Origin of the sequence: Phaeodactylibacter sp., from assembly GCF_040219495.1 — a bacterium.
Lineage (GTDB): Bacteria > Bacteroidota > Bacteroidia > Chitinophagales > Saprospiraceae > Phaeodactylibacter.
Map to the genome: position 1 here is coordinate 1 of NZ_JAVJSK010000126.1, position 57,671 is coordinate 57,671.

General features: G+C 53.8%; 33 protein-coding genes (1 of these 33 running past the window's edge). 18 read left to right on the plus strand and 15 right to left on the minus strand.

The features are described from left to right. Window positions 1-186 precede the first annotated feature (186 nt). The 4 genes from RIC19_RS20060 (at window position 187) to RIC19_RS20075 (ending at window position 11,158) form a co-directional block, all read left to right on the plus strand. Window positions 187-711, plus strand: coding sequence for a DUF4252 domain-containing protein (locus tag RIC19_RS20060; protein ID WP_350180149.1), 525 nt, complete (start codon window positions 187-189; stop codon window positions 709-711). A 109-nt stretch (window positions 712-820) separates the two neighbouring features. Next, a complete protein-coding gene (locus tag RIC19_RS20065; protein ID WP_350180150.1) occupies window positions 821-3,694 on the plus strand; it encodes a WD40/YVTN/BNR-like repeat-containing protein in 2,874 nt (957 codons plus the stop codon). A gap of 110 nt (window positions 3,695-3,804) precedes the next feature. Continuing rightward, on the plus strand, window positions 3,805-4,887 hold the full coding sequence (locus tag RIC19_RS20070; RefSeq protein WP_350180151.1) for a septal ring lytic transglycosylase RlpA family protein: 1,083 nt from the start codon (window positions 3,805-3,807) through the stop codon (window positions 4,885-4,887). A 229-nt stretch (window positions 4,888-5,116) separates the two neighbouring features. Further along, window positions 5,117-11,158, plus strand: a complete 6,042-nt coding sequence (locus RIC19_RS20075; protein ID WP_350180152.1) for an alpha-2-macroglobulin family protein — start codon at window positions 5,117-5,119, stop codon at window positions 11,156-11,158. A gap of 20 nt (window positions 11,159-11,178) precedes the next feature. Here RIC19_RS20075 and RIC19_RS20080 read toward each other — a convergent pair whose 3' ends face one another. Genes RIC19_RS20080 through RIC19_RS20120 form a run of 9 tightly spaced genes read right to left on the minus strand, consistent with a single transcriptional unit; the run spans window position 11,179 to window position 28,215 of the window. Continuing rightward, the gene (locus tag RIC19_RS20080; protein WP_350180153.1) at window positions 11,179-13,299 is read right to left on the minus strand and encodes a c-type cytochrome domain-containing protein; all 2,121 of its coding nucleotides are present in this window, start codon (window positions 13,297-13,299) and stop codon (window positions 11,179-11,181) included. Next, on the minus strand, window positions 13,299-14,087 hold the full coding sequence (locus tag RIC19_RS20085; protein WP_350180154.1) for a chitobiase/beta-hexosaminidase C-terminal domain-containing protein: 789 nt from the start codon (window positions 14,085-14,087) through the stop codon (window positions 13,299-13,301). Before RIC19_RS20085 ends, RIC19_RS20080 begins: the two co-directional genes overlap by 1 nt. Then, a complete protein-coding gene (locus tag RIC19_RS20090; RefSeq protein WP_350180155.1) occupies window positions 14,084-15,103 on the minus strand; it encodes an NHL repeat-containing protein in 1,020 nt (339 codons plus the stop codon). Before RIC19_RS20090 ends, RIC19_RS20085 begins: the two co-directional genes overlap by 4 nt. Then, window positions 15,100-16,578 carry a DUF1501 domain-containing protein gene (locus tag RIC19_RS20095; RefSeq protein WP_350180156.1) on the minus strand — a complete coding sequence of 493 codons (1,479 nt, stop codon included), beginning with the start codon at window positions 16,576-16,578 and terminating at the stop codon, window positions 15,100-15,102. The genes RIC19_RS20090 and RIC19_RS20095 overlap by 4 nt, the downstream gene beginning before the upstream one ends. 11 nt (window positions 16,579-16,589) lie before the next feature. Then, a complete protein-coding gene (locus tag RIC19_RS20100) occupies window positions 16,590-18,917 on the minus strand; it encodes a PSD1 and planctomycete cytochrome C domain-containing protein (protein ID WP_350180157.1) in 2,328 nt (775 codons plus the stop codon). A gap of 35 nt (window positions 18,918-18,952) precedes the next feature. Continuing rightward, window positions 18,953-20,290, minus strand: a complete 1,338-nt coding sequence (locus RIC19_RS20105) for a sulfatase family protein (RefSeq protein ID WP_350180158.1) — start codon at window positions 20,288-20,290, stop codon at window positions 18,953-18,955. Further along, the gene (locus RIC19_RS20110; protein ID WP_350180159.1) at window positions 20,287-22,629 is read right to left on the minus strand and encodes a GH92 family glycosyl hydrolase; all 2,343 of its coding nucleotides are present in this window, start codon (window positions 22,627-22,629) and stop codon (window positions 20,287-20,289) included. The genes RIC19_RS20105 and RIC19_RS20110 overlap by 4 nt, the downstream gene beginning before the upstream one ends. A gap of 4 nt (window positions 22,630-22,633) precedes the next feature. After that, window positions 22,634-25,666, minus strand: a complete 3,033-nt coding sequence (locus tag RIC19_RS20115) for a GH92 family glycosyl hydrolase (RefSeq protein ID WP_350180160.1) — start codon at window positions 25,664-25,666, stop codon at window positions 22,634-22,636. Between the two features lie 14 nt (window positions 25,667-25,680). Next, window positions 25,681-28,215 carry a beta-mannosidase gene (locus RIC19_RS20120; RefSeq protein ID WP_350180161.1) on the minus strand — a complete coding sequence of 845 codons (2,535 nt, stop codon included), beginning with the start codon at window positions 28,213-28,215 and terminating at the stop codon, window positions 25,681-25,683. Between the two features lie 261 nt (window positions 28,216-28,476). Between RIC19_RS20120 and RIC19_RS20125 the strand changes: the two genes are divergently transcribed. The 5 genes from RIC19_RS20125 to RIC19_RS20145 are packed head-to-tail and all read left to right on the plus strand — an operon-like array spanning window position 28,477 to window position 34,394. Beyond that, the gene (locus RIC19_RS20125; RefSeq protein ID WP_350180162.1) at window positions 28,477-29,226 is read left to right on the plus strand and encodes a DeoR/GlpR family DNA-binding transcription regulator; all 750 of its coding nucleotides are present in this window, start codon (window positions 28,477-28,479) and stop codon (window positions 29,224-29,226) included. Window positions 29,227-29,244: 18 nt separating this feature from the next. Then, window positions 29,245-31,548: a GH92 family glycosyl hydrolase gene (locus tag RIC19_RS20130; RefSeq protein WP_350180163.1), complete on the plus strand. Its 2,304-nt coding sequence runs from the start codon at window positions 29,245-29,247 to the stop codon at window positions 31,546-31,548. Next, window positions 31,545-32,627: a carbohydrate-binding family 9-like protein gene (locus RIC19_RS20135; protein ID WP_350180164.1), complete on the plus strand. Its 1,083-nt coding sequence runs from the start codon at window positions 31,545-31,547 to the stop codon at window positions 32,625-32,627. The genes RIC19_RS20130 and RIC19_RS20135 overlap by 4 nt, the downstream gene beginning before the upstream one ends. Further along, window positions 32,593-32,724 (plus strand): hypothetical protein, encoded by a 132-nt coding sequence (locus RIC19_RS20140; RefSeq protein ID WP_350180165.1) that lies wholly within the window; start codon window positions 32,593-32,595, stop codon window positions 32,722-32,724. The genes RIC19_RS20135 and RIC19_RS20140 overlap by 35 nt, the downstream gene beginning before the upstream one ends. Window positions 32,725-32,744: 20 nt before the next feature. Further along, complete coding sequence (locus RIC19_RS20145; RefSeq protein ID WP_350180166.1) at window positions 32,745-34,394, plus strand: DUF8485 domain-containing protein; 1,650 nt, start codon at window positions 32,745-32,747, stop codon at window positions 34,392-34,394. 187 nt (window positions 34,395-34,581) lie between these two features. On the opposite strand, the gene RIC19_RS20150 is transcribed toward RIC19_RS20145, so the two are convergent. Next, window positions 34,582-35,667 (minus strand): substrate-binding domain-containing protein, encoded by a 1,086-nt coding sequence (locus RIC19_RS20150; RefSeq protein ID WP_350180167.1) that lies wholly within the window; start codon window positions 35,665-35,667, stop codon window positions 34,582-34,584. Window positions 35,668-35,969: 302 nt separating this feature from the next. Here RIC19_RS20150 and RIC19_RS20155 point away from each other — a divergent pair, with 302 nt between their 5' ends. The 5 genes from RIC19_RS20155 (at window position 35,970) to glgB (ending at window position 45,624) form a co-directional block, all read left to right on the plus strand. Continuing rightward, window positions 35,970-36,923, plus strand: coding sequence for an ROK family protein (locus tag RIC19_RS20155; RefSeq protein ID WP_350180168.1), 954 nt, complete (start codon window positions 35,970-35,972; stop codon window positions 36,921-36,923). Between the two features lie 44 nt (window positions 36,924-36,967). Further along, entirely contained in the window at window positions 36,968-38,971 is a 2,004-nt protein-coding gene (gene nagB, locus RIC19_RS20160) for a glucosamine-6-phosphate deaminase (protein ID WP_350180169.1), read from the plus strand. Between the two features lie 113 nt (window positions 38,972-39,084). Beyond that, window positions 39,085-41,481 (plus strand): beta-N-acetylhexosaminidase, encoded by a 2,397-nt coding sequence (locus RIC19_RS20165; RefSeq protein ID WP_350180170.1) that lies wholly within the window; start codon window positions 39,085-39,087, stop codon window positions 41,479-41,481. Between the two features lie 68 nt (window positions 41,482-41,549). Next, on the plus strand, window positions 41,550-43,346 hold the full coding sequence (locus RIC19_RS20170) for a sodium:solute symporter family protein (RefSeq protein WP_350180171.1): 1,797 nt from the start codon (window positions 41,550-41,552) through the stop codon (window positions 43,344-43,346). A gap of 256 nt (window positions 43,347-43,602) precedes the next feature. Continuing rightward, on the plus strand, window positions 43,603-45,624 hold the full coding sequence (gene glgB / locus RIC19_RS20175; RefSeq protein ID WP_350180172.1) for a 1,4-alpha-glucan branching protein GlgB: 2,022 nt from the start codon (window positions 43,603-43,605) through the stop codon (window positions 45,622-45,624). A gap of 27 nt (window positions 45,625-45,651) precedes the next feature. On the opposite strand, the gene RIC19_RS20180 is transcribed toward glgB, so the two are convergent. Genes RIC19_RS20180 through RIC19_RS20200 form a run of 5 tightly spaced genes read right to left on the minus strand, consistent with a single transcriptional unit; the run spans window position 45,652 to window position 51,503 of the window. Beyond that, on the minus strand, window positions 45,652-46,434 hold the full coding sequence (locus RIC19_RS20180; RefSeq protein WP_350180173.1) for a hypothetical protein: 783 nt from the start codon (window positions 46,432-46,434) through the stop codon (window positions 45,652-45,654). Window positions 46,435-46,455: 21 nt separating this feature from the next. Then, complete coding sequence (locus tag RIC19_RS20185; protein WP_350180174.1) at window positions 46,456-49,500, minus strand: T9SS type B sorting domain-containing protein; 3,045 nt, start codon at window positions 49,498-49,500, stop codon at window positions 46,456-46,458. Window positions 49,501-49,539: 39 nt separating this feature from the next. After that, a complete protein-coding gene (locus tag RIC19_RS20190; protein ID WP_350180175.1) occupies window positions 49,540-50,037 on the minus strand; it encodes a hypothetical protein in 498 nt (165 codons plus the stop codon). Between the two features lie 18 nt (window positions 50,038-50,055). Then, the gene (locus RIC19_RS20195) at window positions 50,056-51,006 is read right to left on the minus strand and encodes a GNAT family N-acetyltransferase (protein ID WP_350180176.1); all 951 of its coding nucleotides are present in this window, start codon (window positions 51,004-51,006) and stop codon (window positions 50,056-50,058) included. A 47-nt stretch (window positions 51,007-51,053) separates the two neighbouring features. Next, window positions 51,054-51,503: an FKBP-type peptidyl-prolyl cis-trans isomerase gene (locus RIC19_RS20200; protein WP_350180177.1), complete on the minus strand. Its 450-nt coding sequence runs from the start codon at window positions 51,501-51,503 to the stop codon at window positions 51,054-51,056. A gap of 67 nt (window positions 51,504-51,570) precedes the next feature. Here RIC19_RS20200 and RIC19_RS20205 point away from each other — a divergent pair, with 67 nt between their 5' ends. The 4 genes from RIC19_RS20205 to RIC19_RS20220 form a co-directional block, all read left to right on the plus strand. Further along, complete coding sequence (locus RIC19_RS20205; protein WP_350180178.1) at window positions 51,571-51,717, plus strand: hypothetical protein; 147 nt, start codon at window positions 51,571-51,573, stop codon at window positions 51,715-51,717. A gap of 21 nt (window positions 51,718-51,738) precedes the next feature. After that, entirely contained in the window at window positions 51,739-52,017 is a 279-nt protein-coding gene (locus RIC19_RS20210) for a T9SS type A sorting domain-containing protein (RefSeq protein WP_350180179.1), read from the plus strand. Between the two features lie 132 nt (window positions 52,018-52,149). Beyond that, the gene (locus tag RIC19_RS20215; protein ID WP_350180180.1) at window positions 52,150-53,640 is read left to right on the plus strand and encodes a redoxin domain-containing protein; all 1,491 of its coding nucleotides are present in this window, start codon (window positions 52,150-52,152) and stop codon (window positions 53,638-53,640) included. A 1,014-nt stretch (window positions 53,641-54,654) separates the two neighbouring features. Next, a protein-coding gene (locus tag RIC19_RS20220; protein ID WP_350180181.1) for an outer membrane protein assembly factor BamB family protein crosses the window boundary here: on the plus strand, window positions 54,655-57,671 show its 5' portion. It continues 3,898 nt past the right edge of the window; only the first 3,017 of its 6,915 coding nucleotides appear in the window; its start codon is at window positions 54,655-54,657; the stop codon falls past the right edge of the window.

Genomic DNA, 57,671 nt, shown 5'->3' on the forward strand with positions numbered 1-57,671 from the left:
AGGATTTATGGTTCTGGCGAAGTCACTAAATTTGAGTTTAGCGGGCTAAATGAAAATTTAGTGAGGAAGCCAGAGCTTGCCCCGCATTTCTGCGGGGTTCATAAAGCGTTGATTTGCAATAGGAACGAGCTCCAAACATGCTCTTAACCCAAAACGAACCATTCAATCACCCGAAATCTAATCTATATGCGAATCTTAATCATGCTTTGCCTGTTGGCCCTGCTTCCGCTTTGGGGCAATAGCCAAACCCGCTTTATATCTGAATTTTACGATCAGTACAAAGACCAGGAACAGGTCAGCCATATTGATATACAAGGCTGGCTCCTCAAGCTGAAAATCAATGCAGAGGAAGCAGAAGGCGCAAAAAAAATCATTGATAAAATCACCCAGTTGCGCATCCTGACGATGAACGATGGCAACCTCGTCACCCCGAAGGAGTACCAAAAGCTGCTGAAGAACATGCGCAAAAACGGCTTCGAGGAGCTCTTCCGGGTGCGCGAAGGCCATGAAGATGTGGGGCTTTATATCCGGGAAGAAAACAAAAAGGTCACCAACGTCCTGTTGACCGTTCACGGCCAGGACAACTTTATCCTGCTCAGTCTGGAAGGCCTGCTGAAGTTCAGTGATCTCAATGACCTGCATCTGGACATTGAAGGCATGGAGCACTTTGAAAACCTGCCGGATAAAAAGGAGGATATTCCACGTGTGTAATCCGTTCTTGTAGATCATTCACCCGACACTTACCCCGGGCAACCTTAATTGTCCGGGGTATTTTGATTTGCCCTGAATGCAGAGATTTTATTTATCTTTCGCCTAAAACATGCGGTTTACCCTTTTCACCCTCTGCCTTTTTGCCCTCAATGTGGTGTTTGCCCAAAACCCGGTTCCTGCCACTCCCGCCCAATCCCGTATCCAAAGTTATGCCCAACGGCAGGCACTCCGTGACGCTTCCATCGCCAATGCTATTGAATTTCGCAATGTGGGCCCAACCGTGATGAGCGGGCGGGTAGCCGACATCGATGTTTGGGAAGAAGACCCGACACATTTCTACGTTGCTTACGCCTCGGGGGGGCTTTGGAAGACCGAAAACAACGGGCTGTCTTTCACCCCACTCTTTGATAAGGAAGTCGTCATGACGATTGGCGATATCGCTGTCGATTGGGCCACCGGCACCATTTGGGTGGGCACGGGAGAAGTCAATGCCAGCCGCTCTTCCTATGCAGGCACCGGTATTTACAAAAGTACCGATGAGGGCAAAACCTGGACACACCTCGGCCTGCCGGAGACCCACCATATCGGGCGTATTTTATTGCATCCGGAAGACTCTAACACCGCCTGGGTGGCCGCCCTCGGTCATCTCTACTCCTCCAATCCCGAGCGCGGGCTCTATAAAACCACCGATGGTGGCCAAACATGGAAGCGCACCCTCTACGCGGGCCCGGAAACCGGCGTGGCCGACCTCATTATGGAGGCAGGCAACCCCGAGGTGCTTTACGCCGCCACCTGGCAGCGCGAGCGCCGTGCCTGGAACTTTATCGAGTCCGGAGCAGAATCCGCCATTTACAAAAGTACCGACGGGGGCGAAACCTGGGCACGCCTGACCAACCCCAAAAGCGGGTTCCCCACCGGAGAGGGCGCGGGGCGCATTGGGCTCGATCTCGTGCAGACCAATGGCAAGACTATTCTGTACGCTGCAATAGACAACTACGGCAGGCGGCCAAAGGAAGAAAAAGAAGACCAACTGACGAAAACAGAACTCAGGGCGATGAGTAAGGATACCTTCCTGTCCCTCCCACCCTATCAAATCAAGGATTACCTGCGCAGTAACGGCTTCCCCAAAAAGTATGATCTGGAGACCGTCAACGCCATGATCGAAAAGGAAGAAATCACCCCGCAGGCCCTGGTCGAGTACGTGGAAGATGCCAACTCCCTACTCTTTGATACCCCCGTTATCGGGCTGGAAGTCTACCGCTCCGATAATGGCGGCCGCACCTGGGAGAAAACCCACAAAGAATACATCGATCAGGTTTACAACTCTTATGGCTACTACTTCGGGCAAATCCGGGTCGCCCCGCAGGACCCAAAGCAAATATTTGTCATGGGCGTACCCGTACTACGCTCCGATGATGGCGGGCAAACCTGGACCAATATCATGCAGGACAACGTACATGCAGACCACCACGCCCTCTGGATCAACCCAAACCGCCCGGAACACCTCATCCTCGGCAACGATGGCGGCATCAACATCTCCTATGACAACGGTGTACATTGGACTAAGTGCAACAGCCCTGCGGTGGGCCAATTCTACACCGTAGCCGTTGATGATGCCAAGCCCTACCACATTTACGGTGGGCTGCAGGACAACGGCGTCTGGGTAGGCCCCAGTACCTACGAAGCCAGCGACCGCTGGCACGCCACCGGCCAATACCCATACCGGGAAATCATGGGCGGTGATGGCATGCAGGTCGCTATTGACCCAAGGGACAACCAAACGGTCTATACCGGCTATCAGTTTGGCAATTACTTCCGTATCAACACCGCTACTGAAAAAACCACCTATATCACACCGAAGCCCAATCTCGGTGAACGCCCCTACCGCTGGAACTGGCAGGCACCGATCCATCTGTCCACTCATAATTCCGATATCCTGTACATGGGTGCCAATAAGGTGCTCCGCTCTATGGATCAGGGCGACCACTTCGAAGCCATTTCAGACGACCTCACCCAGGGCGGAGTCAAAGGGGATGTACCCTTCGGCACCCTCAGCAGCATACACGAGTCCTCTCTGCAATTCGGGCTCCTTTACGCGGGTTCAGACGACGGGTTGGTGCACGTAAGCCAGGACGGTGGGTACAGCTGGACCAATATAACGGATGCCCTGCCCAAAGACCTCTGGATCAGCCGGGTACAAGCCTCTACTCATAAGAAAAGCCGGGTCTATGTTGCGCTGAACGGCTACCGCTGGGACGATTTCACGCCCTTTCTCTACGTTTCAGAAGACTACGGCCGTACCTGGCAGCGTCTGGGCGAAGACCTCCCATTGGAGCCGGTAAATGTCATTAAAGAAGACCCGGAGCATCCAGGCCTGCTTTATGTAGGCACAGATCATGGTCTTTACATTTCTCTGGACCGGGGGCAATCCTTTATGCTACTCGATCATAAGCTCCCTGCGGTTGCCGTCCATGACCTGGCTATTCAAAACACCGCTAAGGAATTGGTGGTGGGCACCCATGGCCGGTCCATTTACGTCGGGCGCATCCGGGAGCTTCAGCAACTGGACAGCAGCCTGATGGCTAAAGCACTGCATGCCTTCCCTCCTGATCCCATCCGGTACCGCTCCAACTGGGGCAAAAAGTCGGTCTGGGAACAGACTGTACCTAAGGCGCAAATTCCGGTTTATGCCAATATGCCCGGCAAGGCTTCCGTAACAGTCTCCACCCCGGACAGTCTGGAGCTGCAAAATTTTGAGGTTCAACTTTCAAAGGGGCTAAACTACATTTCTTACGATTTTACAATTAGCGAGGAAATTCTGGATGAGTATAATAAAATACTAAACAAAGACAGAAAGGCAGACGAGAAGCCCGTCCGTATTAAAGTCATGGACAACGGCAACGCCTATTTATACAAGGGAAAATACAGCGTGGATATCCAATTTGGAGAAAAGACGGTTCAGGAAACACTGAAATTGGAATAAAACGTATAAAAAAACTTGACCCTCAACAATTTATTGCCGATTTTGAATGTTAATATGATCTTAACCAACTTCTTGTTTGTTAAAAACAAAGTCCGCTAAACAAAACGCATATGCGCTTCTACATGATTTTTGGCCTGTTCCTGATGACAACAGGCCTTTCGGCTCAGCAATACGGCAGCCGTTATACTTCTTCTTCCAACGGTAGTGAGACCGGTACTGCTGTGTACTATGCAGATTATCTCCACGGCCGAATTACGGCTATGGGTGAAGTTTACCGGCGTGAAGCCTATACTGCTGCTCACAAAACCTATCCTAAAGGCACCCTGCTCAAGGTTATCCGTCTGGACAATGGCTTGTCTACCATCGTCCGTGTTAATGACCGCGGCCCTTTTGTTGAGGACGTACTCATTGACCTTTCCAAGGCCGCAGCCATGGACATCGGGCTGCTCAAAGACGGGCGTGCACAGGTCAGGATAGAACCTGTAGGCCATTCTGATCAAAATCCGAGAGGTGGGCAGATTGCCCAGCAAACGACAAGCCGTTCCGCTGCTCCATCCGCTTACAGCAATTACAGCAGCACTCAGCGCCCGGTGGCCTACAGCTCTTCTTCCTACGAACCCCAGTATCCGGCTGCCGCCACACGGAACAGCTACTCCAGGTCAGGAGCTGCTACAGAGCCGTACACTGCCAAAGGAGGGACAACCCGTTACTCCGCTTATAATTCTGCCCCACCTGCCGGACAAGCGTACAGCAACAACGCCTACAATCAGCCACCTCAGGCAGGTAGCACTTATACCGAGCCTTATGCCAGCAATCAGTTTACCGCTAAAGGCGGTTCCCCTGTGAGCCAGCCAGCGTCCTATGGCCAGGTGAGTGGTGGCCTTGCCAGCCGGGCACCCGGAGCGGCAGCGGCTTCAGTAAGCAGGCCACCTGCCAATACAACTGCAAACGCACTGCCGAGAGGTACACAGGGCTACGCTGTTCAGGTAGGCTCTTACCGCAATAATGAAAATGCTGCCCGCCAAGTACAGGAATTGCAGTCTAAGGGCTTAACCAATGTCTTTATCATGAACGCCAACGGGCTGCAGAAAGTCATCATCGCGCCCTTTCCCCAAAAGGCAGAAGCGCAAAATTACCTCGATGGCCTGCGCCGGTCTTTCCTCATGGATGGCCTGGTGACCATGATCCGCTAAACCCTTCTTTCAGGGGAGCTGACCTTAATGGCAGCTCCCCTGAACATGGCTTACCCTCTCTACCAAAAGCCCCTTTCTTCCCTCATTTCTCACATTTTCTATATATTTATGTAATTCGACCCCGCCTTATTGCGTATAAGAATATGTTTGGAGGTGACTTGCAATGTAACGATTGCTCCAAAAAACTCGAAACTTTAATTAACCCCTGCCAACCCAAAAAGCAAACCATATGTTGAACCGCATAATTCTGGGGATAGCTGCAACCTTGCTGTTTTCCCTTCCCTTGTTTTCTCAATCCCCAAAAGACAAAATGGAATATTCCAGCCCCTATGCCGATGCCTGGGCAACGATAGATTCCCTCGAACAGGAAGGGTTGCCCAAATCTGCCCTTGAAGCGACCCAAGCCCTGTACCTCCGCGCCAAAGAAGACGGCCAGGCCGCCGAAAGGGTCCGTGCCCTGATTTACCGCAACAAATACCAAAGCCAACTGGAGGAAGAAGGGCTGGTAAAGGCTATCGCCAATATGCAATTGGAAGCTGATGCAGCTTCTTTTCCGGTCAAGTCTGTGCTCCACTCCCTCTTGGGCGAGCTCTACAAACGCTACCTTGAACAAAACCGGTGGCGCATCGGTGCCCGGACAACCACTACAGAAGAGCGCCCTGAGGACCTTCAGCTATGGACCATCCAACAATTACTCGATGAAACCGGCCGGCAGTACCTCTTGTCGGTTGCTGATCAACGCCTTTTTGACATCTCTATCGAAGAATGGGCAGCCATTACCACCCCCGGCACCCCGGAAACGGAGGGGCTCCGCCCTACCCTCTATGACTTTCTGTCTCATCGGGCTATCGACTACTTTTCCAACGACCAGACCTACCTCAACGAGCCGGCTTATAAGTACATTCTCCGGGATACCCTGGCACTCGCCGGAACCGAAGCCTTCGTGAATGCCAACTTCAGCGGGCGTGATTCCTCCGCTTACACCCTGAACGTACTGCACCTTATGCAAGGCCTCCTGCGCCTTCATGCCAACAACCCTGCTGCACGGATCGATCTCGACCTCAAACGATTAGAGTTTGCTTACCAAAAGCTGATAAACGCCAACAAGGAAACACGCTATGAGCAGGCACTGGAGCGAACCATCGGGCAATACAAGGGAACACCTGAGGTCATGCAAGCCTGGTATGCACTTGCCCGCCACTATCAGCAACTGGGGCAGCAATACCAGCCCTTTGGCGATACGACCCATCGCTGGAAACCAAAAGCCGCCATGGAACTGGCTGAGAAAGCACTCAAAGCCTATCCTGATAATTATTGGACTAAGCCCATTAGAGCCCTGCAGGCGCAGCTAAAGGCCCAAAGACTAAGCTTACAGGCCGAGCAGATCTACCTGCCTGAACAGTCCATGCTCTTTTCCTTGTCTTACCAAAATACAGACAAGTTACACTACCGGCTGATTCCGTTATCGCCCGAAGAGGCTTACCAACTGGAGCAAAACCGCAAAACCGAAAACCTGGAGTTGCTAAAGCAAAAAAACACCCGCCTGTCAGGCGCTATAGACCTGCCGGATGAGGGGGACCTGCAAGAGCACCGCACGGAATTTGCCCTCGATGGCCAGGGTTTTGGCAGTTATGCTCTGCTCTACGCCACCAATAATAATTTTAACGAAGCAGGAAAAGTCAGCGTCGCCTTTTTTACCATTTCAGAGCTTGGCGTCCTTTACCGCAGAAATACCAACCAATTGCTCGTTGCCCACCGGGAGAACGGGCAACCCCTGGCAGGAGTGAACCTGCAGTTCTTCACCACCCGCTACAACCGGGATCAAAACCAGCAGGAGTTCCTTCCCCATAGCACTGCTCAAACAGATGCTGCGGGCATGGTTGCATTGCCTAAAGCCGAGCGTCAATACTACGTAGTGCAACTCAGTCGGGGGGCAGATGTACAAATCCTTAGCGGCGGGTATTCCCAGTACCAGCCTTATGAAGCAGACCCCCGGTCAGAAGTCACACACTTCTTTCTGGACCGCTCTATATACCGACCCGGACAGACCATATACTTCAAAGCCCTCGCCCTGACAAAAGATGCAGCGCATATTCCGTCCGTTCTTCCCAACCGGTCTATCACCCTTACGTTTCAGGATGCTAACCGGCAGGAAGTGGAAGTACTCAAACTACAAACCAATGAGTTTGGCACGGTACAAGGAAGTTTTACCGCACCGCAGGGCGGACTGCTCGGCCAAATGTCAATCCACTCCAGCCTGGGTCAAAATACGCAGTTCTTCTCCGTTGAAGAATACAAGCGCCCAAAGTTTGAAGTGGAACTAAAACCACTCGAGGGGCAGTCTGAGCTGGGCGATACCGTCACCCTGTCGGGCCTGGCTAAAGCCTATGCGGGCAACGTCATTGACGGAGCGCAAGTAGCGTACCGGGTTCAGCGCAGCACCCGCTTTCCGTGGTCTTTCTGGTGGTACCGGATGCCAGATACCCGCAGTATGGAAATTGCTAATGGCACCACCACAACCGGGCCCGACGGCAGCTTTTCCATTGCCTTTCCGGCAATACCCGATGAAACGGTCAATCCAGAAGACCGCCCGGAGTTCACCTACACCGTAACCGTAGATGTTACGGATGCCAACGGAGAAACCCGCTCAGATACCCGCATAATCCGTCTGGGCTATCTCAAGCTTAAAGCCGAGATGGAGATGCCTGCACAGGCCGATCTCGCCGATCCGATGATGACTCTGCAGCTATTTGCGCAAAACCTGGATGGCAACCCCACTGAGGCTCAGGGGCAGCTGACCATAGAAGCCCTCGCCCCACCTCCCCGCGCCCTCGTTGAGCGCTACTGGGAGCGCCCCGACTACTATCTGATGGAGAAGGCAGAGTTCGTACAACGCTTCCCCCACCTGCCTTACGCTGATGAGCACAAAAAGCACAATTGGGCAGCTACTGGCACCGCGTTTGAACAAGCCATACAAACGGACGGGCAGGACACTCTGTTCCTGAATTATTCCGGCTGGAAGGTAGGGCACTACCGGGCCACCCTGCGCCTGAAAGACGAAAGCGGGGAAACCGTGGAGTCTATCAAACACTTTGCCCTCTTTGACAGCAAAAAGCAACAGCTGCCGGCAGGTACCGTCGTATGGGGAACGCCTGTTAAAGAAGGGGCCTTACAGCCAGGTGATACGTATCAGCATTTGCTGGGCAGTGCCACCGCAAAGATCCCCTTCCTGATCGAAGTGGAACAGCGCAACGGCGTTAAGCGGCAGGAGTGGCTCAAGCCCTCCAGCTGGCAACGCATCAGTCAGTCTGTTACAGAAAACGACCGGGGCAATTTGTTCTTCCACGTACAGGCCTTGCAGTACAACCGCTTTTTCCAGTTCCAGCAGTCCGTTCAGGTGCCCTGGAGCAACAAGGAACTCAATATTTCCTACCGCACCTTCCGCGATAAGCTGCTGCCCGGCTCAGAGGAAACCTGGGAGCTCAAAATCAGCGGACCGGAAAAAGAGGCCGTTGCTGCCGAGCTGGTAGCCGGTATGTACGATGCCTCCCTCGATGCCTACCGCATGCACAACTGGTACTTCAACCCCTACCCCATGGCTTCCCCCCGGGCTCAATGGTCGGCACAGATCTTCTCCGCCGCCTATGGCAATTCGTACTTCTACAGCGGCCGGGCTTCGATCACCCAATGGAGCCGCCAATACCCGCAACTCAACTGGTATAACTGGTACAGCTATGGACGCGGATATCCATACCTCGCCACTGAATCCCGGTCTTTTGATGATGCAGCCGGACAATCCGATGGGATCGTTGCCTATTCTGCAAAAATAGCGAACGCAGAGGCTGGTGCACGACCGATGGCAGCTACTCCGCCACCCAGCCCCAAAGCAGATAGTGCGGAAGGTGGAGCGCCTCAGCCAACCCCAAAGCCTCATATCCGCCGCAACCTGAAAGAGACGGTCTTTTTCTTCCCGCAGCTGCGGACGGATGAAGAGGGCAACGTCATTGTGCGTTTTACTATGAACGAAGCGCTCACCCGCTGGAAATTCCTGGCTTTTGCACATACCACTTCTCTGCAATATGCTCTTTCCGAACAGGAGGTTGTCACCCAAAAGCAGCTTATGGTACAGCCCAACGCTCCACGTTTTGTGCGGCAGGGCGACCGTATTGCTTTTACCGCCAAGGTGAGTAACTTATCGGAAAGCGAACTGCAGGGTGCCGCCCAACTGCAACTATTTGATGCAGTGAGCATGCAGCCTATAGATGCCGTGTTCGGCAATACGAAGCAGGAACAGCCTTTCTCCATTGAAGCAGGGCAATCGCAGGGCGTTTCCTGGATGCTCGAGGTACCTGAAGATTTCACCGGCGCGATCGTCCACCGGGTCACAGCTGAGGCCGGCAGCTATGCTGATGGAGAAGAAAGTGCCCTACCGGTCCTTACCAACCGGACCCTCGTCACGGAAACGATGCCCCTGCCGATCGGTGGGGCAGCAAGCAAGACCTTCGACTTCAGCGCCATGAAAAAAGCGCAACAGTCCAAAACACTGCAGCAGCATCAGTTCACCCTGGAGTTCACCTCCAATCCGGCATGGTACGCAGTGAAGGCACTCCCCTATCTCATGGAGTACCCCCACGAATGCACCGAGCAGATCTTCAGCCGCTACTACGCCAATAGCCTGGCTTCCTCGGTAGCCAATCAGTATCCGGAAGTACAGCGCGTGTTCGAGCAGTGGCGCTCAACCGATGCCCTGCTAAGTGAGCTGGAGCAAAACCAGGACCTTAAAAATATCATTCTGGAGCAGACGCCCTGGGTGCGCAATGCCCAAAGTGAAACCGCACAGCGTAAACGTATCGGGTTGCTCTTCGACCTCAACCGCATGGGGTATGAAAAGACTGAAGCACTGGGCAAACTCAAAGAGCGGCAAAGTTCCAACGGCGGCTTTGCCTGGTTCCCCGGCGGGCGCGAAAGCTGGTACATCACGCAGTACCTGATGGAAGGGCTGGCACGGCTTCAACTGCTGGGCGTGGAAGACATTGCAAAGGACCAGAACGCCCGGAACATCCTGGAGCGCGGCCTCGCCTTTGTAGATGAAGAAGTGGCAGATTACTACACCAAGGCTATGTCCAGAAAGGATAGCCTGCTGCCAAATATTGCCATCCACTACCTCTACACCCGATCTCTTACCGCTGATCAGGAGCTTTCCGGGACTGCAAATGAGGCGTTCGGCTTTTACCTGAAACTGGCTCAGGAAAAGTGGTTAGAGCGCAATCTTTACGAGCAAGCTATGCTGGCGGTAGTTTTCCAAAAGCAGGATATGCCGGAACAAGCCACCAAAATCATGAAGTCCCTGCGCGAGCGCGCCCTTTACAACCAGGAAATGGGCATGTACTGGAAGTACGATTATGGCTTCTATTGGTACCAACTGCCGATTGAAACCCATGCCATGCTCATCGAGGCCTTCGCTACCGTTGCTAAGGACGAAGAAGCGGTGGAGCAACTCAAAGTGTGGCTGCTGAAAAACAAACAGACCAACCACTGGGAGACCACCAAGGCCACGGCAAGTGCGGTCTACGCTATGCTCCGTTTCGGCGAAAACTGGCTGGCTTACGACGAGCCCGTGCAGGTCTCCTTCCCGAAGCTGGACAACGATGTCTATCAGGCACAAATCAACGAAGCGCAAAAGAACGCTGAAGCAGGCACCGGGTATTTCAAAACCCAATGGGACGGCAAGGCCATTCAGCCGGGCTTCCGCCAAATCAAGGTCGACAACCCCAACCCGGGCATCGCCTGGGGTGCAGCCTACTGGCAATACTTTGAAGACCTCGATAAAGTGGAGTCCTTCAAAGCCACCCCTTTAGTTATGAACCGGACCCTCTACCGGGAAGAGCTGGGCGACACCGGCCCCATCTTGGTTATCGTTACCCCCGAACTAAAACTGAAACCCGGCGACAAACTCATAGTCCGCATTGACATCAAAGTGGACCGGGCCATGGAGTACGTGCACCTGCAGGACATGCGGGCAAGCGGCCTGGAGCCGGTCAACGTACTGAGCCGGTATCAATGGCAGGGCGGCTTAGGCTACTACCAAAGCACCCGGGATGCCTCTACCGACTTCTTTATTTCGTACCTGCCTAAAGGAACCTATACGCTGGAGTACCCCCTTCGGGTCAGCCACCGCGGGGACTTCACCAATGGCATGGCGCGCCTGCAGTGCATGTACGCACCGGAGTACAGCAGCCACTCAGCAGGGGTACGGTTGAAGGTGGAGTAGACTTGCGTATTTATCAGAGTTTATTTGATATTGCTGCTTTCGACCCTGGAGCTTTGTAAACCTCCAGGGTTGAAAGCACTTTCCGGCCCGGACAACAGAATTTCATCCAGGAATATCCAGCTCTTGCCTCCAGGGTTGGGGTGCCAGTCCGGGTTGCGCAAGGGACTGCGGACTTCCACCTTTACATAGCGGGCGTCCACCGGCTCAAACTCGATCGGAAAATACTTCAGTTCTGCTTCCGCGACATCCTTGTCGATAGCGGGCCAGTCCGCCCTCGCCACCTCCCGGAATCGCCGCCCATCGGAGGAAACAAAAACAATAGCGCCTTTGGGGAAGAAAATCCAACTGGCCGGCCTCGATAAGGCACTGATAGTCAACTCGCTAAGTAGAGTTGACGCCGGTAGTTCCATCACCGCACTCATGTGCTCCCCTTCGTACCCCAGCCAGTTGCCTGCTGTAAACACCTCTGTGCCTTTTTGCAAGTCGACCAGGGACGCGCCCCCTTGTGCCTGAAATTTTCCGGACGGTGGGTTCAGCAATTCCCCACGCGCCGCCCTAAGCCCCGCTTTGACAAACCGGGCTTGTTCGACCTCACTATCGTTCCAGCCTTCCTTTAATGCAAATGCCCGAATCTCTGCTGTTTCCCGCAGCACCAGGGAGTCCGGGAACACAGGCGACGCTGCGTCGGGCGGCGTTCCGTCCAGGGTGTAGTGCACGCGCACGCCCTTGAAATTAGACACCGCACGGATCACCATCGAATCGTGAAAAAGCGTAGAAGGTGCTTCGATTAAAGGTGGGTTCAGCGCAGCGGTGCCGAAAACCTCGCGGTCGGCTTCCCGTTGCACGATTACTTGCGGGTGCGCCTTCATCCATTCCGACAGGCCAGTTTCAGAAATATCCGTTTGCCAGAGGTACAAATGCTGTAAACCCGGCAACTGATCAATATGCTCCAGGCTGGCATCGGTCACAGCCGTACCGTACAGGTTGAGGACTTGCAAGTGGGGCAGTTTAGGTAAAACCGACAGCCCCTCATCGGTAATCCGGGAGCCCTGCAACTGTAGCTTTTTAAGGTTGGTGAAGCCGGTAAGTTGATCTGCCAGCGCATCCGAAAAATTGCTATACCCACAGTGCAGCTCAATCACCCGGCCGGCATACTTGCTAAGGGGGGCAAAACTCCGGGTATTAAGGGCCGTATCCCGCGCCATATTCACCAGCAAAAAGGGGCTGTCTTCCGCAGCTACTTCCACACGCAGGCCTTGCGCATTCAGTTTTTGTACGGTTTCGAGCGGCAAAGGCTGGAGATACAGCTTTGCCCAGTGGTCTGCCGGTGCCTGATAAGCTTCCAGTAGGGTAGCCACAGCAGCCCGGTCTTCTACATCGCCCACCTTGCAGTCGAAGCAAGCCCCATTAATCATCCACCATTCCAGGAGCTGTATCTCACCTTCAGACAACTGAGGCTTGCCCTCCGGAGGCATGTGCTCCTCCACTTCCATTGGCAAATGCACGCGCTCCAGCAAAAGGCTTTGGGCGGGTATGGCTGTATTGAATAAAGGGCCGCTGTCCCCGCCTGCCATTAGCCCGGCCTGGTCTGTGAGTAACAGCCCACCTTTTGACTTGGAAGGCTTATGGCAACCGGTGCACTTTTGATCCATAATGGGCTGAATGATGATATCGTAGACCAGCGCTTCTTCGATATCCTCAACTTTTTGGGGCGCAACGGGGCGCTCAAAGAGGTAATCAGTACCGTGGGTCATCGCCCCACCGAAGTGCCCGGCGGCGAACAAAACGGCACCACAGACCCACAATAGATGAGGGTACGCTTTAGCCAGTAATGGGACATAGGCTTTATGCCCGAGGTAAAGCAGCAGAGCACTAACTACGGTTGCAATCCCTAGCCAACGGTGGTACTGCAGGAGGTTTTCTTCATAGCCCCCTTCCTCCGCTAGCCACCAGCCGGTAGCAGCTGCCACTATAGAAGCCAGCGTACCCAGAAGCAGAGAAAGCCCGATAGCCGGTTGGTAATTATTGTGCTTTTGCCATCGCTGCAACCCTTCCATCAGCATACCCAGCAGCAGGAAGCCAATGGGCAGGTGGACAATCAGTGGGTGTAGTCGGGCTATGTTTATTGGTAACCATTCCATTATCGGGAGATTTGACTCAGAAAAATTTCATCCAGAAAGATCCAGGCGGGGCGGCCCGCACCGTCGTGCCATTCCGGCAGCTCGCGTGAACAGACCAGGATATGCAGGTGCTCATACCGGCGGGGCGGCAGCGCCACCTCCAGAAAGGTATGCCGGGTGGGTGCAGCGGCAGCAGGAGGGCTTACAGTAGCCTCCCCTACTAGTTCGCCCGACTCATATACCTGTACCAGGGCCGGCTTCATGATCCAGGCCCCAGCATCATCCAGCAGGCTCAACGTCAGCCGATTGGCAGCGGTGGGCGTGTCCAGCTCAAGCATCAGGTGCAGGGTATCGGTTTCCCAGCCCAGCCAGGCTTCAGGAGAAGCAGCAAAGTTGAGGGCCCCTTTCTGCCGGTCCGTCAGGGCAGGCAAGCCGGCTCCGCTGTACCGGGAGGACGGCGCGGGTTGCGCAGCCACCACCTTAACCGGATGATCCTGCTTCAGGCTGCGAATAGTTAGTGCCACTTCCGGGCTATCCGCAAAGTCTTCATGGAAAGCCCGGGCGCGCACTACCGCAGTTTGCGCCAGGTGCAACGGACCTTCGTACAGGAGGCTGCCGGGCACCACCGGGCTGTCATCCAAAGTGTAGCGGAGCTGAACGCCCGGATAATCAAGCTCAAGGCGGACTGCAGCAGCCTCCTCAAAAAAGACCGAATCGGCTTCTACCTGGGGTGGGCTCAGCGAAATACGGGGCTGAGCAGATACCACCCCGCTGCCTAGCATAACCAGCATAATGAATAGCCTTGTCATACCCGGATGAGTTTTATAGGGTAAGTGAATTCGGCATTCCATTGGGCAACGTAGAGGTTCTCGTCTTCATCCACACAAACATCGTGGGGATGAGTAAAAACGCGCAACACCTGATACATAGACCTGAGCTCCTCCCCTTCATAGCGGGGCGCCACACCACCCGGTGCCGATACCAAACGGTTGTGCTCATCGAGGATGGAGACAAAACCGGTGCCGCTGCTGCCATCGCCCGACCAGATTGTGGCAAGATAGACGTTAGAGCCATGCACTACAGGCCGGCAGATGTACGCTCCGGGCAAGTCAATGATCCCATTCAGGGTGCCATCCATACCAAAGCGCTTCAGCTGATTTTGCTGCCGAGCGGTGATGAGCAATTCCGGCTCCTCTCCTCGCTGATCGATGCAGATGCCATGTGCGTTCAGGAACTGCGCATCCCCTTCGCCTTTTCCACCAAAAACATTCAGCAGTTCGCCTTTTTGATTGTAGTGCAGGATAAACTGCCTCCCATAACCATCGGCCACATAGACATCGCCATTATCAGCAATCGCGGTTTCGGTGGGCAGGTATTGAGCCGGGGCATCGTACATACCCGATTCTTTAGGATATACCCACGTCCATATCACCCGTCCTTCCAGCGTAGTTTTAATAATCTCGTGCCGCTCCGTATCGGTGATGTAGAGAAACTCCTCCCCTCCTTCATCTTTGAGGGTCAACCCATGCGCCCCCGGATATTCAGTGCCCCAGGCATCAAGCAATTTGCCATCGCGGTTGTAAATCAGAATATTATTGCGGGTATGATTGGTCAGCAGCAGGATCCGCCCCTGCTTATCCTGTACCAGTTCATGACAGTCTTTTACCGGATAGAACTGTGGATTCAGGGCGCCCCAGTTGAGGTCTGCCTTGTATCGATAATCTCCGTGCCCCAGCAGGAGCTCCCCCCGGCTTGTCCAGGATACCAGCCCCAGCCCCGCCGCCGCCCAAAGGCTTTGTTTGAGAAATTGCCGACGCTTCATCATGCCAATAGGTCTTTGACCACATGCCCTTCCACATCGGTAAGCCGGAAGCGCCGCCCCTGATATTTATAGGTAAGCTGCTCGTGGTCGATGCCAAGCAAATGCAGCATGCTCGCCTGAAAATCGTGGACATGCACGGGGTTTTTGGTGATATTGTACCCGAAATCATCGGTTTCTCCATACACCAGCCCTGGTTTTACCCCACCTCCGGCCATCCACATGGTGAAGCAGCGCGGGTGGTGGTCCCGCCCGTAGTTGGTCTCCGTCAGCGTACCCTGAGAGTAGTTGGTCCGGCCAAATTCGCCTCCCCAGATGACGAGGGTATCCTCCAGCATGCCGCGCTGCTTCAGGTCCATGACCAGCGCTGCCGAAGCCTGATCCACATCTTTTGCCTGTTTAGCGATAGCAGTAGGCAGGTTGTCGTGCTGATCCCAGCCCATGTGGTAGAGCTGTATGAAACGGACGCCACGCTCTGCCAGCCGGCGGGCCAGCAGGCAATTCGCTGCGTAAGTGCCGGGGGTCATGGCGTCGGGGCCATACATTTGGTAGATGTAGTCGGGCTCATTCTCTACGCTCATCACCTCGGGCACGGAGGTCTGCATACGGTAAGCCATTTCGTACTGTGCAATCCGGCTCTGTATTTCCGGGTCTTGCGTTTCTGCATGTTGCATGCTGTTGAGTGCTTCCAGTTTGTCCAGCATTTTGCGCCGCCCGCTACGGCCCAATCCTGCCGGATCATTGAGGTAAAGCACGGGGTCTTTGGCTGCCCGAAACTGCACGCCCTGATGCAAAGAATGCAGAAAGCCGTTGCCCCAAAGCCGGGAGTACAGAGGCTGCCCGTTCGGACGGCCCGTGCCCCGGGACAAGAGTACGGTGAAGGCGGGCAGGTTTTCGTTGTCGCTGCCCATACCGTAGCTCAGCCAGGAGCCAATACTTGGGCGACCGGGCTGCTGGGAGCCGGTTTGGAAAAAAGTAATGGCCGGGTCGTGGTTGATGGCCTCGGTGTACATCGATTTGACGATGCACAGCTCATCGGCAATCTTGGCCGTATAGGGCAGCAGGTCGCTGACCCAGGCACCGCTCTGCCCATGTTGCTGAAAGGGGAAGAGCGAGCCCACCAACGGGAAGCTGTCCTGTCCGGAGGTCATACCGGTGAGACGCTGCCCCTGCCGTATAGACTCAGGGAGATCCTGCCCCCGCCGCTTTTGCAGCACCGGCTTGTAGTCAAAAAGTTCTAGCTGTGATGGCCCGCCGCTCTGGAACAGGTAAATAATCCGTTTCGCTTTTGCAGGATGGTGCAGGGCTTTCAATACGCCTTCAATGCCCTGCCCGGATTCCGTGATAATGCCTTTATCGTTGGCGCGAAAACAGCGTAGCCCCAACAGGGAGCCCAATGCAGCCGTACCGAGCCCAACAGCGGTTTTGGACAGGAAAGCGCGACGGTTGAGTTGCAATGATCGTTCTTCGAATGGATTCATCAGCTTAAGTTTTAGCCACGAGTAATAGCCTCGTCCAGGTTAAAAATAGTATTGGCAACCAGAGTGTAGGCGGCTATATCAGCTACCGGAAGCGTATCCGGTAAGGTGTAGGCACCCGTTGAAAGGTAGTTTTCCGCTGCCTCCGGGGTTTCGGCGTAGGCCGCACGCTCCTCTTCAAAGTAGTCCAGTAACACCTCCAGCTCCGCCGCATTCAGTGCGGCTGAGGTGACCGATTGGAATATGAAGGCAATCCGTTCCTTTGCGCTATTACCCCCCTTTTCCCAAGCCTGCAGCGCCAGAGCTTTGCTGGCCTCCAGTACCTGTGGGTCGTTGAGGAGCAACAGCGCCTGAAGCGGGGTATTGGTCTCCTGCCGCTTTACGGTGCAGAGGTCCCGTGAGGGGGCATCCATGATCAGCATGCCAGGCGGGGGGACCGTGCGTTTCCAGAAGGTGTAGAGGCTTTTTCGGTAACGGTCTGACCCTTCACTGACTACGTAGCGGGCGGTACTGCCACCCCCGCCACCGGTCGTCTCTTCCCACAGCCCTTCGGGCTGATAGGGTTTTACGCTGGGGCCACCGACGGTTGTGTTCAGAAGCCCACTCACGGCAAAGGCCTGATCCCGGATCATCTCAGCTTGCAACCGCAGGCGGGGCGCCCGGGCCAGCCATCGATTTTCCGGGTCCCGCTCCAACAGCTCGGGGCTGGCAGTAGCCGTCTGCTGATAGGTAGCGGATTGCACCATGTACCGAAGCATCGCTTTTACATCCCAACCGGCTTCTCTGAATTTGATCGCCAGAAAGTCCAACAGTTCCGGATGGGTGGGCAGTGCCCCCTGATTGCCGAAGTCGAAGGGGGTTGCTACAATCCCGGTGCCAAAGAGCTGCTGCCAGAGCCGGTTAACCGTTACCCGGGCCGTGAGTGGGTTTTCGGGCGCAAAGAGCCATTTGGCAAGTCCGAGCCGGTTGTTGGATACTCCTTCTGGTAAGGATGGTAATGCAGAGGGTACTGCCGGTTGTACTTCTGCTGCATGCTGATCGTACTGTCCGCGATTGAGGATGTAAGTCTTACGGGGCTCCGCCTGTTCTTCCATTACCATCAGGTCGATGTACGGCAGGGTATCCCGGTTGTTGATGAAGGTGAGCATGCTATCAATAGCCTCCTGCGTGATTCGTACTGAAGGTTTCGGAGCATAACGGAAGTTTTGGTTCAATTCACCTACAAAGCCTTTCTCCGGAATATTATTAAAAAAACCAAAAAGGCTGAAGTAGTCTTTCTGACTGATAGGGTCGTATTTGTGGTCGTGGCAGCGGGCGCATTCCATAGTCAGCCCAAGGAAAGCAGTACTGAGGGTCTGAGCGCGGTCAGCTACGTATTCCACCCGGTACTCTTCGTCGATCACGCCGCCCTCTGCCGTGATTTTATGGTTGCGGTTGAAGCCGGTGGCGATGCGCTGTTCCAGTGTGGGCTCCGGGAGGAGATCGCCAGCCAACTGCCAGGTGACAAATTGGTCGTAGGGCATATTCTCCTGAAAAGCGTGTATGACCCAGTCCCGCCAAGGCCACATCACCCGCTCAAAGTCGTCCTGATAGCCGTGGGTGTCGGCATAGCGGGCAATGTCCATCCAATCCAGGGCCATGCGCTCGGCGTAGGCAGCTGAGTGGAGAAAGGTGTCCACCAGACGTGGCCAGGCATCGGGGCGGTCGTCATTGACGAAGGCTTCCACCTCTTCGAGGGTGGGTGGCAGCCCCCGCAGGTCAAAAGACAGCCGGCGGATCAGTTTGGCACGGTCGGCTTTTGGCGATGGTGCCAAACCCTGACTTTGCTGTCTGGCCAGGATAAAGTGATCGATTTCATTCTGCGCCCAGCCTTCCCCTGCTTCAGGGACCTGCGGCTTTTCAGGCGGCAGAAAGGCCCAGTGTTTTTTCCACGCTGCACCTTGCTCTACCCACCGGCGCAGCAAGGCTTTCTCCTGTGCGGTAAGCGTGAGGTTGGATTCCGGTGGCGGCATGACCTCTTGAGGGTCTTCCGAAAAAATGCGCTGAATCAGGGTGCTTTTCTCCGGGTCTCCAGGCACCAGTGCATAATGGTCTTGCGCTTTGCCCAAAGCAGCAAAAGCGTGGGCTTCGGTATGCAAGCCCAGGCCCGCCTCCCGGGTAGCCTCGTCCGGGCCATGGCATTTGAAACAGCGGTCAGAAAGGATGGGCTTGATGTGGAAGTTGAAGTCAACCACTTCGGGCAATGCGCTAATACGCCCTACTTCCGCAGGATGGTCCTCTGTACAGCTGAAAACCATTATCGTGCAGAGAAGAGCAAAGCAATAGGATTTCAGGTTTGACATGTTGTGATTTTTTTGGTTTTAAACGGTGGGCTCTTCTATCTATCCGCCAGCCATTGGCGATAGATAGCTTGTAACTCCGCGCCCTTTTCCGGGTATGCCTCAATGAGGTTCGTTGCCTCTCCAATATCTTGTTTGAGATTAACCAGGAATAGACCATCTACAACGGGACTCCAGGGGGCATCCGGGTTACCGGCCGGATCAATAGGGGCATACAACAGCTTCCAGTCGCCCTTGCGGACTGCCCAACGGTCCGGGCCTTCCCAAATCAGATGCATGTGGGGCGATGCCGTATTATCTTCAATGACGCCCTTTAGGGATTGCCCCTCCAAATGACCGGGTACGGACTTTGCGCCTGCATAATCCAGAATGGTGGGGAACCAATCCATACCAGCTACCATTTGATCGCGGACCGCTCCGGCGGAGATAGCTTTCGGATAGCTGATCATAGCGGGCACCCGTATTCCGGCTTCAAACAGGGAAAACTTGCAGCCCCGGTAAGGCCCGGCATACCCTCCTCCGCCAAAGGTGCGGGCCTCGGTACTGTGCCCGTGGTCGGACTGCAGGATGACAATCGTATTTTCTCTTAGCCCGTAGCGGTCCAGTTGATCCATTAGCCGCCCCAGGCTCTCGTCAATGGTGCTGATAAAAGCAGCGTACTCCCGCCGGGGCGAAGGCAGCTCAGCGTAGTAGTCCCGCCAATGCGACTTGGCCTGCAGAGGGTAATGCGGCATATTAATGGCGTAGTACAGGAAGAATGGTTCTTCGCGGTGACCCCGGATGTAGTCATGGGCTTCCTGCTCCATCAGGTCGAGAAAAAACTCGCCGTCATGCCAGACTTCCTCCCCGTTGCGCCAGAGGTCGTGCCGGTTGGGGCCATTCCAATAGAAAAAGTGGGAGTAATTGTCAATACAGCCGCCCATATGCCCGAAGGAGTGGTCAAAGCCCTGCCCGTTGGGCATTTTATCGGGCTGATAGCCCAGGTGCCATTTACCGATGTGGGCCGTATGATAGCCTTCCGCCTTCAGGGCTTCTGCCAGGGTAAAGGCTTCAGTAGGCAAGCCCTCATTTGAACCCGGCTGTGAGGTAGCGTTGTTGTTCAACCCGGCTTTAGTGGGCGTCATCCCGGTCAACAGGGATGCCCGGGAGGGGGAACAGACCGAGGAGCCCGCATAGAATTGCGTGAAACGCACCCCGCTTGCTGCCAGGGCATCCATATTGGGGGTATACAAATCAGGGGCCCCGTAACAACCCATGTCCAACGTACCCTGATCATCGGTAAAAATAAGGATGACATTAGGCTTTTCCCGGGCGTTCTGACCAGTAGCATAACTCCAGCTGCAAAGTAATAACCAGGCAAGTAGGGGACGTATCATTCCAGGTATGTTTGTAGTTCAGGGTCTGTGGACAGGGAATACGGGCGGGCGGTGGTATCAATTGCCCATTCCCGGTTGGGCGCAGGGCCCATTTCTAATTGCAGAGTACCGCCAGCCTGAATGTCATCGTAGTCAATACAGGTGAAAGGATGCGCTTCTCCATTGAGGGTCGCGTGCTGAATGTAGACCTGCTCCGGGCTATTGCCAGGGGCCTTGATATTGAACGTTTGTCCGTTGTCCAGTTGCAGCACTACCGATTCAAACAAGGGGCTGCCCATTACATACTGTGGGGTGCCCGGGCAAACCGGGTAGAAGCCCATAGCGCTGAAAACAAACCAGGCTGAAGTCTGCCCGTTGTCCTCATCGCCACAGTAACCGTCGGGCGTAGGCTGATAGAGCTTTTCCATCACCTCCCGCGCTTTAGCCTGAGCTTTCCAGGGCTGCCCGGCGTAGTTGTACAAATAAATCATATGCTGAATGGGCTGATTGCCGTGGGCGTAGTTGCCCATATTCACAATCTGCATCTCCCGTATTTCGTGTATGGTAAAGCCGTAGTAGCTGTCGTCAAATTGGGGGGGCATGCTGAAGACCTCGTCCAGTCGATTGGCGAAAGGCTCTGCTCCGCCCATCAGCTCCATGAGCCCGGCGATATCGTGAAAGACCGACCAGGTATAATGCAGGCTGTTGCCTTCGGTGAAAGCATCGCCCCACTTAAGCGGGTTGAAGGGCGATTGGAATTCACCATTTTCCAATTTACCGCGCATCCATCCGGTTTCCGGGTCGAAGAGGTTGCGGTAGCGTTGGCTTTGCTGGTAAAAGCGTTTAGCCACATCCGTCTTGCCCATGGCGCGAGCCATTTCCGCCAGGGTGAAGTCAGCGTAGGCATACTCCAGCGTACGGGCGGCATTCTCATTAATGCCCACATCGTAGGGGACGTACCCCAGCTTGTTGTAATAATCCACACCGGCGCGCCCTACTGACTGTACCGGACGCCCTTCATCCTGATCGGCATTCTTCATCATGGCATTTAATAGTAGTTCCGCATCGTAGCCCTCCACGCCCTTCAGATAAGCATCAGCAATAATGGGGGTGGAATTCGAGCCAATCATACAATCCCGGTGCCCGGGGCTTGCCCATTCCGGCAGCCAGCCCGATTCCACGTAAGTGTTTTCCAGCCCCTGCATGATCTGACTGTTGCGCTCCGGGTACATAAGGTTGAAAAAAGGAAAAACCGCCCGGAACGTATCCCAAAAACCGTTGTCGGTATAGAGATACCCGGGGCGGACTTCTCCGTTATAAGGACTGTAGTGTATGATTTGCCCGTTTTCATCAATTTCGTGCAAAGGGCGCGGGAACAAAAGCAACCGGTAGAGACAGGAGTAAAAGGTCTGTATATCGGCTTCTTTCCCGCCTGACACTTTGATGCGGCTCAGCTCAGCCTGCCAGCGGTCGTGCCCGGCTTGTTTGGTGGCTTCGAAAGAGGCCTGTCCAATTTCCCGGTCGAGGTTGAGTTGTGCCTGCTCCGGGCTGATGAAGGAGGAGGCCACTTTGACCTGTACCTGCTCTCCCCGCTCCGTTGCAAAGCCCACGATTGCACCGACGTGCTCGCCTTCGTTGTCCAACGTATTCGGCATGAGCTGCCAGCCGTCGCCCCAGGTATGGTGTACGGTGAAATCTTTATCAAACTCTGCCACGAAGTAGTTGTGGAAGTTGTCAGGCACCCCACCGTGGTTGTTGCGGCAGTAGCCGATGATCTTCCGCTCTTCCGGCAATATTTTCACCATCGAGCCCCGGAAGAAACCATCGAGCAGAATGTAGGCAGAATCAGTTTCAGGAAAGGTGAAACGGAATTGCACGGCGCGTTCAGTGGGTGCCATCTCTGTGACCACATCGTAGTCAGCCAGGTAGACTTTGTAGTAATGCGGCTGCACGGTTTCCGCTTTGTGCGAAAACCAGGACGCCCGCTCCTCCTCCTGAAACTTCAGCTTACCGGTCACTGGCATGAGAGAGAAAGCCGCATAATCGTTGATCCACGGACTCGGCTGATGGGTCTGTTTGAAGCCCCGGATTTTATACGCATCGTACTGATAGGTCCAGCCGTCGCCCATTTTGTTGGTCATGGGGGTCCAGAAGTTCATGCCCCAGGGCATCGCAATCGCCGGATAGGTATTGCCATTGGAGAGGCTAAACTCCGAGTCAGTGCCCATCAGCGGATTGATGTAGCTGACGTAATCGACAGGGCCCGCTCCCGGGCTTCCTGCAGTATCTGATGTCGTGCAGCCCAGCAGTAAGCACAGACTGAACCAGCTCAGCAAAATCAAATATCTGGTATACTTCATAACGTTAGTTCAGAATCACTTCATCGAGGAATGTCCACAGCTCTTTACCCCGGGCACCGTGCCAGGCCGGTGGCCAACCATAGTTGTAGACTTTGATTTTTACGTAGCGGTACTGCCCTGCTTCGAGATTGAGCTTGTAGCGGTATACTTTAAGCTCGTGTGCGTCCTGAGGCGGCAGGTCCAGGCTGCCGATCGGCTGCAAAGCACCGGGCTGATTCCCTGCCAGCACCTCTATTTTATCCGGTGGGAAAATATAAGACTGGGTATCTTTGAGAGCGCCCACTTCCAATTCTGTGACTTTAGTAGGCTCCCCGAAGTCAATATCCAGAAAGATGTTGTCTTTGATGCCTGTCCAGCGGTTGTCGTTGTAGCTCTCGGAACCAATTTCCTGATCAAAAATCAGCTCCGCGCCCTCCTTTCCGTAAGGGAAGTCGCTTTGCTCTACGCTGTATTTGGGATAACCAGTCGGCAATCCTGCCAGAACGCTCTGGTAATAGGGCTTTTCAAAGAAGGCGCTTGGGTTGAGCCCTTCCTCGTAGGCGATGGCCTTTACCGTGGTGTTTTCCCGGATGGTGAATGGGCCGTTGTAAGGCGTGCTGCTGTCGTCCGGTTCGCTCCCATCCAGGGTGTAGTAGATCTTAGCGTCCTTGTTTTTGGAAGCCAGCTCAATGGTGCGCCCTGTCCGGAAAAAAGCACCAGGTGCCACATCGTATGGCGCAGGCGTTCCCACGACCGGAATTTCCGCCACAGCGGTGTCCTCAAAGTCGCCGGGGAAGGTCGCTGCCGGATCGCTGCCCCAGTTGTAATTGGGCTCAGGCCCAAGTTCAAAGACCAGCTCCCCGCCCTGCATGATGGCCTCATAGGCAATATAGTTTTTATCGTACGGCTGACCATTGAGGGTAACCGACTGAATGTAAATTTGCTCAGGCGACACATTATTGGCGATGATGGTGAAGTCCTCTCCGCTTTCCAGGTGGAGGACCGCTTTGGGGTGGAGGGGCGCGGTAAGCTGGAACACGCCATCTCCCGGAGCGACCTGATACATCCCCATTGAACTGAGCAGGTACCAGGCTGACATCTGCCCCAAATCCTCGTTGTTGATGAAGCCCTCCTGCGGGTTGGGCTGGTACATCGTGGTCAGCACCTCATTGACGTAGCGCTGTGCCAGCCAGGGCTTGCCTACGTAGTTGAACAGGTAAGGCATGTGGTGGCCGGGCTCATCTCCGTGCCCGTACTTCCCGATAAATCCGGAAATATCCACGTGCTGATGCCCTTCAAGGGGCGATTCATTTTGAAAAACACCCTGTAGCCACTGCGCATAGGCCTCCCGTCCGCCGTGAAGCTGCATCACCCCTTTCATATCATGTGGGGAATAAGCCGAGTAGGCCCAGATGTTGCCGGAAATGTAGTGCCCTTTGAGGGAATTCCACTTCGTTGTATCCAGCAGCAGGTGCTCTCCGGTAGCCGTGATGGGCATAAAATAACCCGTCTGCGGGTCAAAAAAATTGCGGTAGCCGATCGCACGGCGGTCAAATAAAGTTTGGTCTTTCGTTTTGCCCAGCTTCTCGGCTACCCGGGCTATCGCCCAATCGCAATAATTTTGTTCAGTGGTTTTGGATACAGAAGCGCCGGTTTCGGCGGTCACATATCCATATTTCAGGTATTCGTCCATACCGTTCAGATCGCTCACCATGCTGTGCTTTGTGCGGTCGAAGGCGGCATACCGGATGGCTTCGTACGCAGCGTCGGTGTTAACGCCGGGGATATTTTTCAGGACAGCATCCGCTACGGGAGAGACGGCGCTGTACCCAATCATGCAGCGGTTGTCGTAGCCCAGGCATTCCCAGCTCGGCAGCCCTACATCCTCCACAGCTACCCGCGAGGACAAGCTGTTCACAAACCCGGCTGTCTGCTCGGTTTCAATGATGGTGAAGAGTGGGTGCAGCCCCCTGTAGGTGTCCCAGGTAGAGTAGTTGCTGTACTGAGGGATATCACTTTGCCGCACTTTGCCCTCGACGTAGTATTGCCCATCAGCATCAGAAATGAGGTTGGGAGAGATAAAGGCGTGGTAGAGACCGGTGTAAAACAGCTTCATCTGACGGTCGGTCGCGCCCTCAATCTCAATTTTAGCGAGCACTTTTGCCCATTCCCGGCGGGCATTTTTGTGCGCAAGATCAAAATCATTCACCGCTTCAGCTGCAAAATTGGCTTTGGCGCCCTCTATGGAAATGGAGGACAGCGCCAGGTGGACTTCCACGCTTTCACCGGGTGCCAGATCGAAGCGGACCTGCCCCAGCAAGCCTTTCCCACTGCCTTTATTCCCTGAAACCGGCTCGCCTTTTCTAACCAGATTGAAGCTGGATACCGGTTGAGAAAATTTTGCATAAAAATACTGCGTGCGGTCTCCTGCCGACCAGCCATCACAATCTTTGTAGCCAACGATTTCGGAATCCGAAATGAGTTCCAGGTAAGTATCCTGGATATTTTCATTAATCTGATGATTAGGGTCGAAAAGCAGGTAATCCTCGCCCTCCCCATTGAAGGTATAACGGTGGTAGCCCATGCGCGTACCCGCTGTCAGCTCTACCAGTACTTCTTCCTCGTGCAGCAGCAGTTTATAATAGCCCGCTGAAGCCGATTCGTTATCGTGGGAAAAACGGGCACGGTAGCCCGTATCGGCCTTTCCGTCCTCTCCAGGTCCAGTGTGCGCCTCCCGGGCCGGCATCACCAGAATATCCCCCAGGCCGGACAAGCCAGGCCCGCTAATGTGCGTATGTGCAAAGCCTTTAACGATGGTATCGTTGTAGTGATAGCCGGAGCAATAATCCCAGGACTTATACTCGTTGGAAGGGCTGAGCTGCACCATCCCAAAGGGTGTCGTCGCTCCCGGGAATGTGTGGCCGGTGCCGCCGGTACCGATCATGGGGTCTACATATGGCAGGTACTTTTCACCAGAAGGCGGTGCCTGCTCTTGCGGAGCATCACCACAAGCGGCCATCAGGAGCGCCAGTAAGAAGAAGGTTAGGTTTTTTAGCATCGTTGGTTGTCGAATTATTCGGTATAGGAATCATAAACAGACATCAGGCGGATAGGCGGCCAGCCCTCTGCCGGTGGCTCCGGCAAGGTCAGCTGTACCGTTTTAGGCTCGCCGGGGCACAGGTCAAAAAAGTTGTCAGAAAAGTTGCCCGCCACGCCCTCCAGGCTGAGGTGCAGCCCCCTGACCAGAACTTCAGACTGCAGGTGCACCGTCAACTGAGCGCCGGAAGGCTCCACTGTATAACGGACTTTGGGTTGGGGCAGATTTAGGGACCGGGCGGGTACCAGATAAGCGGTTTGATCGTAGGCTACTGCACCTCCATCTGCCAATTGTAAACGCAGCCAAAGTCCCGCAGGGTCATAGGAATCAGCGGCTTCTTTCAAATAGTCGAGTTCAAGCGAGATTTTGCCATTGGGCTTCACCGTAATCCTCTTTTCTTCGAGCAACAGGCGTTCCCCCTTCAGCCGGTACAGCCCTACGATGAAGCGCAGGTGCTTTTCTTCAGGTAAGTCAGAAACGACAGTGGCTATCCATTCTTCCGTCTCGGTTTCCAGCACTACCAACAGTGGGCTAAAAGCCTGACGAACAGCATAGTGCAGCGCCTTCCACTGGCCATAGTAGTCGATGCCCGACCAGGAAGCCACCGGCCAGCAGTCGTTGAGTTGCCAGTACAGCGTGCCCATGCAGAAAGGCTTGGCTTTGCGGTGCGCCTCTATGGCGATCCGGATACCTTCAGCCTGTAACAATTGGCTGAGGTACAGGAAAGACTCGAAATCTTTGGGCGCCCGATAGTGCTCCAGTAAGTACTTCCGGATGATCCCGTTGCCCCTCGGGTGCTTTTGGTGCAATTGCATCACCGGCGATTCTATCGACCAGTCTTCAGGTTCAGCGTAGCGTTTGACGGAGTCCAATAAAGGGAACGACTGAAAGCCATACTCGCTCATAAAGCGGGGCACCGCCCATTTGTAGGTCGAAAACGGGGCCTCCTCGTGCCAGACGCCCCAGTAGTGGACATCCCCTTCGCTGTAGTTTTCGTGATCCGAATAGTCATAGATGGGCGAAGAAGGCAGGTAATCCCGCGTAGCGTCATGCTCAAAGACCAGCTCCGGCAGCACCGCTTCAAATAACCGCTCATAGTCAGAGGCCATCAACCGGCAGTTTTCTTCGTTGTAGCCGTATTCTTCCTGCCAGCCCCAGTACTGCCAACCTACCGCAATTTCATTGTTGCCGCACCAAAGGGCTAAACTGGGGTGCCCCTTCAAGCGGTGGATATTATACAGTGCCTCTTCCTTCACATTTTCGATAAAACCAGGGTCGCCGGGGTACATCGTACAGGCAAACATAAAATCCTGCCAGACCATAATACCGTACTCATCGGCCAGGTCGTAGAACAGGTCGGCTTCGTAAATGCCACCGCCCCATACGCGCACCATATTCATATTGGCCGCAGCCATATCCTCAAAGACCTTACGGTAATGGGCCTCAGTGGGCCGGTCCAGAAAACTGTCCTGCGGGATATAATTTGCTCCTTTGGCAAAAATAGGCTGCCCGTTCACTTCAAAATAAAAGCTGTGCCCTTCCTTATCTGCTTCCCGGACCAATTTTATGGTGCACAAGCCAAAGCGCCCGCTTTTCTGGTCCACCGGCACCGCTGCATGCTTCAATTGCCAGTCCAGATCATAAAGCACCGGGTTGCCCCAGGTCCGGGGCCACCACTGCGCTGCCACCTCCAGCTCCACCTCAAAAGTGATCTTGTTTTCGCCTGCCTCCAGGTAAATGGGGCGCTCAAACTGCCAACGCCCCTGAGCGATATCGAGGGACAGGGTATAATCGCCCGCAACAACAGCTTCAACAACCACTTCTGCCAAGGCTATACCGCCCTGCGCTGTGAGCGACTTTGTGACCAAATTAGCCGTCTTTAGCCGCGCCAGGTCAAAACTCAACCATTCTACCGGGCGCCAGACACCTGAAGTGACAAAACGAGGGCCCCAGTCCCATCCGTAGTGATAGGGGGCCTTACGGGTAAATACGCTCAATTTTTCCTCAGCATGGTCATTGCCGGCCGGATAGGTAAAACCGGCGGCTTCGGCCTGTGCCTTTACCTCCCGGATGGGCGACCTGAAACGGATCCGCAATTCATTCGGTCCTGCTTTCAGGAAAGTCTTCACATCCACTTCGTAGCCCAGGAACATATTGTACCCTTCCAGCAAAAGTTGATCATTCAGAAACACCTCAGCGTAAGTGTCCAGCCCGTAGAAAATCAGCAACTGCTGTTGCAGGCTTAGCCGGTTGGCTTCAACCTCAAACACCATTTTATACTCCCAGTCCTCTTTTTCAATCCACTGCAGGTCTGCTTCGTGGGCTCTGTAAAAGGGGTCCGGAATAATGCCATGCCGGAGCAAGTCAGAGAAATTGTTGCCGGGCACCTTTGCAGGCAGCCATTCCTTGTCTCCCGCTTTTCGGAAGGCCCAATTTTGAAGCAAAAGGGAGCGCTCAATGGTTGGCGTTGCTTCGGGAACTGTTCTTTGGTGATGACTAGCGTGCGACATAGCGTAAATAAGAGTTAGTACACTTTACCTGAAGAACCGTCGGAGCAATTCGTTTGGGCTTTCGTGCATAGCTTGATGATAATGAGCAATGAAATTAACAAAAAAAGCCAAAAACAGCAATAAAGCGCATTTTTTTTGCCGACTTAAACACAAACCCGCACAAACAAGAAAAAAAATGCAACTTTTTTATTTACTTTAGTCCTGACTAACCGGTAGCCCTGATGACCAAACCGCGCAATGAGCTGCCGCAATAATTGGACTATGCTAAAGGAAGAACGGCAGAGCATGATTTTGGAAATCATCAATCTGCGCAACAAAATTAAATCCACGGAACTGAGCGAACACCTCAGCGTTTCGGAAGATACCGTGCGGCGGGACCTCCGTGAGCTGGCAGAAGGCGGCTTCATCAAGAAAGTCCACGGTGGTGCCCTGGCCAACCCCAAAACCCCGGAAGCCGTGTACCGGCAGAACGGCACGCCCAGCCCGGAGGCCACGCTGATTGCTCAGAAAGCCACTACGCTGCTCCGGGAAGGCATGGTCCTACTTATCGATGGCGGCCCCGTCACCCTCGCACTTATTGATCAGTTGCCGGCAGAGCTGACGCTTTCAATATTCACCAATTCAATTGCCGCAGCAGACCGCATGGCGACGTTGCCCAACGTGCACACTTATTTACTTGGGGGCAAAGTAACTGGCCGCAACCGACTGACCAGCGGCATTGAGGTCATTCGGGCCATAGAAGAGCTTCACGCCGACCTTTGCCTCATCAATGCTTCCAGTTTGCACGAAACCATAGGCCTGACGAGCAGCAACCGCGACCTCGCCATCGTCAAAAAAGCCATGATTGCATCTGCTGCCCGGGCCGCTATCTGCTGCCCTTCTGAGCACCTGGGGCAAATACAACCCTTTAAGGTTGCTAAAACCACTGGATTTTCCACCCTAATCACCGATTTGATGCCGGAGGATGCCCCACTTGCCGGCCTGATCAGTCAGGAACTACATATTCTATAATTCAAAAGTGACCACCTCATGCTAAGAAAACCGCAGCTGGTTCGGCAATACCTGCAAGTTCTCAAAATGGTGCTGTTGTTTTGTACCCTGTACACTGCCAGTCACGCACAATCTCCATCAGACTGGGTCAATCCTTTTATTGGCACGTCTAACTTTGGCGCCACCCATCCCGGCGCGCAGTACCCCCACGCGCTGGCATCCGTAACCCCCTTTAACGTGGCTTACGGCACAGATTCAGAGAACCCCACTAAAAAGGATGCCGGCTGGAATTCCCGGTCTTACATTCAGGAGAATGGCTTCCTCACCGGCTTTAGCCATGCCAATCTTAGTGGCGTGGGTTGCCCGGAGCTGGGCGTCCTGTTGCTAATGCCCACAACTGGTGAGCGCAACTTCGACCCCGCCACCTACGGCAGCACCTACCGTGAGGAAGAAGCCTCGCCCGGCTATTACAGCTGCCAACTGGATAAATACGATGTACAGGCAGAAGTCAGCAGCACCCTGCGTACAGGCATCAGCCGGTACACCTTTCCTGCCGGTGAATCCCATGTTTTACTTAATCTTGGGCTCGGCCTGACCAACGAGACCGGCGGTATGGTCAAGATCAACTCACCACAGGAAGTGGAGGGCTACCGCATGATCGGCACTTTTTGCTACAACCCGGAAGACGTGCGCCCGGTCTATTTCGTAGCCCGGTTGAGCCGCCCGGCACAGTCTTTTGGTACCTGGAAGAAAATGCCGGCTTATCAGGGCCCCGAAGGCGAATGGACGAAGTACAATAATACCTGGAAACCCTACGAAGAATTCATGCAGGAAATGGCCGGGGACGATATTGGTGCGTACTTTTCTTTTGACACAGAAGCGGGGGAAGTGATCGAGGTCAAGCTGGGCATTTCCTACGTCAGTATTGAGAATGCCCGGGCCAATCTGGAAGCCGAGCAGCCAGGCTTCGACTTTGAGCGGGTCAGGCAAGCCAGCAAAACCCGTTGGGATGACCTGCTGGGGCGGGCGCAGGTGAAAGGCACCGACGAGCAAAAGACCCTATTCTACACGGCACTCTACCACAGCCTCATCCACCCCAATATCCTGCAGGATGTGAATGGGGAGTACCCCCTGATGGGGCAGCCCGGAGTCGGTAAAATGGAAAACGGGCGCAACCGGTATACGGTATTTTCGCTATGGGATACCTACCGGAATGTACATCCCCTGCTCAGCCTGCTTTACCCGGACCTACAGGAAGAAATGGTGCAAACGATGGTCGATATGTACGAGGAAAACGGCTGGCTGCCTAAATGGGAATTACTCGGAATGGAAACCAATGTTATGGTTGGTGACCCCGGTACCCCGGTAATTGCAGACACCTATCTGCGGGGTATTAGAGGATTTGATATTGAAAAGGCTTATACAGCAGCCTGGAAAGCGGCCACCACGCCTGAAAAAGAAAATGCCCTTCGACCTGATTTTGATGCCTATGCGGACCTCGGTTATATCCCGATGGATGGGGAAGACCTATATGGCGGCAGCGTCTCTACGGCATTGGAATATTACCTCTCAGACTGGACACTTGCTCAGCTGGCCAAAGCGCTAGGCAAAACGGAAAATGCCAAAATACTGGAAAACCGGGCAAAGGGCTACCTCAACTACCTGGACCCCGAAACGGGGATGCTACGGCCGAAATATGCCAATGGGCAGTTCTATGAAAATTTTGACCCGGAAGAAGGAAAAAACTTCGAGCCGGTAACCGGATTTGTGGAAGGTACAGCCTGGCAATACCGGTTTTACGTGCCCCACGATATCCCTTTCCTCATCGATACGCTGGGCGGCGGTGCTGCATTTGTGGAGGCTTTGTCCACCTGCTTTGCAGAGGAGCAGTACGATGTTGCCAATGAGCCGGACATCACTTACCCTTTCCTTTACAACTATGTGCCCGGAGCCGAATGGCGCACGCAGCAACAGGTGCTGGACATCATCGAACAGCACTATACCAATACGCCCGGCGGCATTCCCGGCAATGACGACACCGGCACCTTGTCTACCTGGCTCGCATTCAGCATGATGGGCATCTACCCGGTCTGCCCGGCCGATATGGACTACGCCCTGTTCACCCCTGTCCTCGAAGAGGTCCGCCTGCAGCTGCACCCAGACTATTACCCGGGGCAGGAATTCATCATACAGGCGCCCCGGAAAGAAAAGGGCGCCATTTATATCCAAAAAGCCCGCTACAGGGGTCAGCCGCTCAACCGACTGTTCTTAAGCCATCAAGAGCTGACCGAAGGAGGCACTCTGCAAATGGAACTGACTACCAAACCAAAAAAGAAAAAATGATGCGAAGTTTATACGTAATAGTAGCTGTACTAGCCCTGCACACCGGCCTGAAGGCACAACAACATGACCTGTACACATTCAATCCCCGTCAGTACGTCTGCCAGTATGTGGATACCCCGCTGGAGATCGACGGCAAGTTGGAGGAAAAAGCCTGGAAGCAAGCCCCGTCAACCGACAAATTCATTGATATTGAAGGTACGATCAAGCCCCTGCCCTACTACGATACACAGGTTAAAATGCTCTGGGACTCGCAGTATTTCTACATTGCCGTAGAGCTTGAAGAACCTCACCTCTGGGCTACCTACGACCAAAGAGACATGGTCATTTTTCATGAAAACGACTTTGAGGTCTTTATCGACCCGGACGGTGACACTCACCACTATTATGAACTGGAAATCAATGCCCTGGGGACTATTTGGGACCTCATTCTCACCCGGCCATACCGCGATGGCGGGCAGCCCATTGATGCATGGGACATCAGGGGGCTCCAATCGGGCGTGCACCTGAACGGCACGCTCAACAACCCAGATGACGAAGATAAGAGCTGGACCGTAGAACTGGCTTTACCCTGGTCAGTACTGGAAGAGCTGGCTCCCCATCCCGGGCCACCAAACGACCAGGAAATCTGGCGGGTCAATTTTTCCAGAGTACAGTGGCAAACTGAAGCCAATGGCAAAGGGTATCAAAAGAAAACAGACCCTGCTACTGGTGCTCCCTACCCGGAGCACAACTGGGTCTGGTCGCCTCAGGGCGCTATTGCCATGCATCAGCCGGAAACCTGGGGGCTCGTACAGTTTTCCAATACGCCCCCGGGCAAGCGCATCCGCTTCAACGGGCAGCCCAATCTGGAAGCCATCCGCTGGCAATTGCGGCAGCTCTACTACAAGCAAAACGACTGGCACGAAACCCACGGGGCTTACACCGACGACCCGAGTCAGCTGGGCCTGGCGGGAGAACCCATTACAGTCATCGCCGGAGCCGATTACTTTATCGCCCTTTACGAGCTCGGTGACCTCAAGGTACGCATCCGTGAAGACGGCAAGATTGACCAGATCCATCCAACTGAAGCACAAGAATAAGCGAACTTTCATCAAACACCCCGGTGCAGGTGCACTTGCAGCGGACAACGTCAGCAACCTCGTCAATGGCAAGCTGGTGCTCAACCCCAAGGCCTAAGTATAAAAAACAAGCCACGGATGCAACAACCACCATACATTGAAGTACCCGACTCTGAAGGCGCCTGCTGGGGCGGCTGGCCGGCTATTGGCCACGCTCTGCAGCAACACCTGCAGCGGATGGGCAAAGTTAAAACCATACTTGCCGTGGAATGCTACCCCGGCACCTATGCCAATATTGACATGGGGTTTCTGAAATCTGCGCTGTCGCCCAATGTGGTCTGCCGGGCAGAAGACCTCTTTCTGGAAGAGAATGATATCCGACAGCGCATTGGGGCAGCTTTTGCCAAAAGCCCAAGAGCGGATGCCAACCTGCCTACCACAGTGGCCTCCTACTTTGACCCGCAGAAGCTGTCCTCCATTCAGGAAACCATCGCAGCAATCGAAACCGGTGTCATTCTTGTCCACGGTGTAGGTGCTCATTTGGTAGCTACGCCCGATGTGCTCGTCTACTCTGATGTATCACGGTACGAGCTCATACAGCGGCTAAGGCGCAAGGATATCACCAATATTGGTGTGGACAACCGCGAACTGAGCCACCCCTTGCAATATGCCTGGAGCTACTTTATTGACTGGCCCCTGGGCGACCATATCAAACAGGAACTATTGCCGAACTGCGACTATGTCCTGGAGACCAACAACTGGCAACGCCCCAAAATGGTGGAAGGCGATGCCCTCAGGCGCGGCTTTGAGCTCGCTCTGCAGCAGCCGCTTTCGCCCTCGCCCTTCTTCGACCCTGAGCTTTGGGACGGGCAAGGCAACAGGAACAATCCCGGCGAGCTGAGCGTCAATTTCCACCTCCGGATGGAAGAAGACAATCTCTTGTTTAAAATTTGTGATCAGCTTCTGGAGACACCGGTCGTCAATTTGCTGTTCTGCCATTCTTCCAGGCTCCTCGGGCCAGAGATCCGGGACACTTACGGGGACCGGTTGCCTTTCTATATTCAGTTTTTTGACCACCTGCAGCAGCAGCTCCATGATATCAACTACTACCCTACTCCGGCGGCTATGGTGGAACACTTTGGGAAAACAGCCCGGCATCAGGACTATTACTACGCCGTTAAAGCCCGAAAAAATGCGACGCTCCTGGCAGGCGGGCAGGCAGGGACTGCCCAAGAGCAAACGGTAGCTCTTAATTTACAAGAAATGCCTTCGGAGAAACGCTGGAGCACACTGCTACAAGCCCTGCCGGTTAAACAGGGAGCGGTGGTCGCCATACCCTCCGGGATGCTACACAGTACAGGCACCGGCTGCCAGCTTCTGAATATCGGTATAGCTACGCCCTTTTTCCGGCAGCAACTGATCAGCAAGAAAACCGGTCAGCAACCGCATTTATCCATTCCGGCGGCACCGGCTGCCCTCCCTCTTCAAAGCCTGCCGCCGCAGTCCGGTCTTACTCAATCGCTTGATGCCGAGCCCTATGAAGATCACTTCCTGCGGCTGCACCAACTCCCGGGCGGTACGCAATTAACACTGCCCGGTACTGGTAAAGTACGTGCCATTTGCATAGCGGAAGGGCAAACCGCCCAGCTGAACTACGGGCAAGGGCAAACCTACCAACTACAGTTTGGGCAAGTGGTGCTCCTGCCAGCCATGCTTGAGCAGATTACCTGGAACGCGACGAAGGGAACCCAGGCTGTTTTGATCGAAATCCGGCCGGGGCAGACTTAGAGCGTGTTGGGACTTTAATAATCGGTTTGCTTATACTTCGTCCCGAAAATCCTCATTTAACTCCGGTTTTCGTACCTCGTCTAACCAAAAAAATGTTAGTTTCCGACTAGAAGACAAAAGTCCCAACACGCTTAAGAGATGCTATATTTGGAGCACCTCTACGTTGCAAATCACCTCCAAACATACCCTAAACCACCAACGCGTACTTTTCTTCCCGTTCCAGGTAGTAGCGGGCATTTTCTGCCACCACAATGTCCAATGGCAAATATTGAATAGGCTCCACCTTTTTATCAAATATTAATTTTTGCACCAAGCTGGTCAGGCTCAGATAGCCCTGCTCTACCGGGTTTTGGTTGATCAGAAACTGAATGGCTCCTTTTTGGAGATAGGCAATATTTTCCGGCAGCAGGTCGAAGCCAACTATGCGCATATCCTTCAGGGCTTCCGGCCCCAAAGCGTCGATGATCTTATAAGCGCGGGAGTTGGTCACGAAAAAACCCTTGAGTTCGGGCTGCGCCTGCAGAAGGTCAAGCAGGAACGCCCGGAGTGCGGCTTTGTCTTCAAACTCTTCAAACACGACTTTCTCTACCCGGTTGCTACCGCCCAGCCCCTGAGTTTCAAAGTAGTCTTCCAGCCCCCGGGCTTTATCACTAAGGTGCTTCGCATTGGCAGGCTCTTTGCTCAGATTGACCACCGCCACCCGGTCGGACTGCCCCATGCTAAAGCTCAGCAGTTTGCCCGCCAGCACCCCACTTTGGTAAGAGTTTTGGCCGACGTAGGTCAGTACGTTCTCACCGGAAAGCTCGGTATTGAACAAAGACACGGTAATGCCCCGGCAGGCACACTCCTGCAGCAGTTCATTGGCCGCTTTCAGGAAGACTGGCGGGAAGACAATAGCCTCCGGTTTAGCCTTAAGGGCAATTGCCGCCTTTTTGGCAAAATCAGCCTGATCAAATAGGTTGAAATAAAAGGGTTCGAGCTCCACCCCGTAATGCCGGACAGACTGCCAGGCCTTTTCCACCCCGGTATTGGGAAGCTCCCAATAAGGGTCAATAGAGGGGTCAGGCAATAACAGCGCAATGTGCAACACCCGGCGGGTGGCCAGCGTACGGGCAATGATATTAGGTTCGTAGCCCAACTCTTCCATGACCGATTTCACTTTGGCCCGTTTTTCAGGCGAAACGTTGCCCCGGTTATGTATAACACGGTCTACAGTCCCCGTCGAGACCTTTGCCTTTTCAGCAATGTCTTTGATTCGAATTCGTTTTCCCATTGATCCTTTTAGATTGTTGCCTTTCTTAGAGCTTGTTAGGATTTCAGCCTCGCGCGCGTTCGCTCCAAAAGCAAAATCCCAATAAGCGCTTACAAATTCACAATGCGGCAACCGCATGTCCAACAGCCGGATGAGTAGGCATAGCTGCTATAATACGTATAAAATTGGACATGTGTCCGAACACAGCGTTAAAATATTTCAAATTACTCGCATAATAGTAGAAAAAATTATACTTTTGATAATGAAAGCATAATTTTGTCAAAGCACCGCTCTCGAAGCAGGAGCGATAATCAATCATTATCTTGAGCATACTAGCGCTAGGTGTAGACATCGGGGGGACAAGTACCAAGCTGAGCCTGGTAGACCGTACCGGGGCTATTTTAAAGCGTGCGGCTTTTCCAACACAGGGGCATACCGCAACCGGTTATCAGGATGCGCTGGTGGATGCCGTTGAGCAATTATTGCAGTCTGCCCCCTACCCGCTGGAAGGTATTGGTGTAGGTGCCCCTGGCTGTGACCCGGTTACCGGGTACATCAGCTATGCGGTCAACCTTCCTTTTTCGGCTCCTTTCCCTATCCGGGATTTTTTATCAGAAAGACTGTGTGCGCACACAGTCTTAGTCAAAGACTCCACTGCCGCAGCATTAGGAGAAAAGATGTGGGGCGGCGCCCGGCAAATGGAGAATTTTGTACTCGTATCGCTGGGCACCGGGTTGGGCAGTGCTTTTTATATCAATGACAAAATAGTAGCAGGCGGGCACGGACTGGCCAGCGAAATGGGGCATACCATTGCTGTCCCAAACGGGCGTAAATGCTTTTGCGGGCGCAACGGCTGCCTGGAAACCTACGCCTCAGCGACCGGCCTGCGCAGGACCTGCCAGGAATTGATGGGACAGGAGATCCTTCCCAGTGCTTTGCGGGAACTGCCACAATCGGCGCTTACCGCAAGAGTCATCGTGCAGGCTGCAGGAGCGGGCGACCCCCTTGCGCAAATGGCACTGGAAAACCTGGCCCGCTGCCTGGGGCATGCCCTGGCATCAGTAGTCCTTCAGCTCGACCCGGAAGGTATTTTTTTATCGGGCGGGCTTTCCAATGCCGGGCCCATGCTGGCCGAACGCGTAGCGTACCACATGGATGAGCAACTGCTTCCTGCTTTTCGGAGTAAAGTCCCTGTGGAAGTTTCCTGGCTGGGAGCCGATAATGCTGGTACTCTGGGCGCAGCAGCACAAGTCTACCTGGGCTTACCTGTACTATGAAAAGACACAAGCAAAAAATCTAAATAGAAAATCCAAGTTCACTTATGAGGAATTTCCTGAAATACCAGTTACGATCTGTAGAAAAGATGCCAACTAAAGTCTGGCCTAAAGCTACGGATGGCTCCGTTCATGCAGCAAAGTCTATTGCCCTGGCAATCCGGCAGCGGCAGCAGGAAAACAAGCACATTGTACTGGGGCTGGCGACCGGCTCCTCTCCTATTCAGGTGTACCGGGAGCTGGTGCGCATGCACAAAGAAGAAGACCTTAGCTTTGAGAATGTCATCACCTTCAACCTTGATGAATACTATCCCATGCTGCCCGACGCTCGTCAGAGCTACGTGCGCTTCATGAATGAACACCTTTTTGATCATATCGACATCAAGCGCAAGAACGTCCACATCCCGGACGGCACGCTGGATATGGACGAAGTAGAAGCCTACTGCGAGGAGTATGAACGCAAAATTAAGTACTATGGCGGCATCGATATACAGCTGCTCGGTATTGGCCGGACTGGCCACATTGGGTTCAACGAGCCGGGCTCCTGGGAGAACTCCGTTACCCGGATGGTGCGCCTCGATGCCCTGACCCGCAGAGATGCCGCCAAAGACTTCGACCGGGAGGAGAACATCCCCTACCGGGCCATTACGATGGGGATTAAGACGATTATGGACGCCCGGAAGATCTTCCTCCTTGGCTGGGGGCAGCACAAAGCCGCTGTGCTCCAAAAAGCAATAGAGGGAGAGGTTACGCCAAATATCCCTTCCACCTTTCTTCAGAAGCACCCTGATGTGAGCGTTCATCTCGACTATGGCGCGGCCGAGCTGCTAACTCGTTTTGAAGCCCCCTGGCTGGTCGGGATTTGCAACTGGGACGAAGACCTCATCTGCAAGGCGGTCATCTGGTTATCCAGGCAAACACAAAAGCCTATCCTCAAACTCACCACTGAGGACTACGCAGAGAATGGGCTGAGCGACCTGACCATTGAGCATGCATCAGCCTACAACATCAACATCCGGATATTCAACCGCCTGCAGCATACCATTACAGGCTGGCCGGGAGGCAAACCCAATGCGGATGACACGACAAGGCCGGAGCGCAAGTCGCCTTCCCAAAAGCGCGTCATTATCTTTAGCCCTCACCCCGATGACGACGTCATCTCGATGGGCGGTACTTTCCAGCGTTTGGTCGATCAGGGGCACGAAGTACACGTTGCCTATCAGACCTCCGGGAATATTGCTGTGCACGACCATCATGCCCGTCATTTCCTGGAATTCTGCCTGGAGCTGATGGACGCCGAAAAAGAGGACTACCAAGGGCTCGAAACCCGGGTGAAGCAGATGTTGAAACAGGTAATTACCAAAGACGCCGAGGAAGTCGCCGCCCGGGAAACCCGCCTGGTGAAGGGGCTCGTCAGAAGAGGGGAAGCCAGAGCCGGCGCAAGGCTCTGCGGCCTGCCCGACGAACACATCCACTTCCTGGACATGCCTTTCTACGAAACCGGCCGCACCCGGAAAAAGCCGCTTGGTGACCAGGATATTCAGATCATTGTAGATTTGATGCAGGATATCAAGCCCCATCAGGTCTATGCAGCGGGCGACCTTGCAGACCCGCATGGCACGCACGCCACCTGCCTCGATGCTATCTTCCAGGCTTACGACCTGGTAAAAGGAGAAGACTGGGCCCGGGATGCCTGGCTATGGCTGTACCGCGGGGCCTGGCACGAGTGGCCCGTTCACGAAATCGAAATGGCCGTACCGGTCAGCCCGGTGGAGCTGCTCAAGAAGCGGGATGCCATCTTTATGCACCAATCGCAAAAGGACCGGCCGCCCTTCCCGGGCAATGATACCCGGGAGTTCTGGCAGCGTGCCGAAGACCGAAATAAATACCTGGCCAACGAGTACCGCTCACTGGGCCTGGCAGAATACGAAGCGATGGAAGCTTTCAGCCGCTGGAAATTTGACTGGCAAACATCCGGGAAGCCTTCCTATGCCCCAAAAGCCGCTTCAAAGCCCACTCCCAAAGGGGAAAAGGCAAAAGCTAAGGCCTAAGGGTATGTTGGCTTATATTAGAATTTAAGTTTCATACACTATTTTTCAGGGAGGAAGGCCGTACGCCTTCCTTCTTTTGTAATTTGGCTGGACGAAACCAAAAAATAAATTTCATGCAACGTATTTTTATCATTTGTATTACGCTTTTTGCGCTGACCCTGACGACGGTATCTACTGCCAATGCACAGGATGATAAGAGCCAGGAACGTACTGCGACAGAAAAGAAGAAAAAAGACAAACGCAAAGCCTTGCGCGAACGTATGAATAGCATCCCTCAGGAGCGTTTAGCGGAAGACGTGATCATCCCACAGCCCAATTTGGCTAAGTCCGATAAAGGCAGGTCGGTTATCATAGGGGCTGATACGGAAATCGAATTTGACGCCTCGGATAAAGCCCTGGCTACCGCAGTGGGGCACCTGGAAAGATGGCTGGCCAGTCAGCGCCTGCAGCCCGTTCCTGATGGCCAGGAAAAGACCACCCTCCAAATTCGTATCGTTGACTCCCTGGACCAGAAAGAAGCCTACCGGCTTCGGGTTTCGCAAAAAGGCATTGCCCTTTCGGGCTCTGATGCGGCAGGGGTGTTTTATGGCATTCAAAGCCTGATCCAACTCAGCAAGCCATGGGAAAGAAAGCAGGTGCGCCTGGTCGAAATCCCCTACTCGATTATTCAGGATAAGCCAGCTTTTGCTTACCGGGGCATGCACCTGGATGTGGGGCGGCACATGTTCCCGGTAGCCGCTGTGAAGTCGTACATCGACATGCTGGCGCGGTATAAAATGAACCGTTTCCACTGGCACCTGACCGAAGACCAGGGCTGGCGCATTGAAATCAAGCAATACCCGAAGCTGCAGGAAGTAGCCGCTTACCGCAAGGAGACCCTCAAAGGGCATTACAGCGATCAGCCCCAGCAGTTTGATGGCAAACGCTATGGCGGATATTACACGCAGGAAGAAGTGAAGGAAATCGTCCGGTACGCCCAGGAGCGGTTCATCACCGTTATTCCGGAAATTGAATTGCCGGGGCATGCACAGGCAGCCATTGCTGCGTACCCGGAGCTTGGCTGTACCGACAAGCCGGTGGAAGTGGCAACCAAATGGGGCATTTTTGAGAATGTGTATTGCCCCTCAGAGGCGACCTTCACTTTCCTGGAGAATGTGTTGACGGAAGTCATGGCGTTGTTCCCCAGCGAGTACATCCATATCGGTGGGGATGAGTGCCCCAAAACCCAGTGGGAAGAAAGCAAGCTCTGCCAGCAAATCATCAAAGCTGAGGGCCTTAAGGACGAACACGAGCTACAGTCTTGGTTCATCCAACGCATTGAGCAATTCCTGAATGCCAAAGGCCGTCAAATCATCGGATGGGACGAAATTCTGGAGGGCGGCCTGGCCCCCAATGCCACTGTTATGAGCTGGCGGGGCGAAGCTGGCGGGATAGAAGCTGCCAAACAGGGCCATGATGTCGTCATGACCCCCACGACATACTGCTACTTTGACTACTACCAGTCTAATCATCCGGATGAACCATTAGCTATCGGCGGGTACCTGCCCCTGGACAAAGTGTACAATTACCACCCGGTGCCGGAAGAACTGACCGAAGAAGAGGCCCGGCACATCCTGGGTGCACAGGGCAACGTCTGGACAGAGTACATCCCCACCCCATCCAAATTGCAGTATATGGCCTACCCCAGAATGCAGGCCTTGTCAGAAGTGGTCTGGTCTGGCAAACGCAAACCCGGCTACACGGACTTCATCAAGCGCCTGAGCTACCACCTGGACTGGATGGAGAACGAGGGCATTAATGCTGCGAACCACATTTACGATGTAGACTTGAAAGTCATCGGTGGACAGGGCGAGCCTTTGAAGATCGCAGTAAGCAATCCTGTAGGCGAAGGGCGGTTCAGCCTTAAGAAATCGCCGGCTACGGGGCAGTTCGATTTCACTTATCTTTCCCCCTTTGAGCCGGAGTACGGAACGTACACCGCGCAGTGCTATGTGAAAGGGGTAGCAACCGGCCGCCCGGCTTCCATCACCTTCAACCCGCACCTGGCAGCAGGTCAAAAACTGACCCTGGAAACCGAAGCCCACCCCAAATACAACGGAGCGCAGCCACAGGTGGTGCTCAACGGCATCAATGGCAGTGATGAGCGCTACGGCGACGCCGAATGGCTGGGGCTGGAAGGGCAGGACTTCACCGGCACCATCGAATGGTCCCGTAAGCAATGGGTAACGAAAGCTACCCTACGGTTCTTCCACAGCCCGGGGCAGTGGGTTTACGCTCCTAAGCGGGTCAAAATCAGCACCTGGGATGAAGCCAAAAACACCTGGGAAACGCTAGGTACGACCGAGGTTACTGCCCCCAATGGCAAGATTGCCGAAGTGGAGCTGAACCTCGGTAAAACGACCACCTCTAAGGTTCGCGTAGAGATTGAAAACCACGGCAAAATCGAAGCCGGCGAGCAGGGTGCCGGGCATGAGGCCTGGCTCTTTGTAGACGAAATCAGGATAGATTAATGATACGGGCTGGCCGGCATTTCCCGGTCAGCCCTACTTTTACAAAACGAAACCAACGTACACGACTTATGAATCTCGCAGGACTAGACTGGGCTATTATCGGTGCCTTCTTCGTGATCTCTTTGGCCATAGGGCTTATTGTTTCCCGTCAGTCGGGAAAAAATTATAAAGAATTCTTCCTCTCCGGAAGAGGTATGCCCTGGTGGCTGCTCGGCATCTCCATGGTGGCGACCACCTTCTCCGCGGATACCCCCAACCTGGTAACTGATATTGTCCGCAACAACGGCATAGCCGGCAACTGGGTATGGTGGGCTTTCCTGCTAACGGGTATGCTCACCGTTTTCGTTTATGCCAGGCTCTGGCGGCGGTCGGGTATTATGACGGATCTTGAATTCTACGAATTGCGCTATCATGGCAAAACGGCAGCATTCCTGCGGGGCTTCCGCGCCATCTATCTGGGCGTTTTTTTCAATATCATGATCATGGCGACCGTCACCCTGGCGGCCATCAAAATAGGTGGCGTGATGCTGGGGCTCAGCCCACTACAAACGGTGCTCATTGCCTCGACAGTGACCGTGGTGTATACCTCTCTGGGGGGGCTACGCGGGGTAATCCTCACGGATTTTTTCCAGTTCATCCTCGCTATGGCAGGTATCATCTGGGCCGCGGTAGTCATCGTCAACCTACCCGAAGTTGGCGGATTGGAAAAGCTGTTCGCCCACGAGGAGGTCCGCACCAAACTGCACCTGCTGCCGGACTTCAACGACAGCAGTCAGTTAATCCCGCTGTTCATCCTTCCCCTGGCAATTCAGTGGTGGAGCGTTTGGTACCCGGGGGCAGAGCCCGGTGGCGGTGGCTACATCGTACAACGGATGCTTTCTGCCAAAGACGAAAAAAATGCCATGGGCGCGACTCTGCTCTTCAATATTGCCCACTATGCACTGCGCCCCTGGCCCTGGATTTTGATTGCCCTGGCCTCTATTGTCGTCTTTCCGGACCTGGAATCGCTCCGTCAGGCTTTCCCGAATATCAATGAGCAGGTTGTTAAGGACGACTTGGCCTTTCCGGCTATGCTGACCTATCTGCCCAGCGGGCTGTTGGGGCTGGTGATCGCCTCGCTCATCGCTGCCTTCATGTCTACCCTGTCCACGCACCTCAACTGGGGGGCTTCCTACATCGTCCACGATTTTTACCGGCGGTTCATCAACAAAGACGCCTCCGATAAAGCCCTGGTCCGCCTCGGCCGCTGGTCTACGCTGGGCCTGATGGTGCTGACAGCCTTGTTTGCACTGGTCCTCGAGAATGCGCTGCAAGCGTTTAATATCCTGCTGCAAATTGGAGCGGGCACCGGGCTTATTTTTATTTTGCGGTGGTTCTGGTGGCGCATCAATGCGTTCAGTGAAATCACGGCCATGGTGGTTTCCTTCCTGATGGCCATTTACCTGGAAATCCTGCACCCGGGAGAACTAGCCAGTCATACAAAATTAGTGCTGGGCGTAGGCGTGACGACTGTGAGCTGGATACTGGCCACCTTCCTTACTCCGCCCACCGACCACAAGACCCTGCTGTCTTTCTACCAGTTGATCAAGCCTTCTCCCGGTGGATGGCGGCCAGTGATTGAGCGCGGCAAAACGGAAGGGGAGCTCACCGAAGCGGAGGTGATACCCGGGCAGCTGCCGATGGAGCTGGCGGCAATGGTCATTGCCTGTTTCACCGTTTACGCCGCCTTGTTTGCGACAGGGTTCTGGATCTACGGCAACACCAACTCTGCAATTATTTCCACTGTTGTAGCAGTCGGGGGCACAACGCTGATCCTGCTGCTCTGGCGCCGCCTCAACGCGATACGCCATAACAAAGTGGTATAAGAGCATGTTGGTTGATGCATAGAGGGGACGGCATTACCTGCTGCACAATCCTGCCCAGGCTAGCAACCTGCGCGGATCAACATGCCCCCAAGTGTGGGTGAAGGCGTAGGTGAGAAATACGCTCCTCGCTTAACCCTTGCTGCTGTTCATTTACAGCCAACCGTGCAATATGTTATTCACACTTACAAGGATAGGATTTCCCGATTCAAAAAAACATTCCTATTTTGGGTGCAAACCAATAAACCCTTGACCTAACATGGCCAACGTCGTTTCCCACAGCCTTTTTACCGAATTTGACATTCATCTTTTCCGTAGCGGCACGCATTTCAAGCTCTACGAAAAGCTCGGCAGCCACCCGATGGAGGTCGATGGGCAAGCCGGTACCTATTTTGCCGTTTGGGCCCCTAATGCCCAATCCGTCTCCGTTATCGGAAATTTCAACTACTGGAACCGTGATAGCCATGCGCTCATGCCGCGTTGGGATGGGTCGGGTATCTGGGAAGGGTTCGTCCCCGGTATCGGTAAGGGCGAACTATACAAATATCATATTCACGCTAAGGATGGGCGGCACCTCGAAAAGGGAGATCCCTTTGCACTGTTTTGGGAAATTCCGCCCAATACCGCTTCCGTTATTTGGGACCTCGACGGCTATAACTGGCAGGACAAAGCCTGGATGGAGAAGCGCAAAGACCTCTCCGGCCTCGACAAGCCTTACTCAGTTTATGAGGTACACATGGGCACCTGGAAAAAGACCCACGGTGGCTTGCGCAGCCTGAGCTATAAAGAAATGGCCGATGAGATGGTCAGCTACGTTAAAGAGATGGGTTTCACCCATGTGGAATTCCTTCCGGTCAATGAGCACCCCTATTTCCCTAGCTGGGGCTACCAAATTACCGGGTACTTTGCACCAACAAGCCGGTACGGCACGCCACAGGAGTTCATGCACCTGGTGGATGCTTTCCATCAGGCGGGTATTGGGGTCATCCTCGACTGGGTACCTTCTCACTTCCCCACAGATGCTCACGGTCTGGCCGATTTTGACGGTACACACCTTTACGACCACGCTGATCCCCGCAAAGGGTTCCATCCCGACTGGAAAAGTGCGATCTTCAACTACGGGCGGCACGAGGTGAAGGCGTTCCTGATTTCCAATGCCCTGTTCTGGCTTGAACATTACCACATTGACGGCCTTCGGGTAGATGCGGTGGCGTCTATGCTGTACCTCGACTATTCCCGGGAAGAAGGCGAATGGATACCGAATATCCACGGGGGCAACGAAAACCTGGAAGCCATTGACTTCCTCAAGGAGTTTAATGAGGCCGTTTATAAAGATTTCCCGGATGCCATCACCATTGCTGAGGAATCCACCGCCTGGACGGGCGTTTCCCGCCCCACCTTCGATGGCGGGTTAGGCTTTGGCCAAAAGTGGATGATGGGCTGGATGCACGACACGCTTAACTATTTCAAGCATGACTCTATCCACCGGCAGTATCACCATGGTGAAATCACCTTTAGCCTGGTGTATGCATTCAGCGAAAACTTTATGCTCCCGCTTTCGCACGATGAAGTCGTGCACGGCAAAGGCTCCATCATTGACCGCATGCCCGGTGACGAATGGCAGAAGTTTGCCAACCTGCGCCTGATGTATGGCTATATGTTTACCCACCCTGGTACGCAGCTCCTGTTTATGGGAGATGAGTTTGGGCAAACCAGCGAATGGAACATCGAAAAAGGGCTGGAATGGTGGCTGACCGAGTTTGAATTCCACAAAGGCACACAATCCTGGATCAAGGCGCTGAATGGCTATTACCGCAACACGCCGGCGCTTCACCAAAAGCAATTCAGCCCGGAGGGTTTCCAGTGGATTGACCACAACGATAACCAGAACAGTACCATTTCCTACCTCCGCTTTGGAGAGGACCCTGATAATCCGGTTGCCGTCATTTGCAACTTCACGCCCGTCGCGCGACAGGGATACAAGATCGGGCTCCCTCAGCATGGCAACTGGAAAGAGGTCCTGAACAGTGATGACAAGGCCTACGGGGGCACCGGTGACCACCATAATACCAAGTTGATCAAAACCACACAGGAAACCTACCACGGCCGGCCTTACTGTGCGGAGGTTAACCTCCCCCCCCTTGGCATCCTGGTGCTTGAGCTTGAGAAAGCCATTGCTCCAAAACGTGCCACCAAAGCCGTCAGCAAGAAAGCGCCTGCAAAAACTGCTTCAAAGCCGAGAGCCACGAAGAAGGCACCCAAAAAAGTAAAAGCGAAATAAACTTGGTCCCGCCTGGGTTGCTGTAACTTAATCTTCCGGCGGGAAAAGGAACTGCCCGTTTTCCCGGTCCCATTTCAGCGCAATCTGCTCCTGGCGCAGGCGATCGAATGCCGGACAGGCTAATTGTTCTTCCGGGCTGGCGGAATCTCCACAGTAGTAAAACCGCTTTCCGGTAAATACAGAAGCGGTGAGGGTGGTGCCCCGCTGTGGTAAATCCAGCAGGACCGGCATGGCTTCTTCCAGAGTGTGCGCCTCCTCGGCGTAGTCCAGTTCTAAAAAGTCAAAGACAGACAGCGCCCCAAGGGTGTGCTCTGTCCAGTCGTACTGATCCGGGTGCTCCGGGCGGAGGAAGTGGTATTCCTGGGTAGCGCCCACCCCATCGTATGCCCTTTTGCTAACGGCGATCATGGGGTTGCCGTTGGCCAGGCGAAAGAGGACAACCTGTACGTGATAGGTGCCGCCACCGGTGCCTTCGTCAATGATTTCGATGAAGCCGTTCCTGAGATCGACCGTTGCTTCAAGCTCCATCTCCAGAGGGGACTCCGCCATCCATTTATTCCCCTTTTGGGTTAGCTCATAGGGGCTGTTGTAGGGAGGCTCAAGGCTGCGGTAATAGTCCAGGACGTTCTTCCGCTTGTCCGTTTCAGCTCCAGGAGCTTCATCGGTTGGCGGTGAGGAGGCCTCGGGCTGCTCCTGAATGACTTCGGCCGTATCTGCGCCGGCAGCAGGTGCTTTTCCCACATCCTGACCTGTTCCTCCTGAGCAGGCTATAAGGGCAAAACTCAGGAATGCCCAGGTTATAATTCTCATTGAAAGATACATAGCTTGATTTTATCGGAATAATTGAACTTCTCCTTCGTAAAGTGTGGTAAATCCATCCACCCAGCGGACCTGTACGATGTAAGCGTAAACGCCTGCCGCTGCCGTTTCCCCCCTCGTGGTGCCATCCCATGCTGATACGCCATCTTTGGCTTCGAAGACCAGCCCGCCCCAGCGGTCGTAAACCTGAAAGTTGAGCACCTCGGCAAGGCCTGCTCCGGGAAAAATTTCAAAGCGGTCGTTGACGCCATCCTCATTGGGCGAGAAGGCATTGGGGATATAAATACGCCGGGTGCCCTCTACCCGAAGGAAGAGCGAAGCGGTATAGGCGCAACCACCCTGAAGGGTCAGGGTCAGGTCGATGTCTGCTGAACCGGTAGCCAGCACCCTGGGGTCCGGGCAACTGGTACAGCTGAGCACCGCTCCGGGGTCTGCCACCCACTGCAAAGTCGAAAGGTTGGTATCAATGGGCGAAGCCGTAATGATTTCCAAACTTACCGAGTCCCCGAAACGGGCAGGATTAGGCTGGGCAGCCAAATCAAGTGTCACCGTATTCGGTTCTGCTAATGCTACCGAGAAAGTGGTATCGCAATTATTGTTGTTTTCGATGGTCAGGTCATAAACGCCGGATGCCAGCCCGTCAAAGACCGGCTCGCTTTGCCCGGGGCTGCCGTCGAGTGAAAAACTATAGGGAGATGTACTGCCACTCAGCCCGGAGATTGCAATAAAGCCGGTAGCTTCCCCCGGGCAGGCCGGGTCTGCTGTTTCGAGCTGGAAATTAATCGGTGGCACATCCGGTAGGGCGATGCTGTCCTGGGTAATCGCGCAGCCGGTATTATCGGTGACCGTATAAGCATACAGGCCAGGAAACAGGCCGTTGATCATCGCTGAACTCCCCTCAAACGGCAACCCGTTACGTGACCATTCAAACTGGTAGGGCGCACTCCCCCCACTCACATCCAAAGAAAGGATGCCGGAAGCCTCCCCCTGGCAATTGGGCGGACTAACCGATACGTCCGCCTGGGGTACGCCTGGAGATTGCAGGGAGAAAGCAGAAGTCGCAAAACAGTCCGGCCCAACGGTGACAATGACTTCATAGCTCCCGTCAGGTAACCCCTCAATCACCTGCACGTTCTCAGCAATGGAATTCCCTTCAGCATCAAACCACTCAATGGTACTAACCGGATCGCCCCCCGTTAGTGTGAGGCTGATCATTCCATTGGAATCCCCGCAACTGGGCGGCATAATCTCCGCTTCCAAATCTGGCAATTCCAATATATTAACTTCCACCTCATCGGTTACCACCCCACAGGTGGTCGTCAGCTCCAGTGCATACACACCATCTTCGGCCACCGTAATCTGAGGTGTGGAAGCTCCACTGCTCCAGCTATATTCACCGGGTATTTCAAAAGCAGGCTCCAGCGTTACAGGATTACCGGCGCAAACTTCCAGATCAGGCCCCAACGCTACGGCATCTTCCGGCGTTATCACTGCGATGGAATCTACGGCGGTGCATTCGTCTTGTGTCACGGTGACACTGTAAAGGCCAGGTGCTGCAACAAGGAAGGTGGAATCTGTACTGCCATCCTGCCAAAGGAAGGTGGCTGTACTGTCCACACCGGAGGCAAGCAGAAGTGTACTCCCTTCGCACAATACGGTATCATTGCCTAAATCCACTGTAAAAGAACCACTGAGGGGGTTGGCAGAAAACGATAAATCAGAAAGCCCGACCGCCAGGTCTGATGCCGAAGTTAGGGAAACGCCCTCAAAATTAAGAGGTGCAACATTAAGGGCCACCGAAGTGAAGAAGCCCTCAGGCAGGGGGTCGGCGCACAGCCCCTGCCCATCCGAATCAACTTTAACCAGCCGGAACCCATTGCGGTCGTAGAGGTCTTGATAAATGTAACTGTAGTAGCCCTCAGAGGTGATAGCTAGAGGGCTGCCTGCAAAGGCAAAAGGCCCCCGCAGGAAGCCTTCTTCTGCCAGTTCAAGCCCCCAGATCAATTCGCCGTCCGTACTTATTTTGGCCAAAGCCGGACGAATGTCCCCGGAATCATCGATATCGGTTCCTGCTACAAACAATAGGCTACCGTCAGGCGTAGCGATCAAGTCTTCCGGCTCTCCGTAGAAAGAGAAATTGAAACCATTAAACTCCACAGTGACCAGATCATCAACCAGTGTGGCTAAACGGGACCAGTTTACGGTACCATCCAAGTTGATACGGGAAATAATAGCCCCTCTCGCCCCACCGAAGGAGGCATCGTCGAGCCGGGTAGACTGCAGCAGGGCGAAAGTGCCATCCTGTAGTGCGGCAACCTGCAGCCCCCCTCCACTAAAATTTTGATACCCGTAAGAATTGGCCCAAAGCTGTTGGCCCTGTTCGTTGAGCCGTACCACGAAGGCTGATGCTGCTATCCCACCCCCGGTATTACCAGTAACGAGGTACCCGCCAGCAGGTACTTCCGCAATATCAATGCCCGTAGCTGCAGACCCTTCCAGCGGATAATACTGTCCCCACTCCACGGCGCCGGCGGCATCGTATTTGACCAGGTAAAGAGCCGTTTCTACAAGGGGCGAGTGGTGGCCCGCAAAGATATAGCCTCCATCTTCAGTTGCCAATGCGGCATACCCTCGCTCCAGAAGGTCAGGGTTGCCGGGAAAGCTGCTCCATTCCAGGAGCCCGTCCGGGCTGGCTTTGGCGATGAAGCCGTCAAAATAGGCCGTGGTGGACGTACCTGACAGCACGAAACCTCCGCCCTGAGCAGAAGCAATATCAGTAATGCCCTGAAAGGTCCCCGGATCGTAAACCCGGGACCACTCCACCGTATGGTTGGCGGCGATACGGGTCACAACGGCATCATTAGCATCGCCCGCCGGATTGTTAAAGCCATTAGCGATGGACCCCAGTACAAAAATACTGCCGTCGGGCCCTTGTGTTGCAGCAACAGCAAGAACAGAATCACCAGTTGTACATTCTAATCTGAATTCACCAAGCTGCGCATAAGAAAAGGTAGCCAAAGAAAATAACAAAAGGGTGGAAAGGAATCTTTGCTTCATGAAGATACTTATGTCAGGTGTAATTAGGTAAGCTACAATTTATTGCCAGTTCTGTTGCAGCATAATCTGATAACTCAGTGATTTAGCATGTTCCTGGCTCACACCAGTAATCACCAGGGTTGCCTGCTTGAACAAAGCGATGGTGGTTGCCGGGTAGGTCATCGCCTCTCCCGGGAACCAGGCCATAGGTACACTTGTGCCCTGCAGTATTTCGTACCCTGCACCTGCATTATGTTCCTGCCATTGGCTGGCCACCACCTGCAGCTGTGGGATATCCTGTGCCGGAGTGGGGTCAAAAATATAAAAGTGCAACATCTGCATCTCTGCCCGGGCGGGCATCAGGAATATGCAGGCCGACTTCTCCCCCAGCCCGGCTGCCACTGCGGTTACTTTCCGGACCGGCTCCTGTACCGTCTCCTGAATGGCTTCCAAAGAGAGCAGGGCCGTTGCCTCAGGCAAATCGACCTGTTCCTGGCTACCATTGCCGCAGCCTGACAAAAGGAATACGAAAACAAGACTAAGGAGCGTAGATCTCATACCTTTTTACTTGCGAATTTACAAAAGCCATTGTAAAAGTGGCGTTGCCCGGGGGTAACGCGCACGATAAATCTCAAAATAAGATACCGGCACAGCTCGAAAACCGTTGAGTAACGGAGCGACATTTGGCATAGTGCTGCCGCAAAAATTCCATTGCTGACTACCGTGGGCAGCAGCGGCCTGTATGGATTGCCACATCAGCCAGGGGAAGGCACCGCTATCCCGGGCCCCATTACCGTTTCCTGCGGTAATGGGATAAGTTACCCCTTGTGTATGCATCAGATACACCCCACTGTGGAGGCGGCCCTCTTTATGGCGGGCAAACAGGAGCTGTACCTCACCCTGCGCCCGGGCAGCCTCATCCATTCGTTGCAACAACGGCATTGTGACCGGTGCAGTAAGCCCTTGCCGGTCAAAGGTATGCTCAATGATGGACATCAGAGCGCTCAGGTCCGTACTTTCTTCCAGCGCCAGCACCTTCTCCCCTTCCTTGATACTGTACTTTACGGAGCGGTTGAACTGACGGTGCACTGCATCCAGGTCCGATAAATCCGGGATAAAAAAATGATAGCGGAGCTGGGCCTGAAACCCCTGCCATAGGAAAGGCATCCAGTTTTGGGTCTGCGGATGAAGTTTCTGAATATGCCCCCAGTGCCCGGGCAGTTGCTCCAGGAGTTGCGGAATGACCTGCCGGTCGAAGGTGAACTGATCTGCCGGTGTAAAGGCATCATAAGCCTGATACCTCCATAAGCCCAGGTAGGGCGTCAGTGGAGGCGTTAGCAGGAAAGGGATGCCTTTAATACGCCGGATGTGGCAGGGCAATGCTGCCGCCAATTCGCCTTTCTTGTCCTCAGCCAGCGCTACGCCCCAGTTGTCCGGGCCGCATATCGCATCCAGCCACCAGGGGTGATTGAAGGCAGGAACGGCATGATCGCGGCAGAACTCCTGGTATGCTGATTTTGGCGGCAACTTTATCTTTATTTTCGGGCGTTTATAACTGGCCTAACCCATCCAGTCTATCTAAAGTCTACAAGGTCAATCTCAAAAACCAATACCGACCCGGCCGGGATAGTCCCGACAGCCCGATTGCCGTAGCCAAGGTTGGATGGGCAATACAGGGTGACCTCCCCTCCTTTTCCTACTAGTGGGATGCCGATCTGCCAGGCGGGAATTAAGTTTCTAAGCGGAAAAGTAACGGTACTGCTGCCCGGTGTCTGATCAAAAACGTGCCCGTCCAGCAGCGAGCCTTTGTAGCGTACAGTGACAGAATCCGTGAGCTCAGGCCGTTCACTCGTACCCGGCGTCTGAATTTGATAATACAAGCCGGACTCGTGCCGGTCAGCCGTCAGGTTGTTCTCTGCCAGGAAGTCCAGGATTTTCTCTTCATCAGGCCGGTCATCGGCCTCTTTATTGCAGGCAACGAGCGCAATGCCTAAAAGCATCACTAATACGTATTTTAGCTTCATCTTCAAAATGGTAAGTTTGGACGTAAAACTACAAAAATACTAAGGCTACCGGATAACTGTTGTAAATTTGACAGGCATTAGACCAAACCCGGCGTCCAGAAAAATCGTAGGTATTACGGCCTTCTCCAATGATCCGTTTGGAGAAACGAAGGCTGTATTTGGCCGCGTCCGCTACCGGGAATTTAATAACAACAGCCTGTCTGAGGAAGACTAGGAATGGCTGGAAGGCACAAGCGTGGAGCAAACGTCCCCGCTGTTTACCACAGAAGACATTCACCTCTACCCGAACCCGGCACAGCATACCATCACATTGGAGTGGGAACGCCCACATGAAGAGCCGGTAACGCTCATTTTGCACAATGAGATTGGGCAAGCCATCGAATCCCGTGTGCTTAAGCCCGGCACCCTGCAGGAAGTCTGGGATGTCAGTGGGCTGTCCAACGGTCTTTACCTGATAGAAGTCCGCGGTGGTACAGACCTGCCTCAACTTTTACGCTTTGTAAAATCCAGATAGCAGGACCGAACCTAGCTGATACGACAAGCCCTGGTAACCTTATGGTTTTACCAGGGCTTGTTTTTTGGGTAATCTTGGCGGGTAATTATTACTTTTGCCCTGCAAAATATTGAGTGACCTAATTTACGAGATATGAGACAACTTCTTATGATTGCTGTGGCGATGCTAGCCATAGCTTGTAACGCCCCCTCTTCCGAAGGCGCAAGTAATAATGATAACAGCACCGGCTCTTCCACACCGGCACCTAGAGCCGTGCGAGATAACTCCCCTGCTGAGTCGCCGGATATTCAGCTCAGCCTACAGGGCATTCAGGGTGGCGGTCAGGCCTCTCTGATCGGGCACCTCAACGAACAGCGCTTCCGGGCAGACTCCGTTGTTGTGGACGCAAACGGGAGCATTCATTTCAAGCGGGAAGAGCCTTATTTGCCTGGTTTTTACTACATCCTTGTCCCACAGCAGGCCGTGGTACAATTGCTCATCGACAAGGATCAGACCATGCAAATGCAGGCTAATGCAGCAGACGTCATTGGCACGATGCAGGTGGAAGGTAACCTCGAAAACGAAATCCTCTACCAAAACCTTCAGTTTGAGCAGAGCCAGTCGCCAAAATTTGATGCCATTTCCGGTCAATTGCAAGGTGTCCAAAAGGGAAGTGCAGAGTACGACCGCCTCACGGCAGAACGCAGTGCGCTAATGGCCGAACGAAAGGCCCACCTCGATGCTCTGTTTAAAAAGTACCCCAACACCCTATTCACCAGTTACAAAAGAGCCGGTCAAAACCCGGATCTCCGGGAGCCCAAACGGCCCGATGGCAGTATCGATACCGAAGCTCAGGTGTACCACTTCCGCCGTGACTTTTGGGATGGCGTGGACTTTACCGATGAGCGCCTGTTGAACACCCCCGTGATCTTCAACAAGCTCAACCGCTACATGACAGAGCTGACCGCTCAAAACCCGGACTCGCTCCGGGCCGCGACCAAGTACCTGATGGACAAGGTGGTAGACAATGAAGCTACCAGGGAATACCTCAAGTTCTTCGCCAACTGGATCACCATCAAGTACGAGCCTACGAAGACCACCCTGATGGATGCCGAGGCGATGTATGTCTTTATGGTTCAAAACTACTTTACCCGGGAACGGGCTTTCTGGTCGGACTCCATGAACATCTACGGGCTGCAACAGCGTGCCGAAGAGATGGCCGGCAGCCTGGTGGGCAACAAGGCGCCTAATGTGACTTCCTACGCCCCCGATGGGTCAGAAAAAACACTGCTCGACCTCAAAGCGCCTTACCTCGTTGTTTATATGTATAACCCGACCTGCGAGCACTGCATGGAACAGACGCCAAAGCTGGTTAATTTCTACCGGGAATGGAAAAACAAAGGGGTGGATGTATATGGTATTGCCCTGGATACCGATCAGCAGGAGTGGACCGACTACATCAAGAAAACGGGTATGAACTGGACCAATGTATTCGACTCCTCCAACCGGTCGATTTACGGCAAGTACTATGTAGACGTTACGCCTGAGATTTATGTCATCGGCCCCGACCGTAAAATCATTGCTAAAAACATCAAGGTCAATCAGATCGCTGAGGTGATCCGTATGGATAAAGAAAAACAGTAGAGGCACAGCCTGTCCCGCTCCGGGGAGCGGGACAGGCTATTTATAGCCTATTGGGGCTTTGGCTAAGATCATGTTTGGAGCGGTTTCGTCATAAAAATCAAGGATTTATGGTTCTGGCAAAGTCACTAAATTTGAGTTTAGCGGGCTAAATGAAAATTTAGAGCTTGCCCCGCATTTCTGCGGAGTTAATAAAACGTTGATTTGCAATAGCAACGAGCTCTAAACATGCTCTATACTCCCCTCAGTCACGAGAGGTAAAATTTTGACGACTTTATTTTTGTGGCCTGCAAGGCAAAACCACGATTGCACTCGCTGTGCAGAGCAAAGTAGACGCGAAGCGAACCGCAGGCATAGCCACACGAAGAAAGGGGATTAAGGGGCCCCTTTCTGAAGTCGGCGCCCCGGTTAACCGGGATTAACGCCGCAGGACGCAAAAAGAAAAAGTCAAAAATCACTTATTGTGCCCGAGGAGGTTGTGAATAGTTACCTGCTTATTTGATAGTTTAACTATCTTTATGAGGCTAAAGTCTGGCCAGGCGATAAATGCTCGCATCTACGCTGCTAAGGACGATAGCTCAGACGACATTAAGAGCTTGTTGGGATTTTGCTTTTGGAACGAACGTAGCCAAATTTTGTTCTGATCGAGGCGTAATGAGGGAGCATAGCCTTAGCTAAGTGACTGAAGAGCAACGAAGAGCAGGACGAAATTTGGCAAGAGCAGCCCAAAGGGTGAAATCCCAACAAGCTCTAAGAGCGTGTTGGGATTTTAGTAATCGGTCTGTCCCGGTGCACCGGGACACTTTTTTGCTTACACTTCGTCCCGAAAATCCTTCCCGCAAATTGCGGGACAGGCTATCTAGCTGAGGCTAAACTCCGGTTTTCGTGCCTCGTCTAACCAAAAAATTGTTAGTTTTCGACTAGAAGACAAAAATCCCAACACGCTCTAAATATTGAATGCCATACCAAGTTTTCTGTGTTGGTATACCTGCGTTTTTTTACAAAGAATAATCTGACATGAAGCAACCTCTACATTTGCTAGCTGTACTTAGCCATTTTGGTAACTTCTACCAAAAAACTTCTGCGCTGCGTACAATCTCCCTCTTCAGCCTTTTTTTCCTGATCTTGCCTTCCACTAATCTTTCGGCTCAGGACGTTGCGTTCTGTGGCTGGGATGGCGTGGGAGGAGATGAATTTACCTTTGTTTTGCTACGGGATCATACCGCTGGCGAAATCATTTACTTCACCGAAGAAGACTACTCGGATGTCGCAAATGGTTTTGACGACGGAGAAGGTCACCTTGCCTATACGGTACCCGCAGGTGGACTCACCGAAAATACGGTTATCCAAATTACCGAAACGGGTGTTGATGCCTACACGGTAACCGGAGGAGGGACCGCTGTGCACGTAGTGGGGACTGGTAATTGGAGTTTTTCGGAGTCCGACGAACTGTATGCTTACTCCTCCGACACCCCTGATGCTCCCTGGGGTGATGTGGACGAGATGCATTGCTTTGCCTATTTTCAAAACCTTTCGCTGTCTAGCCAACCAGACCAAGATCCGAGCTCTGATTTTCCAAATTGTATTATTCTCGATTTCAGCCCGAGCCCAGGAAACGGAACCTATAACTTTAATGACCCTAGTCGAGTAAATACGACTTTAGCAGATTTGCAAAACCCTGCAAACTGGACAAATTCTGGTATCACAGATATCACCTTAAGCACCACGAACTTCACCAACCAGATGATCGTAACCGCGATGATCGACTGCCCTTCCGTAGGTGCCGTTTCCACCTCAGTAAGCAATGTATGTGCCAACGATCCTTTCGATGTCACGGCAACTGGCTTGGCTAATCTGGCCAATGCCGATAATAACGAGCAAGATTTCGGCATCCAATTCCGAGCCTTTACGAGCACTCCTGCTGACCCTTACGTCGGGGGTATCGTTTTGGGTACCGTACCGTTTGGCAGTCTTACAGGGGGGAATACTACTGCGGCCTTGGTCGGAACGTCTTCAGCGACGTCTGGCACCTTAGAGGTTTACGCCATTCTCAATCCTGCTCCTACTGATGTTAATTGTCGGCCATCGGCTATGACTACTATTACCGTCGTTAATGATATAGAAGACCCAATAGTCACTTGTGTTGCTGCAGACGTCTTTCGCAACAACGACCCCGGTCAGTGTACTTACACGGCTCAGGGCACAGAGTTCGACCCTACCGCTACGGACAACTGTGGGGTGACGAGTTTGACCAATAATTACAACAGCTTGACTACACTAGCGGGCGAGACCTTCCCGATTGGTGCGACGCAAGTGCGCTGGACGGCACTGGACGCAATAGGAAATTCTGATACTTGTAGTGTCAAAGTTGTGGTTACGGCTATTGATGCCATGTTCACGGCCCCTGCCGATCTGTGTATCAATGCGGGCGTAAAAACTAACCTGGGTGGTGGCACGCCAGCGGGCGGTATGTACAGCGGTGATGGTGTATTTGACAATGGCGATGGCACCTACGATTTTGACCCTGCTGCTGCGGGTGTGGGTACGACTATGATTACCTATACCGTAGGGGCAGCGGGCTGTACAGATGCGGCTTCTGATAATATTGAAGTCTTTGCCCCACCCACCATCACCACCCCACCCACCGACCAAAGCATCTGCGCAGGCGACGAAGCTACCTTCAGCGTAGCCGCCAGCGGCAGCGGCAACCTCAACTACCAGTGGCAGCAAACCTGCCCAGCTGCTACCGAATGGACGGTCTACAATACGACTACCGGCCCGAGTGGTTTTCCGGATATTAATGTTCGAGGCGTGTATGAATCTGGCGGCGTGATCTATGCGGCTACTAATGCCGGCGGCGTGGCGACCTTAGATGTGGCGGGAGGCGCTACGGCTTGGACGGTCTACAATACGACTACCGGCCCGAGTGGTTTTCCGAATAATAGTGTTTTCGGCGTCTATGAATCTGGCGGCGTGATTTATGCAGCTACTAATGGCGGTGTGGCGACCTTAGATGTGGCGGGTGGTGCCACGGCTTGGACGGTCTACAATACGACTACCGGCCCGAGTGGTTTTCCGAATAATGTTGTTTATGGTGTATATGAATCGGACGGCGTGATCTATGCGGCTACTCAAGGCGGTGGCTTGGCGGCCTTAGATGTGGCGGGTGGCGCTACGGCTTGGACGGTCTACAACACGACTAGCGGCCCGAGTGGTTTTCCGGATAATTTTGTTTCCGGCGTCTATGAATCTGGCGGCGTGATCTATGCGGCTACTTTTGGCGGTGTGGCGACCTTAGATGTGGCGGGAGGCGCTACGGCTTGGACGGTGTACAACACGAGTACCGGCCCGAGTGGTTTTCCGAATGATTTTGTTTTAGGCGTCTATGAATCTGGCGGCGTGATCTATGCGGCTACTTTTGGCGGCGGCGTGGCGACCTTAGATGTGGCGGGAGGCGCTATGGCTTGGACGGTCTACAACACGACTACCGGCCCGAGTGGTTTTCCGAGTAATAATGTTTTTGGCGTCTATGAATCTGGCGGCGTGATCTATGCGGCTACTGCTAACGGCTTGGCGGCCTTAGATGTGGCGGGTGGCGCTATGGCTTGGACGGTCTACAACACGACTGCCGGCCCGAGTGGTTTTCCGGATAATGATGTTAGAGGCGTCTATGAATCAGGCGGCGTGATCTATGCGGCTACTGCTAACGGCTTGGCGGCCTTAGATACCGGTACACCCGTAGATATCCCTAATGCCACGGCCGATACTTACACCTTTAACCCAACGGCAGCAGATGCCGACTGTACCTATCAGGTAGTGGTGAGTGATGGGAATGGCTGTAGTGTCACCAGTGAGGCGGCGAGTGTGACGATCACTCCTGCACCCAATGCAGGCGATGACGGTGCTACCACGGTCTGCGATAATTCCACTATAACCATCAACTTACGCGACCTCATCACTGACGAAGAGCCCAACGGCACCTGGACGCAGCTAACCGGCAATGGCGGTACCTTTGATGTAGCCGCAGGAACATT

Bases quoted from the DNA above. Each gene is read 5' to 3' on its own strand.
- RIC19_RS20110 (WP_350180159.1), bottom strand. From the start codon at position 22,629: ATGAAGTATACCAGATATTTGATTTTGCTGAGCTGGTTCAGTCTGTGC.
- RIC19_RS20100 (WP_350180157.1), bottom strand. From the start codon at position 18,917: ATGTCAAACCTGAAATCCTATTGCTTTGCTCTTCTCTGCACGATAATG.
- RIC19_RS20200 (WP_350180177.1), bottom strand. From the start codon at position 51,503: ATGAAGCTAAAATACGTATTAGTGATGCTTTTAGGCATTGCGCTCGTT.
- RIC19_RS20070 (WP_350180151.1), top strand. From the start codon at position 3,805: ATGCGCTTCTACATGATTTTTGGCCTGTTCCTGATGACAACAGGCCTT.
- RIC19_RS20060 (WP_350180149.1), top strand. From the start codon at position 187: ATGCGAATCTTAATCATGCTTTGCCTGTTGGCCCTGCTTCCGCTTTGG.
- RIC19_RS20130 (WP_350180163.1), top strand. From the start codon at position 29,245: ATGCTAAGAAAACCGCAGCTGGTTCGGCAATACCTGCAAGTTCTCAAA.
- RIC19_RS20105 (WP_350180158.1), bottom strand. From the start codon at position 20,290: ATGATACGTCCCCTACTTGCCTGGTTATTACTTTGCAGCTGGAGTTAT.
- RIC19_RS20085 (WP_350180154.1), bottom strand. From the start codon at position 14,087: ATGACAAGGCTATTCATTATGCTGGTTATGCTAGGCAGCGGGGTGGTA.
- RIC19_RS20145 (WP_350180166.1), top strand. From the start codon at position 32,745: ATGCAACAACCACCATACATTGAAGTACCCGACTCTGAAGGCGCCTGC.
- RIC19_RS20180 (WP_350180173.1), bottom strand. From the start codon at position 46,434: ATGAGAATTATAACCTGGGCATTCCTGAGTTTTGCCCTTATAGCCTGC.
- RIC19_RS20170 (WP_350180171.1), top strand. From the start codon at position 41,550: ATGAATCTCGCAGGACTAGACTGGGCTATTATCGGTGCCTTCTTCGTG.
- RIC19_RS20065 (WP_350180150.1), top strand. From the start codon at position 821: ATGCGGTTTACCCTTTTCACCCTCTGCCTTTTTGCCCTCAATGTGGTG.
- RIC19_RS20135 (WP_350180164.1), top strand. From the start codon at position 31,545: ATGATGCGAAGTTTATACGTAATAGTAGCTGTACTAGCCCTGCACACC.
- RIC19_RS20095 (WP_350180156.1), bottom strand. From the start codon at position 16,578: ATGAATCCATTCGAAGAACGATCATTGCAACTCAACCGTCGCGCTTTC.
- glgB (WP_350180172.1), top strand. From the start codon at position 43,603: ATGGCCAACGTCGTTTCCCACAGCCTTTTTACCGAATTTGACATTCAT.
- RIC19_RS20165 (WP_350180170.1), top strand. From the start codon at position 39,085: ATGCAACGTATTTTTATCATTTGTATTACGCTTTTTGCGCTGACCCTG.
- RIC19_RS20215 (WP_350180180.1), top strand. From the start codon at position 52,150: ATGAGACAACTTCTTATGATTGCTGTGGCGATGCTAGCCATAGCTTGT.
- RIC19_RS20075 (WP_350180152.1), top strand. From the start codon at position 5,117: ATGTTGAACCGCATAATTCTGGGGATAGCTGCAACCTTGCTGTTTTCC.
- RIC19_RS20185 (WP_350180174.1), bottom strand. From the start codon at position 49,500: ATGAAGCAAAGATTCCTTTCCACCCTTTTGTTATTTTCTTTGGCTACC.
- nagB (WP_350180169.1), top strand. From the start codon at position 36,968: ATGAGGAATTTCCTGAAATACCAGTTACGATCTGTAGAAAAGATGCCA.
- RIC19_RS20120 (WP_350180161.1), bottom strand. From the start codon at position 28,215: ATGTCGCACGCTAGTCATCACCAAAGAACAGTTCCCGAAGCAACGCCA.
- RIC19_RS20115 (WP_350180160.1), bottom strand. From the start codon at position 25,666: ATGCTAAAAAACCTAACCTTCTTCTTACTGGCGCTCCTGATGGCCGCT.
- RIC19_RS20125 (WP_350180162.1), top strand. From the start codon at position 28,477: ATGCTAAAGGAAGAACGGCAGAGCATGATTTTGGAAATCATCAATCTG.
- RIC19_RS20190 (WP_350180175.1), bottom strand. From the start codon at position 50,037: ATGAGATCTACGCTCCTTAGTCTTGTTTTCGTATTCCTTTTGTCAGGC.
- RIC19_RS20090 (WP_350180155.1), bottom strand. From the start codon at position 15,103: ATGATGAAGCGTCGGCAATTTCTCAAACAAAGCCTTTGGGCGGCGGCG.
- RIC19_RS20150 (WP_350180167.1), bottom strand. From the start codon at position 35,667: ATGGGAAAACGAATTCGAATCAAAGACATTGCTGAAAAGGCAAAGGTC.
- RIC19_RS20080 (WP_350180153.1), bottom strand. From the start codon at position 13,299: ATGGAATGGTTACCAATAAACATAGCCCGACTACACCCACTGATTGTC.